This is a genomic window from Veillonella tobetsuensis (assembly GCF_002959935.1).
Lineage (GTDB): Bacteria > Bacillota > Negativicutes > Veillonellales > Veillonellaceae > Veillonella > Veillonella tobetsuensis.
Genome location: NZ_PPDF01000001.1, coordinates 1 through 57,671 on the forward strand (window position 1 = coordinate 1; position 57,671 = coordinate 57,671).

Sequence of the window (57,671 nt, forward strand, 5' to 3'; positions counted from 1 at the left end):
TGAACCGACCCCTTAATGTTAGACCAAAAATCTTAACGTTAAGGAGGTCGGTTTTTCTATGGCAAAATATAGCCTTATATTTAAATTAAAAGTCGTTACCGCATATCTAAACGGCGAGGGTGGATATGAGTATTTAACTAAGAAATATGGTTTAAAGACTACATCGCAAGTTCGTCGTTGGATTAGTGCATTTAAAGAATTTGGTAAAGATGGTTTGTGTCGAAAGCGAAATAATACAAGATATACTTCAGAATTTAAGCTAGCTATGGTAGAGTCATACTTAACTAGTGAATTATCGTATCGGCAAATTGCATTACAATATGGGCTGAATAATCCTTCATTAATAGCTCGCTGGAAGTCGGATTTTATGAAATATGGGACCAATGCTTTTGTCGAGCGACCGAAAGGACGAATACCTACCATGAGTCGAACAGATGAAAAAGCAAAGATTACCACACATACTAAATCACGTAACCAAAAGAAGAAAAAAGAATTAACACCAGAGCAAGCTCGTATTTTAGAATTGGAAAAACAATTACGCTATGCTCAAATAGAGAATGCCTATTTAAAAGAATTGAGGAGATTGCGCCTCGAGGACGCTCGAAAAATGAAAGAACAGCAAGAATCATTAGCAGTCTCCGAAGAGAATTCAAACTAACTGAGATTCTTGCTGCCTTACGTTTTCCAAAAGCAACATATATGTACTGGCAACAGCGCTTTGACCGAGTAGATCCAGATCTACAAATACGAATAGCTATTGAAGATATTCGTAAGAACCATCCCAACTATGGATATAGAAGGTTGTTACCTTTGTTGCGATCACGAGGTATTGTTATTAATAAGAAACGATTGCAACGAATTATGCAAAAGTTCAATCTGCAAGTAATAGCATTCTCCCGTAAGAGCCGAAAATATAACTCATATAAAGGCGTTAAAGGACGGATTGCACCTAATCGCATTAAGCGTAGATTCTATTGCAGTCAACCACATCAAAAAATTACTACAGATACAACTGAATTTAAGTATTATGAACTAAATGCAAACGGTGCTTTGAAAGTTGGAAAACTATACTTAGATCCATTTATGGATTTATATAATCTTGAAATTATTAGTTTTAGTATAAGTCCTACACCATCGGCTGAGTCTATACTTTCAGCACAACAACAGGCGATTGAAAAGACTGCCGATGCTAAGTATCGACGGACATTTCATTCTGACCGTGGTTGGGGTTACCAAATGAAAGCGTATCAACATAATTTAAAAGTGCATAACATATTTCAAAGTATGTCTAGAAGAGGTAATTGTCTCGACAATTCACCAATGGAAAACTTCTTTGCTATCTTAAAACAAGAGATGTATTATGACAATACCTTTCATAGTTATGATGAGTTAAAAATGGCGATTGAAAACTATATTATGTATTACAATACTAAACGAATTAAGGAAAAATTGAACTGGCTAAGTCCAGTTGACTATCGTTTAGCTATTACTGCAGCATAAAAAATTCCGAGCAACCAGTTTAGGTTACTCGGAAATAAAAGTCTAACTTTTTGGGGTCACTACAAAGAGCATGGGCTTTTTCATATTACTAATTGACGTGATGTAAAGGCTTTCTCTATAATAATAAGGATAGGTAACAATTAGTTATATAATATAGTACTTTCAGAATATAGATAGAAGGAGAAACGATGCGTCTTCGTAGAAAACCGTGGATTGATGAGGCTATTCACGATTATGATTCACATATTATTTTATCGGGACAAGAGAATTATAAGGGGAAATGGCGTGAAGCATTTTCTCATCCAGAGCGTCCTTTGTATATGGAGTTAGGGACTGGTAAAGGTCGTTTTATTGCAGGTATGTCCGAAGCACATCCAGATGCGAATTTTGTTGGCTTTGAAGTACAAATTGGCGTTATTTATTATGCGGCGCAAAAGATATTTGAAGCTGAGCGAGATAATGCAAAGGTGTCTTTGTTTGATATTGCAGGCATTGAAGAAATCGTGGCACCTGGTGAAGTAGACCGATTCTATATCAATTTCTGTGATCCATGGCCTAAGGCTAAGCATGCTAAACGTCGTTTGACATATCATACATTCCTTGATCGATATGCGCGTTTACTAAAAGATAATGGGGAGGTTCATTTTAAAACAGATAATGAAGGTTTGTTTATGTTCTCCCTAGAAGAGTTCCAAAATTGTGGTTGGGAACTTAAAAATGTAACCTATGATTTACATAGTACAGATTTGCCAAATGTAAAAACAGAATATGAGGAAAAATTTAGTGCTAAAGGACAACCAATTTTCCGATTAGAAGCGGTAAAACCAGCTGCTACTAAGGAGGCGTAACATGGGGAAAAAAGGGGAACAGGTTGAACATCTTTGGGAGAAGGTGTTTAAAAATGACCTCCAAGGTATGTTATTACCCATCGTACTTATGGCGCTCATAGGGGTCATTAATATTTTTAGTGCCACCTATGTTGGGTCCATTACGACTGATGATGGATTGTGGGGCTATGCACCTAAACATGGATTGTTTTTGTTGGTTTCTGCTGTTTTTGGTGTTTTATTATATCGATATGATTATCGAAAATTACAGAATCCTACGCTATTAAGACGTATTATGTATGTTACGGCAGTATTATTAGCTGCTATATATTTTGTTGGTGTAGAGGTAAATGGTGCACGGCGCTGGATTCCGATTGGGCGCTTTTCATTACAACCTTCAGAATTTGCAAAGTTAGCAGCCTTGTTATGGACTGCCGCTAAATTAGCGGATAAACCTTGGAAGAATCCAAGATTTAAATCCATATTGCAGAGAGTAAAGGACCTTAAACAATGGCAAGTCTTCCTCTGGTTCTGGTGGGAACGCATTCGATACATGGTGTATATGTTGTTTTGGCCCCTTGCATTTGCGTTGCTTACATTTAAACAACCAGATATGGGGACTGCTGTACTCATTGTAGGATTTTCTTTTTTACTGATTTTTCTCTCTGGTTTCGAAAAGGGAATTTTTGGCATTACTTTTATATTAGCTATTATTGGTGGCGCTTATATGGCTCGTAGTTCTGATTATCGTTGGAAGCGTGTCGAGTCGTGGTTTGATCCCTGGTCCTATGCACAGGATCAAGGTTACCAAACTGTACAAGGTTTGTTAGCCGTTGGTTCAGGTGGTTTCTTTGGTCAAGGGTTTATGAATGGTACCTCTAAGTATTTTTACCTACCTGAAGCGCATACAGATTTTGCCTTTGCTGTTTGGGCACAGGAAATGGGTTTTCTAGGTAGTATTTTCGTCGTGTTATTAATGGCGACATTCACCTATTTTGGCTTTCGCATTGCAAATCGGGCGCGAGATTCCTTTGGCAAATGGTTAGCTCTAGGTATTACTATTCTTATCGGTGGACAAGCATTCTTTAATATTGCTATGGTTTGTGGTATGTTGCCTGTCACAGGTGTTCCGTTGCCATTCATTAGCTATGGTGGTTCCTCTTTGATGATGAACTGTATGGCTATTGGTATTTTGGCAAGCATTGCTAGACGTGGTGTAGAGGGGGTTAAACCGGTAGGAACCAAGGAAACATTGCCGTCTCTTCGTGAGGAAACGCGCAGTCGTTTTAAACCTAGCAAACAAGTAGAGCCTAAATTGCCAGGCCGATTTGTACCGCCAGATAAAAGATAATCTATATGAGTTGTATATGTATGAGGGAAAACAATGAAAGATTTTATTGATATTCAAGAACGCCCATCGATGGGAAAATTATTGCCGCTTAGTCTACAACATTTATTTGCTATGTTTGGTTCTACGGTACTCGTACCGTATTTATTGAAAGTAGATCCAGCAACAGCATTATTTATGAATGGCATCGGGACTTTGCTGTATCTCTTTATATGTAAGGGGAAAATTCCTGCTTACTTGGGCTCTAGCTTTGCCTTTATTGCTCCGGTTGGGGCGGTACTTACCGCTGGTCTTGGTTACGAAGCTGCCAAAGGTGCCTTTGTAATGTTTGGTTTATCCTTTGTTATTTTATCTATTTTAGTTCGATACATTGGTATCGGCTGGATTGATAAATTATTCCCGCCAGCGGCTATGGGGGCTATCGTTGCTATTATCGGTCTCGAGTTAGCACCAGTAGCTATGGGAATGGCCGGTCTCATCGGTGATCAAAATTTAGGTATGTCTCATGATCAAGCTATTATAGTATCTATGTTCTCCTTGATTGTAACTTTATTAGGTACTGTTGTGTTCCGCGGTTTTCTTGCAGTTATTCCTGTATTAATCGGTGTAGTAGCAGGTTACATTTTATCTGCTATTATGGGTGTTGTTGACTTCTCTGGTGTTGAAGCCGCTCCTTGGTTCTCTTTGCCTCAGTTCTATGGCATGCCTGTATTTGATATTAATGCGATTATCATGATTATGCCAGCTCTCTTTGTGGTATTTGCTGAACACGTAGGACATCTTGTTGTAACTAGCAATATCGTGGCTAAAGATCTTATGAAAGAACCAGGTCTAGAACGTTCTTTGTTAGGCGATGGCCTTGCTAATATCTTATCTGGCTTCTTTGGTGCCACACCGAATACTACATATGGTGAAAATATTGGTGTATTAGCGATTACAAGATGCTTTAGTGTATGGGTTATCGGTGGTGCGGCTGTATTGGCTATGATTGTGTCCTTCGTAGGTAAGGTGGCCGCATTGATTCATGCGATTCCTGTTCCCGTTATGGGCGGGGTATCAATCCTATTGTTTGGTATTATCGCAGCATCTGGTTTACGTATGTTGGTGGAACGTAAGGTAGACTATACGAATCCTGTAAACATGATTCTTACTTCTGTTATCCTCGTTGTTGGCCTTAGTGGTGCTCAACTCGTAGTGGGTCCAATTATCTTAAAAGGTATGGGTTTAGCTACTGTTGTAGGCATGGGGATGAGTGTTGTACTTCTTATCTTGCAAAAAACAGGCATTGGTAATGATCAATTAAAGAAAACTGATGTATAACTAAATACATAATTAAACGCGTAGCTTTTGGCTACGCGTTTTGACTTTTGAATATATGTTTATAAAAATAGGACGGGATTATGATGATAAGCACTGTTCATTGGTAAAATATAAATGTCTATTGTATAATATATTGTGTGAAATACTTTGTGGAAGGAGGTTTATATGGATTATATTTTTTGGCTTGTTATCGGTATTATGTTGATGGCTATTGAATTGGTTATACCAGGTGGTATTGCTGGGCTCATTGGATACAGTGTGTTCATGTGGGGTGTCTTTATCGGCCTTGGTGGAACAGATTTAGCTTTATACGCAGTACTTGGTATCACAATACTCTTAGTTGTATTATTATTAACCTTCTTTAATCATTTTTCTCGGACTTGGATTGGTAAATTGTTTACCCTAGGTCAACGCTCTACTACACAACAAGGTTATGTATCTAATGATGTGCAAACTGATTTAGAAGGCAAGATTGGTGTCGCTCAAAGTACATTGCGACCTGCAGGCGTCGCACGTATTGATGATCAATTTGTCGATGTTGTTACAGAAGGCGATTTCATCGAAGCTGGTACACCTATTGTAGTAGTTCGTGTTGTAGGAGGTCGTAATATCGTACGCCCTCAATAAGTATTATTCTAGGACTCGTGGAGGTTACTATGGATGTCGGTATTTTAATTTTGATTCCCATTCTACTGATTGGGATTATGGTGTTCTTGTATGTTGTGCCATTAGGCCTTTGGGTATCTGCTCTTGCAGCAGGCGTTAACGTTGGTATTTTTACACTCGTAGGTATGCGCTTACGTCGTGTAAACCCATCTCAAATTGTAATGCCTTTGATTAAAGCCAATAAAGCAGGCCTTGATGTAAATGTAAATCAACTGGAAGCTCATTACCTTGCTGGTGGTGATGTTGACCGCGTTGTAGATGCGTTGATTGCCGCTGAACGCGCATCTATTCCTTTAACTTTCGAACGCTCCGCAGCTATCGACCTTGCAGGTCGTGATGTATTGGAAGCAGTACAAATGTCCGTTAACCCTAAAGTTATTGAAACACCAATTATCTCTGCAGTAGCAAAAAATGGTATCGAACTCAAGGTTCGTGCTCGCGTTACTGTACGTGCTAATATTGACCGCCTCGTTGGTGGTGCTGGTGAAGCTACTATCATCGCTCGTGTAGGCGAAGGTATCGTAACGACTGTAGGTTCCTCTGAAGAACATACAGATGTATTGGAAAATCCGGATCACATTTCTCGTACTGTATTGGGTAAAGGTCTTGATGCAGGTACTGCATTCGAAATCTTGTCCATTGATATCGCTGACGTAGACGTAGGACGTAACATCGGTGCACAATTGCAAACTGACCAAGCAGAAGCAGATAAGAAAATTGCTCAAGCTCGCGCCGAAGAACGCCGTGCCATGGCGGTTGCTACAGAACAAGAAATGCGTGCTAAAACACAAGACATGCAAGCTAAGGTTGTGGAAGCGCAAGCTGAAGTTCCTAAAGCATTGGCAGAAGCTTTCAGAAATGGCAATCTTGGTGTTATGGATTACTACAATATGAACAATATTATTGCAGACACTAAAATGCGTGAAAATCTAGCAGATAGTGAATAGGAGTAACTATGGACTCTATTTTGTCTACTGTACTATCTATCTTTCAGCATAATCCTATATTTGTTCTAGCTATTATTGGATATATTGCGTTTTCTTTCTTGAAAGGCGGCAAATCAGAGGACTCTGATGAGTATGAAAACTCTGGTGAGGCTAGAACTTGGGAGGAGATGGAACGCGAATATGGTATTTCCATAGAACGTAATCTTGATGAGTTGTTTAATCCTGCGTTGGACCATAAGCCGTTTGAAACACAACAAAAAGAGGTTAACCCAGAGGTGGTCCAAAAGCCAGTTAAAATACAACAAAAAGATTTAAAAGAACATAATAAGCCTTTAGTAGAGGCTGTTCATACAGTGACAGCTCCTTTGGTAGAACGATTAGCCGATTTTAAACGCGATAAAGCGATGAAAGAAGGTAAGGTTCTTCTTAGTGATGTGGGGGTTACGGCAAAATCAGTAGAAATGAAAAAGGCTCGTAAATCACATCATGCTGTAAAAGAAGGTATGAAATGGGCTTTTATATTAGATAAGCCAAAAGCATTGCGACATAGAGCTCGATAATATATAAGTTCCTAAATAAGACAAGGGTTCCTAATAGTCACGGGGGTGACTATTAGGAACCCTTTTTGTATTGCAAAATATAGGGATTTGCTTTCATAATCATAGTTATAAGAGGAGTTATACATTATATTCTGTAATAATAGGAGAGGAGCCGTATATATGTATCGCAGTGTACGAAATATTCCAAAGCAATTGCTCGAAAATCTATATGTCAAAGAAGGTTGGACTTTGCGAGATGTAGCTGATTATATTGGCTGCAGCGTAGATACAGTTGTACGTCGTATGGATGATTATAATATTCCGCGCCGTACTAAACGCAAAGATATTAGTAGAGCGACCCTGGTATCTTTGTATGAAGATAATCATGCCAGTATTGATACACTGGCCCATCGCTTTAATGTATCGGCAGCCACAATTTCTAATCGATTACATGAGTATGGCGTGCTTTGCACGCACCCACATTCTATACATAGTATTAATCCAGAGCGCATTAAAAAGTCTTATGAAAGTGGCAATAGTACATCCTATATAGCAAATATGACGGGGCTTACGCGGTGGAAGGTATTACATATATTACGTCATATGGGGGTCTCAATACGTGGGGGTAGAAGAAAGGTATTGCCTATTGAAGAAATGAACTATCTCTATACATATCATGGCATGAGTACGAAAGACATTGGCGTGGCTTACCAACTTCAGGCCAATACAGTGGCTTTATATTTGCGTGAGTCTGGTGTTTCCTTGAGGGGGAAGCGTTTGGAGATAGACGAAAATGAGATTAGGCGTCTTCGGATGGAAGGGGTTTCTATTGCTGCCATTGCACAACGATTAGAATGTTCTACATCGGTTGTAAGAAATCGTCTAAAACGACATTGATTATAACAACCAGTTAGCTTATAAACATATTCCATATAAAATCTGTATAAACCTCGAATTATTCGGTATAGTAATTTGTACTTAATTACTATATACTTAGATTTATATGATGATGGGAGGTTTATTATGTTAGAATTTATAACACTATTATTACCGTTTTTACTTCTCGGCTTTGTAGCAGCTGGTTTGTCTAGAATCTCTGGCGTTGCATTGTCTATGATTATTGTACCAACATTGTTAATCTGGGGGGCAAGACCTTTGGATGTGGTAGCGTTTATGTTACTTTTCGTTGTGTATAATAATTTCACTGCTGAAACACAGGATGTCCGTCTAGATTATAAGGATTTAGTATTGTTCCCTCGTTGGCGCATCACTATTCCTATCGTGCTTACGGCGCTCATTACATTCTTATCGCCTCCAGCAGGTATTGGGGTCTTTATGGCTTGCTTTGTATTAGAGTTGATGGCTACAGTATATAAACGCATTCCTGAACGTGATCGTCCAGCAATACATCGCGTCGTTATTTTATCTGTTCTTAGTGCTGTTGTAACGGCTGTAGGTGCCTATGTAGGGCCTACTATCAGTGAAGATTATTATTTTGGCTTTGCAGGGCTTGCTATTCTGTTGATTACAGCCTTTGCTTGGTATGCAGGTCGTAATCGTGATGCATTTAAGGGAATCTGGGAGTTTATATGGGTTGACTTCGGTATTTTCCTTGGTTTATTTGGTGTTGAAAGCTCCAACTATCTAGCGGGTCTAACACGTGATTATAAAACGCCTATGGATCGCATGTTACCGATGATTACTGTTGTAGGTGGTTATGCAGGTTTAATGGTTGTATTAGGTGTATATGGATTATTCTCTATTCCGTCCTTTATTACTGCTATTGGTGCTGCAATCGGTACGCGTATGTTTGGTCTCTATGAATTCCCTAAACGTGGTACCTTCTCATACTTAGCCATTGGATTTGCTGTAGCGGCTGTTGTATGCTTATATCTCGTTTCCCCAGTGCCGACTGGATTTGATGCGATTAATGCCATTATGAAGCAACCCGTTGTTCAGTAAAATGTGATTTTTATTATGGTATTACTGACGTATACTTGTTAGTGTGAAAGTGGACTTTTAGCATAAGCAAATAAGGAGATGTATATTGTGAAGAATGATACCATTGAACTAGGTTCTAACGAAGTTGTAGAAACAAGACCGTTTCCGCCGTTTTTACCCAAGAATACAACGGTTATGACAATGGGCACATTTCCACCAACCTCTGAAAAACGGGCTATGGAGTTTCACTATCCTAATTTTCAAAATGATATGTGGCGCGTATATGGCATAGTTTTCTTTGGTGATAAGGACCATTTTAGAAAGGGTGAAGAAAAGGCCTTTGACGCAGAAAAGATTAAATCTTTTTTGTCTCAAATGGGCATTGCCTCTTGTCCAACTGTACTTAAAGCTGTTCGTGAACGTGGCAATGCGTCAGATGCGTTTTTAAAGGTCATAGAACCGGTGCACCTCGATGAAGTATTGGCACAGATTCCTTATTGTAAACATATAGGAACAACAGGCGGTAAGGCCACAGAGGTTTTACTTAGCTTGTTACCAGATAAGGTTAAACTACCGAAAACGGGAGAAACGATTCCTTTCGTGTATCATGGGCATCAGCTTACGTTGACGAGATTGCCATCTACATCACGAGCGTATCCCTTAAGTCTTATAAAGAAGGCTGAAGCTTATAAGAAATTCTTTGATGCTTGTGGATTGAAAACTAAATAAAGTACATATATACATAAACACCTTTGTTAGTTGTTAAAACGCTTTTTCTTTGTCATAACAACTGTCAAAGGTGTTTTATTATTAAAAATTTATATGAGCTTTTAAAATGGAAAAAGCTATATTAACAATGATATAAAACGAATTGTTATAAATAAAAGTGATAACAATAATAATTTTTTAAAACTTGTTTTTTGAAATGATAAGTCTATAATAACCAATGTCATTATGTGGTTGACAATTGTTTTAGAAAATGGAGTTGATACTATGGATAAGGCTAAAGAGGCCTTATGGACAAGATCATTTGTCCTCGATACTTTGATTAATTTCTTAGTATTTTTAATTTATTATTTACTAATCGTTATTATAGCTGTAGTTGCTAAAGAGAATCTTCATGCCACAGCGAGCCAGGCTGGTTTAGCTGTTGGTATTTATATTATTGGTACCGTAGTGGCACGTCTCTTAGCGGGGCGTTTTATCAGCGTATTAGGCTGTCGTAAGATGCTCTATTTAGGCTTGTTAATTTATTTGGCTTCAACAGCCATGTATTTCTACACACCTAATTTAGCAATGCTCGATAGCGTTCGTTTCTTAAATGGTTTTGCCTACGGTATTACATCTACAGCTACAAGTACAATCGTAGCCGCTATTATTCCAATGTCACGTCGTGGTGAAGGGATTAACTACTATGGCTTGTCTACATCTCTTGCCGCTGCAGTAGGCCCATTCTTAGGTATTTTGATGCTTCATAGCCTTGGCTATGACTTTATCATCGCCTTCTGTGTTGCTCTTATCATCCTTTGTGGTATCGGTTCCGTTATCATGAAATTTAATGAACCTAAGCTTGATATTGATTCTGAAGAACATAAAGGCATTAAAATTTCCGATTATATCGAACCACGTATGAATTCTATTAGTCTTGTTTCTATACTAGTAGGTTTTGCATACTCTGGTGTTATCGGTTTTATGGCAGCTTATACAAAAGATTTAAACCTTATCTTAGCAGGTACATTCTTCTTCGTTGTATATGCTGTAGTTATTACGATAACAAGACCATTACTTGGTATTGTATTTGATATGAAAGGGGAAAACTTCGTTCTTTACCCTTGCTTTATATCTTTAGCACTTGGTATTTTCTTGTTGTCCATCGCTCACTCTACATGGCTTATACTCTTATCTGCTGTGTTTGTTGGCCTTGGTTACGGTACATTTATGTCAAACGGTCAAGCCGTAACTGTTAAAATCGTACCAGTACACCGTATCGGTGTTGCTACATCAACATACTTCATTGCCTTAGATATGGGCTTAGGTTTTGGTCCATATATTTTAGGTGCTATTAAAGAGGTTGTTGGTTATACAAGTATGTTCCATGTTACTGTTGTAGTAGCACTTCTTGCATTCGTTGCGTATTATTTACTCTACGGCCGTTATGTAGGGACTGATAAAGATCTTTCTTTAAAAGCCCGTGCTGAAGAAGAACAAATTAGAAATCGTAAACGCAATGGGCAACTTGCTTAAAAGGTTGTGTTAATAGATTGTTATTATAACTTAATAGGCTAATAAAAATGACTATTCGAGTAGATGTTCGAATAGTCATTTTGCTGTCTTATAGTATTATTTTTCGATATTTACAATATTAACGATTACTTCCACAGCTTTTTTCATATCGTCGATACATGCAAATTCATGACGACCATGTAGGTTTTCTACACCTGTGAAAATATTTGGTGTAGGGATACCCATGAAGGAAATTTTAGAACCGTCCGTACCGCCTCGGATAGGATCACAAAGAGGTGTAATACCAGCTTTTTCCATTGCTGCTTTAGCTACGTTTACACATTCCATATTGTCTTTGATAATATCGTACATGTTATAGTATTGATCTTTAACAGATACTTCACATACTTCACGGCCGTAAATTTCGTTTAAGGTTTGACCTGCTTGTAAGAAGAAGGCTTTTTTTGCCTCGAATAATTCTTTGTCGTGGTCGCGGATGATATAGTTCATTTTACCTGTATCTACTTGTGTTTCCATACTCATGAGCATAAAGAAACCTTGACGACCACAGGTATGTTCAGGAACGGCCGCACCTGGTAATAGAGCATCGAATTGCATAGCTAATTTAGCACAGTTAATCATAATGCCTTTGGCTGTACCTGTGTGAACAGAGACCCCTTTAAGGATGACTGTACCGCCAGCAGCATTAAATGTTTCATATTCAAGTTGGCCGAGGCTTTCACCGTCGATAGTGTACGCATAGTCAACAGGGAATTGTTTTACATCAAAGTGATCTGCGCCAGTACCGATTTCTTCGTCAGGACCAAAGGCGCACATAATCTTACCATGTTTAATCTCTGGATGCGCTACAAGATAGGATAGAGCCTCTATGATTTCACAGATTCCAGCCTTATCGTCGCCGCCGAGAAGTGTTAGACCATCGGTTACCACTAAGGATTTACCAATATAGTTTTTTAGGTTAGGAAAGTCTGCACGACGTGTGAAGATTTGATGCTCTTCGTTGAGGCAAATATCGCTACCATCATAGTTTTCAATGATACGTGGTTTAATGTTTTCTGCATTGTAATCAGCTGTATCCATATGGGCGATAAAGCCAATAGAAGGGGCAGGGGCCTCTGTATTAGCGTTAAGGGTACCAATAACAAAGCCATTCTCACGGTTGTAGATAACTTCGTCCAAGCCGATTGCTTTTAAATCTGGAACAAGTACGTTTGTAGCAAAGTCTACTTGCGTTTGAGTACTAGGAATTGTTGTGCTTTCCTCGTTAGAACGTGTATTTATGCTTGTATAGCGTACAAAACGTTCGACCATTGGTTCCATAATGAGCCTCCTTGTGAAAATATAATGAATATATGAATTTGACTACAAATTACTGTAAAATAGATAGTCATACTATATCCTCATTGTAGACCACTAATAGACAAAATGCAAAGAAATTGGTGTATAACGTGTAAAAATATTCTTGTTATGCATATAAAGTAATTGAATCGAGCATATGACCGTGATACTATAAAGGTGAATAGATATACGTTTGTACTTTTTATGTTAGGAGGTTTTACTATGTCGGACGAAACTCGTTCAATTCCGCCCGTAGAACCAGTCTTAGATCCTAAGAAGGATTACGTAGAGATTAACTCATATGTAGTATTCTGGGGCCTATTCTATGCGGCAATTTTTACACTGGCTGTTGGCTATCTATGTTTGAAAATCGGTCAAACAGTAGATGCCTTCGCTCCAGTATCTGTGCTCGCTATGGGTACAGCAGTTATTTTGAAACGGCAAAATGCATTTGCCGAAACGGTTCATATTCAGGCTATCGCTAGTTCTAGTACGAACACCTTAGCCGGTGCCATGTTCTTCTTGCCTGCATTATATATCTGGAATGTAACAGATGTTTCCTTTGTGCAAATGGCAATTCCTATTATCCTCGGTGGCGTACTTGGTGTTTTATTATGCGTTATGTTCCGTCGCTACTTCGTTGAGGAAATGCACTATGTGTATCCGTTCCCAAGTGGTCGTGCTGCTGCTGAAGTACTAATGAGTAATGAAGGTAGCAAAGCGAAACTTATGCTCGGTTCTGGTCTCATCGCTCTTGTGTATGACTTTATTCTTAACAGCCTTGGCTGGTGGGAAGAGGTTATACGTACCACAACATTCAAATGGGGTTCGGCCTTGGCAGACCAAACCAAGCTAACTGCAGCAGTTGATACGGATGCAGCGTTACTTGGTCTTGGTTACTTCACAGGTCTTCGCTATGCCGCAATTATTGCAGCTGGTTCTTTCTTCTCCTGGTTTGTATGTATTCCTATCGTATATTATTTAGCGCCTGAACATATCATGCAAATTGGTGGTCAAGCTGTTCCGTTAGCAGATGCTCCAATTCGTAAGGTATTCCTTGATTATGTTCGCCATATTGGTATCGGTATGCTCGCTATGGCAGGTATTATCGGTCTACTCAATATGTCTAAAGTTGTAGCTAGTGTTGTTAAAAATGCAGTGCTTGATATCTTCAGCTCCAAATCTGTAGATGTTAACTTGCTCCGTACACAACGCGACGTGCCTACATCTTGGATTGGTGCTGGCATCTTGTTATGTACAGTTCTATTCGCAGCATATTTCCACTTTATGTATGCTGAAAGCTTCACTCAAACAATAGTAGCATTCTTAATCGTTCTTATCATGTCCTTCTTATTATCTGTAGTAGGTATTAGCTCTATCGCGTATACTGGTACAGAACCAGTATCTGGTATGACAATCTTTATGATTATCATCTCCGCAGTATGCTTAACAGCAGCAGGCATGACTGGCAAAGTAGGTATGATTGCTGTCCTCATGATGGCATCCTTCATCGGTACAACTATCGGTATGGCTGGTAACTTCATGTCCGAGCTTAAAGTAGCGCATATGACAGGTGCGACACCTAAAAAAATGGAACAATGGCAAATCGTTGGTACCATCCTTTGTGCAGTCCTTTCCGTAGGTGTTATGATCCTTCTAAACGATGCATATGGCTTCGTAGGGGATCATGCATTAAATGCTCCTCAAGCAAATGCTATGGCGGCTATCATCGAACCTATGATGACTGGTGGTAGTGCACAATGGCCTCTATACATGGCAGGTGCATTATTTGCTATTATTTTGTGGATGGTAAAGGTTCCACCGTTGGCATTTGCTCTTGGCACATATTTACCAATGGAAATCAACACACCACTACTTATCGGTGGTTTGATTGCATACTTCGTACAAAATAGCACGAAAGATAAAGAATTAGCAGATCTTCGCTTCTCCAAAGGTAGCACAATTGCATCTGGTCTCGTAGCCGGTGGTGCTATTGGCTCTTTGTTCAGTGCGGTGCTTCGCATTGCCGGTATTGATGTATTTGCAGAAGCATGGGTAGAAACACCTGAAGCAACATACCTCAGTATTGTAATGTATTTATTACTTTGCGTATTCTTGTACAAAGTAGCTATGTACGTAAAAGTTAAAAAAGCTAAATAATCAATCACGGTGCTTCTAATAAAATAGAGGAAAACACCTTCATCGAGTTCAATATGATCTTGATGGAGGTGTTTTTGATATAGCTAAAAACTATACTTATATAAAACCTATTTGTATAGTCGGAATTATTGACCTAGTAAATAGAGGGTGATATGATACATATATAATACCTCTATGGGTATTATTTTATTATGCTTATTTTATAGGCAAGTTACTTAGAAATAGAATAGAGGGCTCTTTGGATTTTAAAAGAAGTCTTAAAATAAGGTTAGATATGAAACTAAAAAAAATTGCAGCCCTATTAGGGGCTTTTACTATTGCTAGTAGTTTATTTATTGCTGGTTGTGGTAGTGATACAACTCGTAATGATAAGGTATGGCGTGTTGGTACTGATGCCACCTATGCTCCATTTGGATTTAAAGATAAAGATAGCGGAAAGTTGGATGGCTTTGATATCGATATAATTAATGCCGTTGCCAAAGAAGAGGGGATTGAAGCGGATATTCAAAATTTAAACTTTGATGCCCTGTTACCAGCACTACAAAGCAATACAATTGATATTGCAATTTCTGATATGACAATCTCTGAAGATCGCGCTAAATCAGTAGATTTTAGTAATCCCTACTATATAGCAGGTAATGGGCTTGTTGTAAATATTGATAATACTACTATTCATAGCTTTAAGGATCTAGAAGGTAAACGCATCGGTGTTTCTATTGGCTCAACTGGCGCTGAGATTGCTAGCAAAATTCCAAATGCGGATGTACGACAATTTAATATTATTGTTGATGCCTTTTTGGAATTAGAGAATAAAGGCGTAGATGTAGTTATCAATGATACACCGGTAAACGAATATTATGTTAATGGGAAGGGTAAAGGTATCGCAAAGGTCACTGGAGAGGACTATGATGCGGCACCACTTGGTATTGCTGTAAAAAAAGGCAATACAGAATTGTTAAAGAATATTAACGATGGACTCGCAAAGATTAAAGCAAATGGTAAGTATGCAGAGATTTATAAAAAGTGGTTTGGTAAAGAACCACCTGTAGAAGATTTGAAATAGGTGATAGAATGGCTAAACGAAAAGCATTTTTGAAGATTGTAAAGGAAAATGGACCTCTTGTACTAGATGGTGCATTCGGTACAGAATTAGAACGTCATGGATGTAATATTCATGATGAGTTATGGTCGTCTAAGATGCTTATTGAAAATCCAGAAATCATCAAAAAAGTGCACATTTCCTACTTGGCAGCCGGTGCAGATATTATTGAAAGTTCTGGTTATCAAGCAACTGTAGCCGGATTTAAAGCTCATGGGTATGGTACAGAAGAAGCATTAGATTTGGTGAAGTTATCTGTTCGTTTAGCCGTGCAAGCACGTAATGAATTTTTAGAAGCTAAAGCGAATGATGCGCTTACATTGCGTGGCATTACATTAGGTGAACAATTGCCAGATGGCAGTGTCCGTTACTTCTCTGAAGGGGCCTTACCAAAACCATTGGTAGCCGCCTCTGTCGGACCATATGGTGCTTTCTTGGCAGATGGATCGGAATATCGTGGCGACTACGGTGTACAAACGGAATATTTAGAAGTGTTCCATATTCCTCGCATTGCATTATTCTGCGAAGAAAACCCAGATGTGTTAGCCTGTGAAACTGTGCCGTGCTATGATGAGGCCATCGCTATTGCCCGTACCTTGTGTGATCCCCTTACGACAAAAGGCATTCCCGCATGGATTTCCTTTTCCTGCAAAGATGAATATCATATCTCAAGCGGGGAGACCATCATTAAATGCGCTGAAATGATCGAGAAGGTGCGTCAAGTGACGGGCATAGGTATTAACTGTACAGCACCGGAATATGTAGAATCCTTGATTAAAGATATTAGATCTGTCACAAATAAGCCAATTGCTGTATATCCAAATCTTGGTGAAACCTATGATGGAGATACTAAAACGTGGTCAGGCGGACAACAAAGCTTCATTGATTATATTGATATATGGCGCAAAGCTGGTGCGAATATAATCGGTGGATGTTGCCGAACAAATCCTGATATCATTCAAGAAGTAGCAAAACAAATACATGTAAAATAAATGAGAGGGACTGTTTTTGTACAGTCCCTTTTTATAAACAAAAAAAGAAGGTTATCAATTAGATAACCTTCTTTTATGTGGCGGAGAGACAATAAATAGGGTTAATAATTAGCGTAATTACTGCATTTGTGAGTGCTAGTATTCACAAAGGGGCAGTAAGGGGGCAGTCTTAACTATTACGGCTATTTAATTTCTCTATGATATCATCTTTCATTTGTTGCGTTACATGTGTATAAATGCTTAACGTAGTAGCAGGGTCATTGTGGCCAACACGTTGCATGATAGCCTTTAACGGTATACCTAACTCGGCCAATATACTAATATGAGTATGTCTAAAAATATGTGTTGTCAGGTGTTTACCCTCTATGTGTACCTGCTTTAATAGCTTATTGATATATTGCATGTCATAGGGGTTGCCACGTTTCGCCGTAAATATATAGCCGTGTTCCTCATAACCCTTAAACCATAAAGATTGACGTTTGTTATCCGTCATGATTGTACTTAGAATTTTAACGCATCTATTATCTAGGGTTACATCTCTAACCGAATATATATTTTTAGGCGTTCCCCGCTTTATATCGCTACCATTTTTATAATAGTACTGTAATGTACCATTTATATTTATGGTGGCTTTTTCTTTGTCATAATCACAATACCGCAATGCCAATAGTTCCCCTATGCGTAAACCTGTTAAACTCATAAATTCGATAAGCAGGGCTATTCTAGGCGAGATCTTTGTGAGTTGAGAGAGTACGCTTTTAAGCTCGCCCGCATCAAGGAATTTATTTTGTTTTTTTGCTATATCAGTATGGCTAAAAGGCTTTTTCTTTATGGTGATATCCTCTATTTCATGAATATCTTTAATAAGCCGTCTACGTTTAGCATGCTTAAATATAGCCCTTGTGATTGTGAGTAATGATTTAGCATATTGATAAGATAGTTCCTCTTTGTAGTACACGCTATAGGCCATGTTTTCAATCATGATAGGTGTTACTTTCACAATAGGGGTAGTCGTATCAATGTAGGTAAATATCTTTTTAATATATAGCTTGTGATGTAAATGAGTAGATATCTTTACAGTAGGTTCGGTATGCTCAAGCCATAATTGAGCCACCTCGTACATCGTGATATTAGGATCTAAATGTAATTGCTTGATTACATCTTTAATTTTGTTTTGTAGTTCTATGCTTGCCTGCTTGCGTGCATAGGCGCTATTACTGTTTAGCGTTATGGATACCTTGCGTGTATCACCATTCGGTAACTCGTACCGCTCACAATACTTATAGCGTGTACCCTTGCTATTTGTGAGTGTTTCTACCCACATAATGAACCGCCTTTCTATGTTGGCGGAAAATTTTATAAATTAAATATAACGCTTGGCTTTTCAAATATAGGATATATATCATTCCCCATATTTAATAGTCCTAATTCGTTTACTGGTGTATTATCCAGTAGCTCCTTTACTTTTGTTCCGATTGTTGTAGCTAGCTGAATTTCTAATTCTCTAGGCAATTCGCCATAATCAAACACAAAGAAAGCGTAATTATCGTCACTCTCTAGCGGTGTAACATCTATATTTAAATAGTTCTTCGTTGTACTCATGGTTAGAGTACTCTCTAAACTATATTTTTTATTTTTAGTCTCAATATTTAAATACATAGTACCGTTTAGTCTTGATTTGTTTACTATTGGTAGTTGGTTCTCTATATTTAAAGAACTTGAATAGTCTTCCTTAAGAATTTCAATATCAGTAATAGAAACAGTTATATCTATAGGGGCATAAATAAATAGTTCGCCAGGCGTAATATCTAAATATCTACAAAGAGTATTTATTGTTTCTAATTGGATACCTTTTGGGTCTCCTGTTGCGAGTGTGGTTAGTGTTGACCTACTAATACCAGTATCATTATATACCTTTGAGATTTTTAAATTATTTTCCGCTAGTTTTACATTTAAATTGCTTTTTATCATATAATCACCTCATTTATATTGTAGCGATAATACTACAAAAAAGCAATAAAAAGTAAAAAATATATTGACTAAAGAAAAAAATAGGTTTAATATAAAATAAAGTTGTAGTAATATCACTACATAATAGAATTTAAAATAATAAAAAGGAGTGAAATCGGTACATGAAATTCAAAGTAAACATAAAGGCGTTAGAGAATGCATTATTAGAAAATGGTGCATCCTATAAAATATTGCAAGAGCGTACAGGGCTTTCAAGCAAGACTATTTTTAAGGTGTATCATGGCAAGCCTGTTGTACCGTCAACATGTGTAAAGGTTGCTGATGCGTTAGGTATACATGCGTCAGACCTATTTGAAAGAGCTGACTAATAATAGACCTTGTGAGCAATGTAGTTCATAGTTATTTACAATCAATCATGATCATATAATCACACTCAACTGACTATAGATACATTACTCACAGGGGCAATCTTTACAATTCGCCATATATTAATAGGGAAACATCAAAATTGATGCGAATGCGGTAAGCGTTAGCATACGTCTAAATGATGTTAGGTGAATCTATCATGGCGATACCTAAAACGCCCGTACAGGCGAAATAAATGAATTGTTTTTCTTCGGAAAGGATAAAATTTTATGGAAAAGGTTAATGTACAAAATAAATTTGATGTAACGCCCATTATGGTACAGCCTAAACAGCTGACTATATTATTTAATCTATCTCGTACAGTAGTTGGGAAATTTATTAATGAAATGTTGTTAGATGAAAATTTTAGGGATGCAGTAACACGCATTAGCCATAATCTAACTCTTGTGAATGTAGAGTTATTTATGGAGCATCTAAAGTCTAAAGACATGGCGAATTTTAAATAGGGAGGTAAAAAATATGCTTAATGGAAAATTTACGACTGAGGAATACCACGAGTTGGGATCGTTTGCCGCATATCAAATTGATAAATTCGAAAAGGGGGAAATTGATGTATATACTTTAGTGGCCATAATAACACTAAATGCATTTGATAAGGGATGCCAGTCTTTACCAGTCTTTAGAGGTGTAGCACATGGAAAATAAGCAAAATAAAAACGCCCATGATGCGGGTAACATCATGAGCGCAACTAAGCAAGGAATACCTAGCCACTCACAAGGCGATACGGTAGACCTTTGTCATTATTATAATATACCGCTTGAAATGCGTAAATACTGTAATTGGCTTGTGAGAAAAGGCAAGATACCATACAGCCCGATAACGCATAAGCAGGGAAATAGCCAAAGCGTATGCGGTACATTTAAGCAAGCTATGGATGCACTCAAAACGGGGCAATATGACGGGCTAGGATTTCATTTTGACGGTACGCCCTTTACAGGGATAGACCTAGATTATCATGTAGAAAATGGTGCGCTTGATGAGTTGGCCATGCAGGTATTTATTGAATGCGCATCGTATACAGAGTACAGCCCCTCGGGTACAGGGTTACATATCATTGTGAAAGGTGATACCCATCAGAGTGTTAAAAATAGCCTTCTAGGGTTTGAGATGTACTCACAAGGGCGATACTTTACCATGACAGGGAACAGAGTGCAGGGCGTGGCAGATTGTGAGTATATTCCATATCGACAAGATGCTATACAAACGCTATTCGATACCTTTTCAATTCATAATGTAGATGATGGCCAAAGCGATGCAGGCGAGGTAATGAATGGTATAAGTCTAGAGCCTGTATATTTAGAAATAGAATTATTACCGCTTATTACCCGCATCAAGAACAGTAGGCAAGGCGAAAAATTCACAAGGCTATTTGATGATGGAGACCTTTCCGACTATGGGGGAGATGCGTCACGAGCTGATGCGGGGTTACTTTTTATATTATGGTATTGGTGCAGGGGTGATGCTCAAAAGATGCATGATATATTTTGTCTTTCAGCCTTAGCGAAACGAGATAAATGGCAATACGGAAATACTGGCTATAACCCTATGTATTACAGAGTACTCACAATTAGGCGAGTTATAGCAAAGCAAGAATATATACGTAAAAAAGAGGATGAGGCCTTTGAACAGGCTTTTGTAAATAGCTTTTATGATTAAAGGGGCGTTTATATGAATAAAGTAGATACACGGTATTTTACAGATGATAACGGGACAATACAGACCTCTAAATTAGGACGGCTGATTATAGAACGGCGAAACATCGTACACATTAAATCAACACCCACTATGAATAATATTGATGCACTTTCTACGCCTTTATATGGATATAATGCAAAATATGGCGTATATGAGGGGCTAACCACAAGGGGAAAAACCCCACTAGAAAAAATTATTTATGACTATGTAAGCGATTTGGAAATATCCTCTAGTAAGATGAACGATACTATTCGTTATATCAATGCTAACGCTAATGTATTGCCATTTATTGATACCAATATCATTGCATTTAGAAATACGCTGTATGATGTGGAACATGATGCGGTACTAGAGAAAGATCCTAGCATAGTTACCATTACACGTATGACAAACGTTGAATATAATTCCGATATAGTAGAGCATGAACAGCTTGATACATTTATGTGTAATCTATTCGGTGGACAAGAAGATGATGCGGACATGATGCGGTTTATATACGAGGTTATAGGCTATTGCCTTGTAAATAATACATTTGCTCAAAAGTTTTTTATCTTATATGGAGAGGGTGGCAATGGAAAAAGCAAGTTTCTAGATTTAATTACAAGCCTACTAACCGAGGTAAATGTATCTACTATTGCATTAATAGATATAGACGGGAGCAAGTTCCGACTGGCTGAAATCATGGGAAAGTTTGCGAATATCGGCGATGATATAAACAGTACATCAATTCTAAATACAGCAAATATCAAGAAAATTGTAACAGGTGATGCCGTTATGATTGAGCGTAAAGGATGTACCCCATACAGTTATAAACCGCATGCAAAACTATTTTTTAGTTGTAACTCTATCCCTCGCATTTACGATACATCAACAGGGATGAAGGATAGACTTGTAATCATTCCTATGACTAACCGTATTAGAAATACACCCAAAGAAATAACGAATGTTGTAGAGAAAATCGTGAATAGTGGTGGTTTAACGGTATTACTTAATAGAGCATTAGAGGGATTACGGCGGTTACGCTCACAAGGTGCATTTACAGAACCGCCTAGAATAGTTACGCTCACAAAGTCATACCTAACAGATAATGACCAGGTAGCTCAATTCTTAGAGGATATTGAAAATGGAGAAGTACAAAAAACCCCTGTATATGGTTCTACATTGGGATATGATGCGGAAATTAATATATTACAATCTACAAAAGACGTATTTGCTAGAGATTTGTATTTAATATATCAGAATTGGGCTAAGGAAAGCAGGTATAAGCCATTAGGCAAACACGAATTTGGTAAGCGTATGAAAGCATTAGGCTATACGAATACTAAAAATATTAGGGGAATGGCTAGCACAGAACCATATAAAGCGTGGCAACTTGTGACCGAAAAATAGCCGTTGTGACCGAGATGTAACTAATTTTGTAACAAAAAAAATACTCACAAAGCTTTTATTTATCTGCATGTGCCTTTTGTGACCTATTTTCTATAATTAATTAAAATAAATAAATAAATATATATATAAGAAATGAGTTGAAAAAACAGGTCACATCAGTCACAAGGCTGTCATAAAGTATGCATGTGCTAACACATGTTATCAGAGAGCATGTAAAAATGTAACAAAATAAGCCCTATGAATTAGTAATAAAAAGGGTATAAGTACCATTTTGGTACTCGAGATACTACATACAGAGCATTGTGAGTGTTAGAAATAAGCTATAATTTACCATTCCGCCTATGCGGGCGAAGTGGTACTTGTGAATAATGTCAATCTATTGGGAAATTTAACCAAAGATCCCGATGTACGTTATACGAAAACAGGCAGGGCAGTAGCTACATTTACACTAGCCTGCACTAATACATATATTGATAGTGCTACCGATGAAACAAAGGAACAAACTGCCTTTATTAATTGTGTAGCATGGGGAAAGCTAGGCGAAAGCGTTGGGAATTTGCGAAAAGGTAGCCCTTGCTTTGTGAATGGCCGTTTACAAACACGATCATATAAAACTAAAGAGGGAGATAATAAATACATCACCGAGGTTATAACTAATTTTGTAGGCGAAACATTGAACACTAAAGACCATTCGTTTTAATAGCGGGGGTATGAATTAAGCAGGTTGCAACTCGGACAAAAAAGTCCAAGTTTTGTATGAACCCGCTCAAAATAGAGCGAGTTAAAGAGGGGGCTGTATGAACTCACAAGAGTATCAGGCGTGATACAATGGCTTTATAATGGTAAAAGGTACTGTAAAGAATAAATAATGCCGATGGTCGGGCAGGCGCAATGCTTGCCTCTTTGTGAAATATATTTTTGGGTTGAATGTTGAATGTGAGGGGCTGTATGAACGCACAAGAATATAGGGCGTATCGCGAGGAGCAAGCGTATAAGAAAAAACAAAACCGTCAAAGCATACGGAAAAACGCCCCTATGAGCGATATTTGTGTAACCCATAGTATGATTAGACCTAAAGCAAAAGAAAACCCCTCTAAGGGGCTAATAAGAGCCACCTTAAAAGGGTATAGTAATCTTAATATAGAAATTGAAAAACTAAGAGCTATTATTCACAATTACAAAGCTCATGCAGGCGTGGCCATATACGGCAATACAGCAATACACACAAGTACTAAAAGAGATCTATCTGATACGCTTGCAAAAGTAGAGGATAATAAACGTAAATTTGCTAGATTGGTATTTATGGAGCGGTGGCTTGAAAATGCTTTATATGGGTTACATGGTTTACGAGCTGAATACATTATATATATAATAGAGGTGTATCTACGAGGTAAGAAAGAACCCGAACGGCGGAAAGTTGCCCGCATCATTGAGGCAATTTATGAAAAAGGGTTAGAGTTGCCCACGATAGAGCAGGCTCAAATAGTAATAAATGAGAATGGCAAGGAATAACACACGTTATCATACAATAGATATTGAGAACGTAAAACACTTTACAATTTTATTACTAGGATGTAATATAATATATGACTAAAGAAAGAAATAATTTGCATTGCTTAACGCAAAAGAAAAAAGACGGTACTGCGAATACCGTCTTTTTTATATGTGCTAGTTACTTGCTGAAGTATCTATCTAGCCACTTGCAAATGTAGTGACAAGTTACACCTGCTATGATAGATACTATTAAAGAAAGAAATAATTCTAGCAACGCCTAACCCCCTTTCTGTTACCAGTCTAGGGAAGTAACACCCATAGTATAACATATGCCCCTCTACCTTTATATGGTACAGGGGGCTTTTTATGCCCTTGTGAGTGATGCGGGGTAAGAGTGCAATTCGTACCCTTATAAGGGGGTCGCTTTAACTGGACAGCGTTATATATGTTGACAATAGTTGACATTATTTCTTTAGAGTTGAGTTGTTTTGCTGATGTCATGGAAGTAGTAAAAATGCGGTTCTTTCCGAATTTGTTGACGTCAACAAATGCACATATTAGGGATAATTGCTAAGGAATGATAAGGTTATTATGGTTAATAAAAGTTAATGGTATGTTTATATAGTGATTTAACACATGATGACATATGATGACAAATAAAAGCTATGAATTAGATCAAGTATTTTTATCTGACATGGCAATTTACCACCCTATGATGTTGACATATCCAAACATAAAAAAAGGGCGGTACAGCCTACCCCGTTATATGGTGATACGGTAAAAATTGAAACAACATCATAGAGATAGGGTACTAGTCTTTATATAAGCATTTAGCCAATGCATCCGTTATTTTAACTATGTTCTAGTATGCAAAAGGCCCCCTTAATGCAATTTGTATGCATACAGGGGGCAAGAGGGGATTATATGAGGTTAAATAGTTGTAGTTATAATCAATGTTTTATAGTTTTTTTGCCACCTCTAAAAAAGGGGCGGTAAAGGGGCAGAATAGGTAAATTATGACGATGTCATGCGATATCTAGGAATATCAATAAAGCAGATAAACCCTAATAAAAAAGCCCCTACGATAGCATACGCAATCATAGGGAATCTCTTAAAAAAATGGCGGAGAGACAGGGATTTGAACCCTGGGTACGGGATAACCGCACACATGATTTCCAATCATGCTCCTTCAGCCGCTCGGACACCTCTCCATGTATTCTGTTGTGTAACAGGTACTTGTATAGTATATGAAAAAGTTAGATTTATGTCAAGAAAAAAATAGGAAAATTATAGTAGTTTCATAAGAGTTTTAAAAAGCCGTCCCGAAGGACGGCTTTTGGTATGTATATTATAATACTTCTTTAATTTCTGCTGCATCGATGGATGCTTTGATATCGTCTGCCATTTTTTCAATCAATGGGATATCTTCTTCTTTCAAAGAGGATTTGATATCAAGAGGTTGGGATACGATTTCAATGTCTTTGAAGTCGTTTTCGAAGTGAGCCACCATAGTTTTCATAGCAGCAGAAGCCCAGGAATGGTTACCGATGATGGATACCTTATGATTTTGGAAGTTAAGTGCTTTTAACTCGTGAATAAAGTTTTCCATAGTAAGGTATAGGTTCAAGTTATAAGTTGGTGCAATTGTTACCAAGTTTGTATATTTCCAAGCATCAGCGATGATGTAGGAAGCATTCGTTTTGGAAACATCGTAGATTTTAATATCTGTAACACCCCGTTTAGACAATTGTTTAGCCAATTGTTGAGCGATGTCACGAGTGTTGCCATACATGGAACCGAAGGCGATAACAACACCTTTTTTCTCAGCTGTGTAGCTGGACCAGTGTAAGTATTTGTGCAAGATATATTCAATCGTTTCAGGTGTACGCCAGATTGGACCATGAAGTGGAGCAATGCGTTTGATTTCAAGACCGGAAACCTTGCGAATTGCATTTTGTACTTGAGGACCGTATTTACCAACGATGTTTGTGTAGTAACGACGAGCTTCATCTTCATAGGTTGCTACGAAATCAGTTTGGTCAGCAAAGATGTTGCCATTGATTGTACCAAATGTACCAAATGCATCAGCAGAGAACAATGTACCTGTAGATTTTTCATAGGTACAAGTTACTTCTGGCCAGTGAACCATAGGCATTGTGTAGGATACAAGAGTATGTTTACCTAAGCAAATTTCGTCGCCTTCTTTTACTGTGTAATATTGATCAGGCTTTGGTGTGCGGTAGAATTGTTCGAACATGCGGAATGTTGTTGCATTACCAACCATTTTACAATTTGGATAGCGTTCCAATGTTTCTAACAATGTTTGACAGTGGTCAGGTTCCATATGGTTTACGATGATGTAATCAAGATCACGACCATTTAAAAGGTGGGATAAGTTGTCAAAGTATTCTTCGCGAATTTCTGCATCAACAGAGTCTACAACGCAAGTTTTTTCATCATCGATGAAATAGCTATTGTAGCTTACACCATTTGGAATAGGGAATAAGTTTTCAAAACGTTCAGTTGTCCAGTCATTACTACCAATCCAGTAGATATTATGGGTCATTTTTTGAGCACAATGCATAGTAATATCCTTTCCTTACACATATGTATATACATAACTAACTTCATCCATGTGATGACGGTTTAATTAATTATATTGACATCTTATAATACATTTTTTTTCGAAAAAAATCAATATATCGATATATGTCAATGTGTTATAACTGTGATAACTTTCACATATTAGAATGTGTATTGTGAAAGTTTGTAAATATAGCCCATTCCGAAGAATGGGCCATATAGATTATTTAAAGTATTTTACGCCGGATGTGAAGATTGGCATTTCTAGGTTGCCTGGAATATTTTTACTAATATCTGCACCACAACGTTCGGAGTGCGCCATTTTACCAAATACACGCCCATCTGGACTATAAATGCCTTCGATTGCAGCTACGGATTGGTTTGGATTGAATCGACCGTCCATGGATGCAATGCCGTCAAAATCGACGTATTGTGTAGCGATTTGACCAGTTTTATTGAATTCCAATACTTGTTGAGGTGATGCGATAAAGCGACCTTCCCCATGAGAAATAGGGACAGTATAGATTTCACCAGCCTTAGCCTCGCACATCCAAGGTGATTTTGTGGAAATAACCTTGGTGTTAACCATACGGGATAAATGACGACCGATAGTATTGTATGTCAACGTAGGGTGATCTTCAGTTAATGTTTCGATGTGACCACCAGGTAAAAGACCTAATTTAATCAATGCTTGGAAACCATTACAGATACCAAGAATGAGACCGTCTTGTTTGTAGAGAAGGTTTTCAAGGCCTTCTGCAAGATATGGATTGCGGAATAGGGTAGCCATGAATTTACCGGAACCTTCAGGCTCGTCACCGCCACTAAAACCACCAGGGAACATAAGAATTTGAGACTCTGCTAATTTAGCTTTGATTACATCAATCGACTCTTTTAATTGTTCCGGTGTTTGGTTACGAATGAGTACAATATCTGCTACCGCGCCAGCACGTTCAAAGGCACGAGCGGAATCGAATTCACAATTAGTACCTGGGAATACAGGAATAAGAACCTTTGGTTTTGCACCTAAGGATGTACTGCGAGGCTTTGTGTGTTGATCATGGATATAGGCTACAGCTTCACCAACGCCAGATTTTGCTTGTAATGGGAAGATATCGGCTAATGGTTTTTCATAGGCTTGCTCTACTTCTGCAAGTGTTACAGATTGATCATTCCATTCGATAACAGGTGTATCTTGAGTAACAGCAATAACACGTACATCAGATAACTCAAGCAGATGGTTAACCGCTGTAATGTCTACCTCTACGATGAAAGAGCCAAGAGCAGGTTGGAAAATTGCACGTTCCGCATATTTGTCAAATTTAACGCCAATCTTATTACCAAGCGCCATTTTTGTAATCGCTTCAGGAATGCCACCTTCGTCGATGACATACGCAGAGTACACGCGACCTTTTTCAATTTGTTCTTGTAAAATATCGCAGTTTTCTTTGAAGTGATCCCAATCAGGCGTGTCATTGTATGTACGAGGTACATCAAAGTATACGAGACGATGGTTAGGACCTTTCAAATCTTGGCTTACGATATTCTTAACAGGTGCTGTTACAGCTGCAAAGGAAACGAGGGTAGGAGGTACAGTTAAATCCATAAATGTACCACTCATGGAATCCTTGCCACCAATGGCACCGATTTCAAGCTCTTTTTGCGCTTTGTATGCACCGAGCAGAGCTGCTACTGGTTTGCCCCAAGATTCTTTAGAGTGTAAACGTTCAAAGTATTCTTGCAATGTTAAGTATGCATCTTGACGGCGACCACCAAGTGCTACAAGTTTCGCAACAGATAAAAGTACTGCGTATTGTGCGCCATGATATGGGCTCCAAGCGGATAATTCAGGTACAAAGCCATGAGTCATAATGCTAGCTGTTGTCGTTTCACCATGAAGGACAGGTAATTTAGCAACCATGCCTTGTGTAGGTGTTTTTTGATATTTACCACCAAATGGCATGAGCACTGTGTTAGCACCAACGGTGCTATCAAAACGCTCTGCTAAACCTTGTTGAGAAGCAGTATTTAATGTAGATATAGCATTGAGCCATTGTTCCTTAAAGTTGTCGGCACTTGCAGAGCCACGACGGAAATAGGACTTGTCTGCTGGTGCAGTAACAATAGCTTCTTTTTGTTGGCTAGCGCCATTCGTATTTAAGAAATCACGGCTAATATTTACGATTGTATCGCCACGCCATGTCATGATAAGGCGATTAGTATCGGTTACATCGGCCACTATAGTACATTCAAGATTTTCCTCGTCGCAATATTTCATGAACGCATCTACATCATTTGGTGCAATCACACAAGCCATACGTTCTTGGGATTCGGAAATAGCGAGTTCTGTACCATCAAGACCGTCGTATTTTTTAGGTACTAAGTCAAGGTTGATGGTAACGCCATCTGTTAGTTCACCGATGGCTACGGAGACACCACCAGCACCGAAATCGTTACAACGTTTGATGAGTGTCGTTACTTCAGGGCGACGGAATAGACGCTGTATTTTACGCTCGGTAAGGGCGTTGCCTTTTTGGACCTCTGCACCACATGTAGCGAGAGATTCTAAGGTATGTTCTTTAGAGGAACCCGTAGCACCGCCACAACCGTCACGACCTGTTTTACCACCTAATAATACGATGATATCACCTGGTGTCGGTACTTCACGACGCACTTGCTTGCGAGGCGCAGCACCAATAACGGCACCAATTTCCATGCGTTTTGCTACATAGCCAGGGTGATAGTATTCTTTTACTTCACCAGTGGCAAGACCAATTTGATTACCATAAGAGGAATAGCCACGAGCTGCATCGACAGTGATTTTCTTTTGCGGTAATTTACCTTCTAGCGTATCTGCCAAAGGTGTGCGAGGATTACCGCTACCAGTAATACGCATTGCTTGATATACATAAGAACGGCCACTTAATGGATCGCGGATACAACCACCAAGGCACGTAGCAGCGCCACCAAACGGTTCAATCTCTGTTGGGTGATTATGTGTTTCGTTTTTAAATAGCAAGAGCCATTCTTCTTCTTTGCCGTCTACATCGACAGGGACGATTATGGTACATGCATTGATTTCTTCTGATTCATCAAGATTAGTAAGACCTCCTGCATGACGCAATTCTTTTACAGCTAATGTCGCCATATCCATAAGAGAACGAGCTTTTACCTTTGTTGTATATAATAAATTACGACCTTCTGTGTACTCTTCAAGAGCTTCCTTGATTGGTTCTGTGAAACGGCTATCTTCGATAGTGATATCTGTTAACTCTGTCATAAATGTAGTATGACGGCAATGGTCGGACCAGTATGTATCGAATAGACGGATTTCTGTAATCGTTGGATTACGTTTTTCCACATTCTTATATTGTTCTTGAATTAATTGGATATCCGCCAATGTCATAGCGAGTCCGTATTCGCTAATCATATGTTGTAGATCATCCTCGGTCATTTCCGTAAAACCATTGATGATAGCTACATCTTTAGGCTCTTCTAGGTTAAGTGCCAATGTATCTGGCAGTTCGAGACTGGCCTCTCTAGAATCTACAGGGTTAATGTAATATTGTTTGATGGCAGCTGTTTCTTCTTCCGTGAAAGTACCTTCGATGATGAATACTCGGGCACAGCGAACAGTATGACCTGTTGTAAGAGTGAGCATAGAAATGCATTGTTCTGCACTATCAGCACGTTGGTCATATTGGCCAGGTACATATTCGATAGCAAAGACAAAAGCATTTTCAGGAATATCTAATGTTTCTGCTACTAGATCAACAGGTGGTTCAGAAAAAATTAAATGTTTAGCATTTTGTAATGCTTGTTCGCTAAGATTTTCTACATCGTAGCGTTCGTAGATTTGCACGGCTGTTGCTGGTACATGTAATTCTTGCTGTAATGTAGCTAATACATGTGCTGCTTCATTAGCAAAAGCATCACGTTTTCTTACAAATAGTCGTTGAATAGCCATATAGCCTCCTGTAATATGCAGAATAAATATGTTCTGGTGTTGACAAGATAAGTATAGTCGGTCTAGACTTATAAGTAAAGATAATCTTACTTATATAAAGATTAACGCTACTTATAAATATGAAGTTTTCATGAAGGTCATAAGACCAAAATTTCATGAACTATGACAATATTACCTTGTCCTTATGAAAAGTAGAATATCAATATAATTATTACTATAGTATTAGTATATAACAGAGGAGGATAAAATGGCAGTATCAGCAGATCTATATAGATCATTTTTAGGAGTTGGGTTGTATTTGTCATTTTCTCGTGCTGCAAAAGAGCTAGGTGTTTCGCAGTCCGCAATCAGTCAAAGTATCAAACAATTGGAAGGGGAATTAAAAATGCCTCTTTTTGTGCGCACCACAAAATCAGTAGCGTTTACACCTGAAGGAAAAGAATTATTTGATACTGTAGCAAAGGCTTTTTCAATTTTGGATAATGGTATTACTCAATTGCAAGAACGGGTAAATCAGGCTTATGAAAGTCTGAATATTGCAGCGACAGATACGCTATGCCGTCATTTCTTACTACCGTACTTTCACAAATGGCAATTACAAGAAAATCAAATCGGCTTGCATATCATAAACAGACCGTCCCCAGATTGTGTGGAAATGGTCATTAATAAAGAAGTGCAGTTAGCTGTAGTTAATGACTACGAAGGTTTGCGTAGCAATACACAATTAGAAGTTACTACCTTGGCGAGCATTCAAGATATCTTTGTGGGCGGTCATGAATATAAAGGGGCAGGTTTCTTTGATCAAGGACGTTTGCTTAGCGAGCCGATGTTGTTGTTACAAAAAGGAACTGCTAGTCGTACCTTCTTTGATGAAGTAACACATGGCGCATGTAGCAAGCCGCGTTTTGAATTGAGCAGTGTCGATGTTCTCCTCGACTTGGTGGAAATCAACATGGGGATTGCGATGTTACCAAGTAATGTGGTACAAGAAAAAATGCAGGAAGGTTCTGTGGTGAAAATCGACACAGACATTCCGGTACCAACACGAGACATTGTTCTTGTTCGCTCTCGTCTCGTACCTCAATCAGAAGGGGCTGCTAGATTTACGAATTTATTGGTCAATCGCGAAGATAAACGAGATAAAATCTTATAATTATGAAAGAAAAACACACTTTACTCTTTTTTTAGATAAAGTGTGTTTTTTTGTTGACCCTAAGTGATGATTTACGTTAAAATTTAAAGATAGTTATGCGGAGGTAAAACGAAATGGAATTATTAAAACAACGCATTCGTGAAGAAGGTATTGTCTTAAACAATCGTGTATTAAAAGTTGATGGTTTTTTGAACCATCAAATCGATCCACAATTATTTAAAGCCATTGGCAAAGAAATTGCTGATCGCTATCGCGATGCTGGTGTACAACGTATTGTTACCATCGAAGCATCTGGTATTGCCTTGGCATTGATGGCCGCTCTTGAACTAGATGTGCCATTGGTATTTGCCCGTAAGAAAAAATCAATTCTTATGGTCGATGACGTATATCATTCTGTTGTATATTCTTATACAAAAGAAGAAAACTACGATATTACAATTTCTAAAAAATTCTTGCCAGCAGGCGAAAAAGTTTTGATTATCGATGATTTCTTAGCATCTGGTGAAGCGGCTATGGGGCTTGCAAAGCTTGTAAAGGATGCAGGCGATGAAGTAGTTGGTATGGCAATTGCTATTGAAAAATCATTCCAACCAGGTCGTGAGCGTTTAGAAAATGCAGGCTTCCGTGTGGAATCCTTGGTACGTATCAAAGAATTTAAAGATAATGAATGTATTTTTTTAGAAGACTAATATCAAAGGATTCTTTGGGAGAGAGGTAAAGCTAATGAATAGTAAAGCTGAGAAATTTGATGTACTTGTAGCTGATATAGAGCAAACAGGTAATAAATGGTTTACAAAAGAAGTTATTGAAGGCGATGAATATGGTACGGTTGTATATCATGGTCGTTTAGAAATTCATGGTAATTCCTTACCTGTATTTATCGTGTTAGATAACTCTGTGTTCTCCTACATTCGCGTTGCCATTACAACTACAAGCATTACAGCTGCGGCAATTAAAAAAGTATTGCCAAAATTGAATGAACTTAATCAACAATATAAAGTAACAAAATATTATGTCAACGATGAAGACAGCAATATTTATGCGGATATTTCTGTGCCAACTACAGATGATACTTTTGAACCAGCTGTATTGGTTAATCTCATGTTAGAGGTCATCAAACCTCACTTAGATGAAGTGCATCCAGATCTTTTGAAAATCGTTGGACAAGCAAAATAAGAGGTAATTATGAATCCTAAAGCATTAGCTTTTGACAAATTTATGAAGGCGGAAGAAATTACGGCTTTTGAACGTAAAGATTTTGAGGATGAAGATGGTACAGTTGTGTATCGTTCCTATATAAAATCACCACTTTGGGATATGCCGTTGTTCGTAATTTTAGATAATAGTATTTACAGTGTGATTCGTCTAGTTCTTGGACCTGAAAAGGTAACTGCACAGAATATGGCGGCTATCAATGCGTTGATTAATCGCGAAAATGCAACGTATAAAAACTATAAATTCTATATTGACGAACAAGACTCTACATTGTATTTAGACTGCGTTTATATGTGTGCAAATGATGAGTTTATACCAGAATTGATGTACGCATTAATGACATCTATTGTGGATTATATTCCTCAGTCTGTGGGCGATCTAAAAAATGCTTTTGAAAGCAATATACAATAAAATATAATACTCTGATTCTCTAATGAGCTCATGTTGAGCCTTGAGAACTATACTGAAAGAGACTCTATACTGCTGTATGGGGTCTCTTTTTTGAATCAAGGACGATTCGTATATAATAATTATTATTCGTAATATACTGTTCGATTGTAAAATATATTAAAGTATTATTCGGAATATATCGAACAATAATAAAAACTAATATAAATATTATTCGAAAAATGATTGACCAATAGAATTTGGTCTGCTACAATTTAATTACAGATAAGGAGGCGTTATCATGAACAAATATATTAACCTAACATTCGTTAATACTATGACTGTTTCTGCTAACGCTATCAGTGTGTAAACTCGGCTATTTAAGGTCGAGTTTTTTTGTTGAGGAGGAACAATGAAGGTTGGCATTATTATGGGCAGTAAATCTGACCTAGAGACGATGAAAAAAGCATCTGCTATATTAGATGAATTCAATATTCCTTATGAAATGGTGATCGCTTCTGCGCATCGTACACCAGAGGCTGTTAAGTCCTTTGTGGAGCGTCTAGAATCAGAAGGAGCAATCGCCTTTATCGCTGGTGCTGGTGCGGCAGCTCACCTGCCGGGCGTAGTGGCAAGCTTTACTACGGTACCGGTTATTGGTATCCCTCTTAATGCAACCGCATTAAAAGGCATAGATTCCCTTTTGGCAATTGTACAAATGCCGTCTGGTATGCCGGTAGCTACGATGGCTGTAGATGGTGCTAAAAATGCAGCACTATTTGCAGTACAAATCGGTGCTACTTTCAACAAGGAACTAAAAGAAAAATATGTTGCCTATCGCAAAGATATGGCTGACAAGGTTTTAGCAGATAATGCTGCATTACAAGCAGAGTTAAATAATTAATTATTACATAGGAGGATTACTATCATGGCTAATATCGATTTGGAAAAATTAACACTTTTATACGAAGGCAAAGCAAAACAAGTGTATCAAACAGATGACAAGGAAACATATATTGTTCACTACAAAGATGATGCTACTGCATTTAATGGTGAAAAACATGATACTATCCTTGGTAAAGGCGTATTGAATAATAAAATTTCCTCATTCTTCTTTGAATTATTGAAAAAAGAAGGCATTCCAACACATTTCGTTCGTCGTGAAGATGACCGTAACCAAACAGTATTGACGTTGAACATTGTTCCTCTAGAAGTTATCGTTCGTAATATTGCTGCTGGTTCTATGGCTAAACGTTTTGGCATTGAAGAAGGTACGCCTCTTAAACACCCAATTCTTGAGTTCTGCTACAAAAACGATGAATTAGGCGATCCATTTGCTAATGAATCCCAAATCACAGCTCTTGGTTGGGCTACACAAGAACAATTGGATACAATTTCCGAAATTACTATGAAGGTTAACGATATCCTTAAAAACTTCTTGGCTACTAAGAATGTAACATTAGTCGATTTTAAACTTGAATTTGGTACACATAATGGAGAAGTATTGCTTGGTGACGAAATTTCTCCTGATACATGCCGTTTCTGGGATGCAACAACAGGTGAAAAACTCGACAAAGACCGTTTCCGTCGCGACCTTGGCAATATCGAAGAGGCTTATAAAGAAATGTTATTCCGCTTAACAGGCGAACGTGCATAACCTGGGGGTTATTGATGAACTACGATCCAATTTTTGATAAATGGCATGAAGAATGTGGCGTCTTTGGTGTGTTTGACCGCACTGTTGACGTTGCACGATATGTATACTGGGGATTGTTTGCCCTTCAGCACCGCGGACAAGAAAGCGCAGGTATAGCTATTACCGACGGCAATGAAGTGGCCCTAAAAAAAGGCATGGGTTTATTGACCGAGGCTATCAAGGAATTACCAACATTAAAAAGCCATATGGGGACTGGTCATGTTCGCTATTCTACAACAGGCTCTAATAATCCACGTAATATTCAACCTCTTGTAATCCATTATCAAGGTGGCCAAATTGCGGTAGCCCATAATGGCAATTTGACGAATGCTCTAGGTATCCGTCGTCAACTTGAAGCAGATGGTTCCATTTTTCAAACAACTATGGATTCAGAGGTTATCGTAAACTTAATCGCTCGTTCTAAGGCTGATACGCAAGAGGAACGCATTGCTGATGCGGCACGTCAAATCGAAGGGGCCTTTTCCTTGGTTATTACAACTAACGACTCTCTCGTGGGGGTTCGCGATCCTCAAGGCTTTAGACCTCTTTGCTTAGGTAAGACTGAATATGGCTATGTGTTATCTAGTGAAAGCTGCGCCTTTGATGCTATAAAGGCTGAATTTATTCGCGATATTGATCCTGGCGAGATGGTTATCATCGATGATTGCGGTGTGCGTAGCAAAATTTATGCAGAGCCTCAAAAGATTGATAAAAAGCTTTGTGTTTTTGAATATATTTATTTTGCGCGCTCCGATAGTAAAATCGATGGCCAATCTGTATATGAAACACGACTCAATATGGGACGTGAATTATATAATGAAACTAAATATGATGCAGATATCGTCATGTCTATTCCAGACTCTGGCACGACGGCTGCTCTTGGCTATGCTCGTGCATCGGGCATCCCTTTCGCAGAAGGTTTGATTAAAAATCGATACAGTGGACGTACATTTATTAAACCTAATCAAGAAGAGCGAGAACTAGCTGTGCGCATGAAGCTAAATGCGATGCCAGAGGTTGTAGGCGGTAAACGTATTGTATTAATCGATGACTCTATCGTGCGAGGTACCACAAGCGGCCTTATCGTTAAGATGTTAAAAGAGGCAGGCGCTAAGGAAATCTATATGTGTGTTAGCTCGCCGGCTATCGAATATTCTTGTCACTATGGTATTGATACGTCGGTTCGTAAAGAATTGATTGCGGCCACACATACAATTGAAGAAATTAGAGATTATATTAAGGCAGATAAATTGCATTATCTATCTAGAGAGGGCTTATGCCGAGCTGTTAGCGGCGTACCAGAAGCAGATTTATGTTTCGCTTGTTTCAATGGCGATTACAGGGTAGATGTGCCTACAGAACAAGAGGAAGGGGTCAAATATGTGCTCGAATAAAACAGGATTAACCTATCGTGATGCAGGTGTAGATATCGATGCCGGTAATAAAGCCGTAGAGTTGATGAAAGAATCCGTAAAAAGAACATACACAGCAGGTGTTGTAGGTGATTTAGGTGGCTTTGGTGGCCTATACTCCTTAGCAGGTCATTCCATGGAAGAACCTATGCTCGTATCTGGCACAGACGGTGTTGGCACAAAATTGCGCCTCGCTATCATGATGGATAAACATGATACGATTGGACAAGACTGTGTTGCCATGAGTGTAAATGATATTCTTGTGCAAGGGGCAACGCCTCTGTTCTTCTTAGACTATGTAGCGGTTGGTAAACTTGATCCAGTGCAAGTGGCTGATATCGTACGTGGCGTAGCTAATGCTTGTGAAGAATCAGGTTGTGCTCTCCTTGGTGGGGAAACAGCTGAGATGGCTGGTTTCTATGGTGAAGGTGACTATGATGTGGCAGGTTTTGCCGTAGGTATTGTAGATCGACCCAAACTGATTACAGGTGAACATATTAAAGCTGGCGATGTCATTCTTGGTTTGCCATCCTCCGGTGTTCATTCCAATGGGTTCTCCTTGGTTCGTAAAATCGTTTTCGACCATAAGGGTTTCTCTATAGATCAAGACATTCCAGAATTTGGTAAAACCCTTGGGGAAGAACTATTAACACCAACACGCTTGTATCCTAAAGCTGTATTACCGTTGATTAAAGAAAACTATATCAAAGGTATGGTTCATATCACAGGCGGTGGTTTCTATGAAAACATTCCACGCGTACTACCAAATGGCGTAACTGCTGAGGTAGATTGTGATACATGGCCACGCCTTCCAGTGTTTACAAAATTGCAAGAATGGGGCAATGTGGATTGGCATGAAATGTACCGTACGTTTAACATGGGTATCGGTATGATTCTCATCGTCGATGCCGATGATGTAGATACGGTGAAAGCTAATCTTGAAAGCCGAAATGAAGCTGTATATGAAATTGGTCGTATCGTTGCAGGCGAAGGTCCTGTTGTCGTAAAAGGGGCGGTATTTAATGACTGATTACGTATCTAAAAAGCGTCTTGCTCTATTTGCCAGTGGTAGAGGCTCAAATGGCGAAGCCTTGTATAAGGCGATGCAAGAGGGGCTTATCAATGGCGAGTTTGTCGTTATTATTACAGACCATGCAGATGCAGGTATCGTAGAACGCTCTAAAGACTGGGGTATTCCAATCGTCATTATCGAGCGCAGTCAGTTTGATTCGAAACAAGATTTTGAACAAGCACAATTAGATACATTAGAGCCGTATTGTGTCGATGGTATTGTATTGGCCGGCTATATGCGTATTGTAGGGACCGGCCTTATTGCTCGCTATGAACATAAGATTTTAAATATTCATCCCGCTCTATTGCCATCTTTTCCAGGACTTCATGGCCATCAACAGGCTATCGATGCGGGTGTAAAAGTAACAGGTTGTACCGTTCACTTTGTGGATGCTGGTATGGATACAGGACCTATCATTATGCAAAATACGGTTCCTGTATACCCTGATGATGCAGAGGATACCTTATCCGAACGATTATTGCCCGTAGAACATGCAACATATCGTGAAGCACTTCGCTTGTTCTGTGAAGATGCATTACGTATAGAAGGACGCATTGTACATTATATTTAGGAGGAACGATGATTCAAAACGCATTACTTAGTGTTTCTGATAAAACAGGTATTGTCGACTTTGCCAAAGGTCTTGTAGAGTTAGGGGTGACTATCTATTCTACAGGTGGCACGTTGAAAGCTATTTCTGATGCAGGCGTTCCTGCAAAGGCTGTAGAATCTCTTACTGGTTTTCCTGAAATGATGGATGGTCGTGTAAAGACGTTACATCCAAAGGTACATGGTGGCATCTTAGCGATTCGTGATAATGCAGAGCATCAAGCCGCTATGGAAGAACACGGTATTTTGCCAATCGATTTAGTGGTTGTAAATTTATATCCTTTCCGCGAAACGATTGCAAAACCAAATGTTGCATTAGAAGATGCTATTGAAAACATCGATATTGGGGGCCCGACTATGGTGCGCTCTGCGGCTAAGAATAATGCATATGTAGGCATTGTGGTTAACCCTGATCACTATGATGAAATTCTAGAAATGCTTAAAACGAATGGTGCGTTGACCCAAGAGTATCGTTTTGCACTCGCTAAAGAAGCATTTGCTCATACTGCAGCATATGATACCGCTATTGCCAATTATATGAGTGGTGTTATTGGAGAAGGCCCTACACCTCCTGAATATTTAAGTGCTTATGAAAAGGTTATGGACCTTCGGTATGGCGAAAATCCTCATCAAAAGGCAGCTTTTTATAAAGAAATTGGCTCCGCTCATGGCATGGGGGCATTAAAGCAATTACACGGTAAAGAATTATCTTATAACAATATCGTCGATATGGAAGCTGCGTGGAATATGGTGTGGGAATTTACGGATCCTGCGGCATGTATTATTAAACATACTAATCCATGCGGTGCCGCAACGGCATCCACATTGCACGATGCGTATGTCAATGCGTACGAAGCCGATTCTGTATCCGCCTTTGGTGGCATCGTTGCGTTAAATCGCGAAGTTGATGCGGCCACTGCCGAAGAAATGAGTAAGATTTTCTTAGAAGTTATCATGGCGCCAGCTTTTACAGAAGAAGCCTTAACTATTTTGGAAACAAAGAAAAATATTCGTCTCATTGAATTATCTAAGCCTGAATCTGGCCAAGTAACTGTGAAAAAGGTGTCTGGTGGTATGCTCGTACAAACGGAAGATGACATCATAGAGGACCGTGCTAATTATAAGGTTGTTACAAAGGTACAACCTACGGAAGAACAATGGAAAGCTCTTGAATTTGCATGGAAGCTTGTAAAGCATGTAAAGTCCAATGCTATCTTAATTTCTAACGAGAAACGAACACTAGGTGTTGGAGCTGGTCAAATGAATCGCGTTGGATCTGCAAAAATTGCCCTTGAGCAAGCTGGCGAGGCTGCAAAAGGGGCTGTTCTTGCATCTGATGCATTCTTCCCGTTCGGCGATACTGTAGAAACGGCTGCAAAACATGGTATTGCTGCTATTATCCAACCAGGTGGTTCTATTCGTGATGAAGAATCCATCAAGGCTGCCGATGAAGCTGGAATTGCGATGGTATTTACAGATATTCGTCACTTTAAACATTAATAGAGTATAGTTATAAAGTTGTAACCTCAATGCTATGTTGCAGTCCTGTTAGTAGGTGATGTATCAAGTGTTGAGGTTACAATGTCTATATTGTTTGGGAGGTATATATGAAGATTTGTGTCATTGGCAATGGTGGTCGTGAACACGCTATTGCTTGGCGTTTATCCATCAGCCCTAGTGTAGAAAAGGTGTATGCTGTACCTGGTAGTGCGGCTATGAGCAATTGTGCAGAATTAGTTGGCATTGATTGGTCACAAACAGATCTTCTTATTAGATTTTTAAAAGATAATAAGATTGATCTTGTTGTGGTTGGCCCAGAGGCTCCACTGGTAGCCGGTCTTGCAGATAAACTAAATGCGGTAGGAATTCCTGTATTCGGTCCATCCAAGGCGGCTGCTCAACTAGAGGGGTCTAAGGTATTTGCTAAAGATCTTATGAAAAAATATGATATTCCTACTGCCGCTTATGGCGTATTCTCAGATGTAGATGAAGCAAAACAATTTATTGCTAAAACAGGGGCCCCTATTGTGGTGAAAGCAGATGGCCTAGCAGCTGGCAAGGGTGTTGTAGTAGCAATGACTGTTGAAGAAGCTAATGCAGCAGTTGATGACATGCTAAGCGGAAACCGCTTTGGTGAGGCTGGCAGTACCGTTGTTATCGAAGAATTTATGGATGGTGAAGAAGCGAGCCTTCTTGCCTTTGTAGATGGTAAGACCGTAGTTCCTATGATTGCCTCTCAAGACCATAAGCGCATCTTTGATGGTGATAAAGGTCCTAATACAGGAGGTATGGGTACCTATGCACCAGCACCTGTTTTAACCGATGCATTACGCGATGAAGCTATGAAATCTATCTTAGAACCGATGGTAGCAGCTATGGAACAAGAAGGTATGCCATATGTGGGATGCCTTTATGCAGGGCTTATGATTACAAATGAAGGTCCTAAAGTTGTGGAATTTAATGCACGTTTTGGTGATCCAGAAACACAAGTTGTACTGCCATTATTAGAAGGCGATTTAGGTCAAATCATGATGGCCTGTGCTACTGGTACATTAAAGGTGGATATGGTGAAATGGAAAGATTCCTCTGCAGCCTGTGTAATACTTGCATCAAAGGGCTATCCTGAAACTTCTTCTAAGGGTGATGTTATCTTAGGTGAACTTGTACAATATGATACATCTATTATTTTCCATTCTGGTACTAAATTAGAAGGTGAACACTATGTAACCAATGGTGGTCGAGTTCTCGGTGTTGTTGGGCTTGGCAAGGACCTTCGGACAGCTTTAGATCGGGCTTATGAACGGGTGAATCATATTACTTTTAAAGGTATGCAATATCGTAAGGATATTGGTGCAAAAGCTTTCAAATAATATAGAATCCTCTACACAGTATGTGCTATGCATAAGGTGTGGAGGATTTTTATTTTCTACAATTTACTACGTACCTATGATATAATAATATCGATATAAAGAGAGCCCACCAACGTGGATGGCGTTAGGCGCATCTCTATAATTTTGAAACTGATTGATGACGCCTAACGTGTAGAAGTGAAGTAGTACTTCTGCACGTTAGGTGTTTTGCTATAGTCTATTTTATTCTGTAATAGCGATATACAATTATGATATATAACAAAGAACCGTTACAACTGAATAATCCAGTAGCTTTTTGGCTTAATTTCCCCAATGAGGAACGCGTTTTTTGGGTGGATCGTCAAAGTGACCGTATCGTTGTAGGCGCTAAACGTCTGGCTACAGTTCAAGATGATGAGGACCGCCATAATTATGCTTATGTATTTTATGGGGATACTTTTTTTGAGCAATCAAAGGACCCTAAATGGGCTGGCATGGGCCATGAAATGATTGCTTTCACCCATTACTACATTGTAGAAAATGGGGAATCCTTTTACTTGCATGCTGGTGAAGGTATGAAAATTGAGGATTTTGCTGTGCCTCGTATTCGTCATAACTATAAGGAAACTAGCGATGATAAGGCGGATTGGGATCGTTTAATGACAGCTATTGCCAATGGTATTAACGGCGGAGAAATGACGAAGGTTGTTTCCTCTCGTGAGGTGGAATTCACTAGTGAAACATCATATAATGTAGCCAGCATTTTAGCGAATTTAGTAGATAATAATCCGAATTGCTTTATCTTTGGCTATGAGAAGGATAGGCGCACCTTTGTGGGGGCCTCTCCTGAAATTTTGGTGCGTCATCGTGGTAGTGAAATTCTTAGCTATGCATTGGCTGGAACAGCATCAAAGGACGGCCCTAATGCGTGGACTAAGGAACAGTTGCTAAGTGATAAGAAAAATCTCTTTGAACATAATATCGTCCGTGACCGTATCGTGAACACGATGAAGCAAATTACTCCAGACGTTACGGTGGGGGAAACTGGCATTATGGAGCTAGCTCATCTCTATCATTTGCGTACCATTATTACTGCGAAAGATAGCACAAAATCTCTCGTAGAATGGGCAAAATTGCTACATCCAACACCGGCTCTTGGTGGTGAACCACGAGAGAAGGCGATGGCTCTCTTAGAAACATACGAAGCTCATGAGCGCGGTATGTACGCTGCACCATTTGGCTTTATGAAGGATATGGGGGATGGCATTGTTGTCGTTGCCATTCGTTCTGCCTTGATCATGGATAATATTCTCTATGCCTATGCAGGATGTGGTGTTGTAGCTGATTCTGATGCGGATGAAGAATATATAGAGACTAATAATAAAATGCGCACCATATTGGATGCGTTATAAACATTTCCACATCTAACAGTAGGGGTGTTTGAAAGGAAATAGGATGAACGAATATATTGCTGCCTTGGTGGATGAGTTCCATCAACTCGGCGTCCGTCATGCTGTGTTTAGCCCTGGTTCTCGTTCTACAACGATGGCCATGCTCTTCACTGAACATGAAGGATTCACAACATATATGAATATAGATGAGCGCTCTGCTAGCTTTATGGCTCTCGGTATTGCAAAGGCTCATAGGGTACCAACTGTACTCGTGTGCACCTCTGGTTCGGCTGTGGCCCATTATTTGCCAGCTCTTTTAGAGGCTCAATACAGTGGGGTGCCGTTAATTATACTCTCTGCAGATAGACCGCATACCTTGCAATATGTAGGGGCACCTCAGACGGTGGATCAACACAAAATCTTTGGTTCTGCTGTAAATTACTACGAAGAATTAGCAGTGCCTCAAGAATCTCATTACTATACATACCCTCGTCAGGTAGCTCGCAAGGCTTACATGAAGGCGATGGATATAAAAAAAGGTCCTGTACATATCAATGTACCTCTTTTTGAACCTTTAGTACCTGAACTAGACTCCAAACATTTTGAAGGGGGACGTAGTCCTTATCAAGTGGTACAGGCAAACTGGATTGGAGAATCCTTTAATGCTAATCCGCTGCTTAAAAAATTTAAACGCATACTTATCTTAGCTGGACCACAGGTTGATGTAGACGAGGCGCAAAATATTTTTACTTTTGCAAAGAATTTACAAGCCCCTATATTGGCGGATTCATTATCTAATGTACGACGTTGTAATGTAGAAAATACAACAGATCCTGAGAATGACGTAATTATCTCTACATATGATGCTTTTTTAACAGATAAGGATGTCTGGACACTCGTAAAGCCTGATTGCATTATTCAGTTTGGCCAAATTGTTGTGTCTAAACGAGTACAACAAATGCTTGCTAGCTGGGATGGTGTGGAATATATTGAGGTCAATCCTACATCAGACTGGATGAATCCAACAGGGATGACCACAATACATATGCAAGCTAATATTCCTATGTTTATAAATCTGTATGGCGTAAAACAAGGATCTATTGAATATCTAAAAAAATGGCAATATTTAGAACATGTAGCCAAGCAGCAACTCAGTCTTGCTGAACAAGAAAGCACATGTTTTGAAGGCCGCACCATTCAGGAATTACAAAAATTTATTCCAGAGGATAGTCAAATCTTAGTAGCCAATAGTATGACAATTCGAGATTTTGATTATTTTTGGTTCTCTGGTAAATCTAGCGCTGTTCTTTATGGCAATCGTGGTGTTAATGGTATCGATGGTACTATATCAACTGCATTAGGTCTTGCTACAAATGGCAAACCCACATATTTGGTGACAGGGGATTTATCCTTTTTTCATGACATGAATGGTTTAGCTGTCGCTAAAACACATGGGCTTAATTTGACCATCATATTGCACAATAATGATGGAGGTGGAATTTTTGAATATTTACCGCAAAAGGGAACCAAGCATTTTGATTATCTGTTCTCCACGGAACAAGGCTTAGATTATAATGGGGCTGCTCGTCTGTATGGTTGTGGCTATACTAAATTAACTTATCCTGATGAACTTCAGGCGGCTTTGGCTGCGTCTAGTATAGAACAGGGGGTTCATATTATTGAAATCCCTACAAGCCGTGAAGGTAGTTGTGACTTACACAAAACATATACAACTATTTCTATTGATATGGAGGTGTTACAATGAGCCAATATGCTTGTAATATTGTAGAAAACTCCATATATAATCCAACGCTTCGCATGTATATCGACCTTGGTGAGTATCGATATGGGGTGACGCTAGCTGGCGCCGGTAAACCTCTTGTGTGTTTACATGGTTTTTCTGAGTCTGGTTATACCTGGGATGGCATCGTTGTGCCAGGCTATCAACTTATCCGTATCGATACGATTGGACATGGAGATTCGGATATTCCAGAGGATGAGACTGCTTTTTCTATTCCTACTATGCTCAACGATTTGCATACGGTGATTTCTGCCGTGGCTGGTGAAAGCTATTCTCTCATGGGATACTCCATGGGGGCACGATTAGCTTTACTATATGCTCTTGAGTATAGTTCTGAAATTGAAAACCTCATCTTAGAAAGTGGTTCATTTGGTATTGAATCAGACGTAGAGCGACAAGCGCGTAAAGCTGCTGATGAACAATTAGCACTAGCTATAGAAGATAATGATGGAGAGTGGTTTGCTGCTAAATGGGCTGACATTTCTATTTTTGAAAGTCAACATCAGCTTTCACCAGTTGTACAAGATAAGTTGTTTCAACGTCGGGCCCATAATAGTCCTTATGCATTAGCAGCTACATTGCGTGGCTCGGGGCAAGGTGTAATGCCCTATGTGGGTCATCGCTTACAAGAATTATCCATGCCATCTTTATATATTAGTGGCGCACTAGATACAAAATATACTACAATAGGAGAAGAACTGTTTAGTAATGTACCAAACTGTGAACATGTTATCGTCAATGGGGCGGGACATAATGTACATTTAGAAAAGCCGGGTCCGTTTATGACGGCCTTAGCAGATTTTTTATATAAGGAAAGGTAACATTCATGAGCAAATTTGATTGGAAAGTATTGAATCGTAATTACGAAGATGTAATTTACGAAACATACAATGGCATTGCAAAAATTACTATTAACCGTCCAGAGGTGCGCAACGCGTTCCGTCCTAAAACAGTTATGGAATTAATCGACGCTTTTACAGTAGCTCGCGAAGATAACGAAGTAGGCGTAATCGTGTTAACTGGTGCTAACCACGGTAAAGGCGAAGATAAAGAAGCATTCTGTTCTGGTGGCGACCAAAGCGTGCGCGGTCACGGTGGTTATGTAGGTGACGATAATGTGCCTCGCTTGAACGTTCTCGATTTACAACGTTTGATTCGCGTTATCCCTAAACCTGTTATTGCCATGGTTAACGGTTTTGCTATCGGTGGTGGTCATGTATTGCACATCGTATGCGATCTTACCATCGCTTCTGAAAATGCTAAATTCGGTCAAACTGGTCCTCGCGTAGGTTCCTTCGATGCTGGTTACGGCGCAGGTTATTTGGCTCGTATGATCGGTCATAAACGCGCTCGTGAAGTATGGTTCTTGTGCCGTCAATACACTGCTGCTCAAGCGTATGAAATGGGCATGGTTAACACTGTTGTGCCATTCGACAAGTTGGAAGAAGAAACAGTTCAATGGTGTAATGAAATCCTTGAATTGTCCCCAATGGCATTGCGCATGTTGAAAGGCTCCTTCAATGCCGATACAGACGGTCTTGCAGGCTTACAACAATTTGCAGGGGACGCTACATTGATGTACTACACAATCGATGAAGCAAAAGAAGGCCGTGATGCGTTCAAAGAAAAACGCAAACCAAACTTCAAACAATTCCCTAAATTCCCTTAATAGGGAGAGTTACTAGTCCTATAATGGGGACTAACTAACTGTTAAAATGACAAGGGCGCCTCTATATGAGGCGCCTTTCTTGTAGTATCTCGTTGGTTATTATATTTTAATTGTTATTTCTTAGTTATTATTACTTGGTGGTTTGTTAGTAGGTCTAGATATGAGGTGAAACGATGGAATGGTTACGTTATGGTGCAAAGTACTATCCTAATCGCATATGTATGAATAATTACACCTATAACGATATATACCGTAGCGTAGTCTATGTGGCACATAATTTAGTACGGTTAGAAACCTCTCGTTTAGCTATCTTATCTGATAACTCGGTAACGATGGCAATCTATATATTAGCAGCTATGCTAGCTCATAAAGAGGTACTATTACTCAACGTACATCTTAAGCCTAATGAAATAGCTAACCAATTAGCTCAGTTAGATGTTACTACTGTATTGCACAGTTTTGAGCGACGGAATCAAGTACCTAATTCTATTTTTACTATTGAGTTTGAATCTTTAAAAAATATCTTAGTATCTTCCGTACAAGAGGATACCTTTGATTGGACCTTTGCTGAGCATGACATAGCTGCTATCATGAATACCAGTGCTACAACAGGGCAGTTTAAATCAGTGCCACTTCGTTGGGGTCAAATTAAAGCGCATGTACAAGCATCACAAGAGGTGCTAGGTAGGTCTGAACAGGACAATTGGCTCATGGTATTGCCGTTGTTTCATGTAAGCGGATTATCCATCTTGATGAGATCTTTGTATAATGGCACGGCTATGACAATCATGGAATCCTATGACGAAGAACAAGTGCTGCAATATATTCATGATGGGCGCATCAATATGATGTCTTTAGTGCCTACCATCTTAAAGAATTTAGAACCGCGCATTACTCACCATCAATTGCGTGTCATCTTATTGGGCGGTGAATTTATACCGCGGCCTCTAGTTGATGCATGTATAGCAAAGCAGTTACCAATTTATAAAACCTATGGTATGACGGAAACATTTAGTCAAAGCGTGACCATGCCTGTATTATCAAATCTAAATAAACTCGATTCGGTAGGCAAACCCTTGCCGAGGATGACTGTACATATCGTAAATCCTGATGTCGATGGGGTTGGGGAAATCCATTTGAATGGGCCCATGGTTATGAGTGGTTATATCAATCGCGAGCCGATTCATGGCGATTTTAATACCGATGATATGGGTTATCTCGATGAAGATGGGTTTTTATACATCTTAAATCGCCGTACAGATTTGATTATTTCTGGAGGCGAGAATATCTATCCGAAGGAAATTGAAGATACTGTGTATGCTATGCAAGGTGTGAAGGAATGTGCGGTTATTCCTGTAGCCGATACGAAATGGGGGCAGGTGCCTGCACTATTTGTTGCTTTTGATGATATAGATGCATTAGGTGCCGATTTGAAAATGATCGTACGAGACTATCTTTCTAGTAAGCTAGCCAAATACAAGGTGCCTAAATACATTACAATTATGGATGCATTGCCACGTAATGGGACAGGTAAGATTATGCGTAAGTCGTTGGCCTCCCATCTCGATATGACTGCGTCAAATGGAGGTTCTCATGAATGATGTATTGAACTTTAAATCCATAACGACGTATCGTGTGGCTTTGCCGTTAAAGTTTGAATTTAAAACGGCTAAGGGTACTGTTCGTGTTCGTGAAAGTATCATCGTTCGTATCGAGGATCAACAAGGCTATGTTGGATACGGGGAATGTGTCGCTTTCACAGACCCTTTTTATACGGCAGAAACTGTTGATTCCGCATGGAAACAATTGGTGGATACCTATATTCTAGAGTTGCGTTTGATGCGGCCAAAACCATTAATGGCTTATATTCGGCAGTTACAATTTTGGTTAAAGCGCGATAATATGCCCATGACGATAGCAGGACTTGAAAATGCTTTAATTAATCTGGATTGCAACCGAAAAGGCGTGAATTCTGTGTCGTATATCATGGGGCAGCCTTTAGAATCAACTATTTCCAATGGCATCGTCATTGGTGACGTGTCCATGGATGAACTATTAGGTATCGTGGAACAGCATGTAGCCAATGGTTGTAAACGAATTAAACTCAAGGTATCGCCTCGTGATGGTTATGAACGGACACGACTTGTGCGTGATGCTTATCCAGCTCTAGCATTAGCTGTTGATGCTAATCAAAGTTATACCTATGACCAATTAGATATGGTGGCTGCCTATAATGATTTGCATTTGCTCTGCATAGAGGAACCCTTTAGCATGACGAATTTGACTACCTATAAAGCGTGGAAGAAATCGTTGCTTAATTGGCCTATTACGACCTCTATTTGTTTAGATGAGTCGATTTTATCCTATGATGACTTATCTTATGCAATCGAATATAGATTAATAGATGTACTCAATGTAAAAGCAGGTCGTCTTGGGGGCTTAATACAGACGCGAGCCGCTATTTTACGATGCCGCGAAGCAGGTATTTCCTACTGGATTGGTAGTATGGTTGAATCAGGAATCTCAAAGATATTACATGTTCAACTTGCTGCCTTAGGTGATACCTATATGGCAGGGGATTTATCTGATTCTAGTCGCTATTTTGAACATGACCTTATCAGCCCAGAAATTTCATTTACCGATGGGACCATGCAGGTGCCTAATGGTGCTGGTCTTGGCGTTGATGTATTGGATAATCGTATTGAAGAATATACAGTGGAGAAACGAACATTATGACAATGATAGACGCATTACAAATCGATTGTGTAGAGCTAACCGGACCCACCAGTGGGGAAGGGGTGATGCATTTAACTAGTTATCATGCGCAACCACAAGGTTACCTTAATGGTGGTGCGACCTTGGCGTTTGGGGAAATACTATCTGGGCTTTTGAGTAATCAATTGATAGAATCCAATCAGTTTGCGGTAGGGCAATCTGTAACAGCCAGTCATTTACGTCCTATGAAAGCAGAAGGCAATTTAATTGCTGAAGGGCAATTGCTGTTAAAAGGCAAAACATCACATGTTTGGCGCTTTGATATGTACGATGAAAGCCATCGCTTGATATCTCAGGTTACCGTAACCTGTGCGATAGTACCTAAAAATCGATAAGAAAAAAGACCTCTTTTGGTAAGCTGATACGGAAAAGAGGTAGATGATAGCAAAATTCGACTTTGGCCCTGCGAAGCCCGAAGGGCGTAGACAGACCCGGCCGGTGGAGAGTTTTGCTATCATCTACCTCTACAAACGTATTTGTTACGAAAGAGGTCTTTATTTTCTTGTGATTTTATAGAGTGCTTCGATATCTGGGATATCATAGATGGCCCAAGTTCCGTCACCGATGTGCTTCATAAGTACTCGGATGGGAGCTGTTTGGTTTGTTTTTGTATTGTGAATCGTTACGGTTACTGTGGCGGTATCGCCATCATCTTCAGAGGTAATGTTTTTGATTTCCAAATGGCGTTGTTTAAATAATTCACCTCGTTGGATGCGGTCTACCATAGAGAACGTATTGGATGTGTCTTCGCTTTCAGCATCTGAATCACTACTATTTTGCGATTTGAAACTATCTGGATCCTCTACATATTTACGAATTACATCATCAAGAAGGGCTGGACCGAATGTTTTTGTTGCTGCCACAGCGGCTTTGCCTAATGGTGAAGATGTATCCACATAGGTGTTACCCTCGCGGGTAACGATATTTTTAACCAATGATGTTGTATCGATGTGCTCCAATACCGTATCCGCATCTTTGTTTTCCACTGCTTCACGGATAGTTTGGAACGTATAGACTGGTGTATGAGGAATATACCATAAGAAATACCACATAGCGCTCAGTGCAGCTATGATGGCAATAATAATTGCTATTGTTAATGTTTTTGATTTCATACTATTGCTCCGATGTATATAATACATATATTTTAACACATAAATTTCTCCTTCTCTATAGTTGTCAGCGCTTTAGATTATAGGTATAATAAAATATACTCATTTTATATTCATTATTAAAATGAATGTGTAAGAGAGGAGTTAGAAATGAAAGACAAATTAATACTAAAAGCTCTGGTTTGCAGTGCTTTTATGTGCAGTCTAAGTGTGGGAACGATGGCTGCAGATGTGAGCACCGATGTAAAAGCTGGGGATACTGAACAAAGTAGCTGGATGGACCGTACGGATATCGGTATTGGGTTACAAGGTACTCAGAAAGATTCTTATCATGATTATGCAATGCCTAATAAACAAATGACTGATAATAATCTAAGCTATGATACACGATTCCATTATCATAATCATAATTCTAAGCAGAAAATGAACGCAAAGTATTTTATAGAAACATTGCAACCTATAAAGAAATATGGCAAAAATGTCAAATCTATGGTGTTTGTACAAGGGCGCTTAGATGGTAATGGTGGCGAAAAAGTTTCCACTACTACATATTGGAATGGTTCGGATTCAGATTTTGGAAGAATTGACGGTCAAGGTACCTATATTGATAAAGGTGAAGTAGTAGAACATGATACACTTGGTGTTGTCGGTACTGCTGGTATTGGCTATCGCCGTCTTAGTACACATGAGCATGCCTACGTCGGTGCCAATGTATTCTATGACTATGCTTTTAAGGATAAATTTTCTCGTGTTAGTGCAGGATTAGAATATGTAGCTGGTCTAAATACGATTAGTGTCAATGTATACCATGGACTATCAGAGAAAAAGGTGGGGCCTTATGACATTAACACACCTTTGCGTCAAGTACCACGGGCAATAATTTTCCATGATAGCTTTAGTACACCACCTGATGGTATTCATAGAACACCTCGATATTCTTATGAACATGTATTGGATGGCTTTGATATACGGTATACACGAGATTATAAGAATGCCCGTTGGCTATCTAGTTATGTGGAAGGATATCATTGGAAAACAAAAGCGCCAGGAGAACATCCAGAAGATATGTTCTATATTGACCAACATAAGTGGCAATCCATACATGGGCTAAAGGTAGGCGCTAAAATGAATGTGACGCCTCATATCTCTGTAGACTTAGGAATTGGTAAAAGCAATATTAGTTCTGTAGAACCGTATGTATCTGTTATGTATACTTTAGGTAAGTCTAGATATGCGTACTTTGGTGGTAAACATAGTGAAAATGTGATGACTTCGGCACGTTCTAAGATGTTTGATAAGGTTAAACGCAGTGATATGAAGGTTGAGTATTATTGGGAACAAGACTTGCGTGACGGTCCTTGGGATCATTTATAATTAGTATCATATCTGTAGGAATACTATATAATAATTAATTTAATATAGTTATATTTGAATTGGCACTTAAAGTTCCCTTGTAGAATTTTAGGTGCCAATTTTATTTCTGTAATTTTGGGATATAATCTGGAGTATATTGAAGTATACTGAATATAAATGGCTATTATATACGATTTTTGATGTATAATTCTTATTTCTATATATTTTGGAGAGATTCATCAAAAAATTAGAAAAAAGTACTTGCATTATATTAGTGGCTCATGTTAATATATACGAGTAGTCAACGAGAGTTGATACGCGGCCCCGTGGTGTAGCGGTTAACATGTCGCCCTGTCACGGCGAAGATCGTCAGTTCAAATCTGATCGGGGTCGCCATTTTTTTTTACAAAAAACATGCCTCGGTAGCTCAGTCGGTAGAGCAACGGACTGAAAATCCGTGTGTCGACAGTTCGATTCTGTCCTGAGGCACCATTTTTGTATTCCACGCGGTTGTGGTGGAATGGCAGACACGCCATCTTGAGGGGGTGGTGAGCGTACGCTCGTGAGGGTTCAAGTCCCTCCAACCGCACCAAATATAAGGACCTACAGTGAACTGTAGGTCCTTCTTTTATATCTGTATGAGCAGAGTTTTATGGGAGAGATATGATTAAAAAAAGTATTGCCTTATGCATGCTTTCACTAGCATTGTCTTGTCAATCTAGTTTGGCTGTATCAGTAGAAAATCAAAGTCAGACGTCAAGTATTACAATCAAAAGTAATATAAAATCTGAAGATTCTTTAAAGTCAGAGTTTGTTGAAGTTATTCCTGGTGCTTTTAAAAGAGTCGGGACGGGCAATTCAAAAACACCAAGAAAGCTTTCAGCAGAAGAAATTGAGTTATTGAAAGCACAAAGTCAGAAACGAGCTAAACAACGATTATTAGAACTACAAAAGTCAGATATGAAGGTGGAGTATCAAATTTTTGATCTCCTTTATAATGATCGGGATGAAAAGGCACTCAAACAAATTACGCGCTATAATACGTTAGAAACAAATAAGCAAGGCTATGGATATGGCAGTAGAGATAAACCATTACGTATCGTAAGTCCTTATATGAGAAAAAATGGACACGGGGAAATTAAATTAACGAATCCAGTTAATATTCCATCCTACAGAACGCGTGCAGATAAGAATAAAGCAAGTGATAAAGAATTCAAAGCCTTTCTAGAAAAGAATAAAGGGAAATCCTATGATCTGTATACGGCTAGAACTAAAGAGGAGATAAAAGAATCAATAGAGGCATTTTTTAAGCCCATAGAGTTAATTGAGTATCCTGTTAATAATCCTAAGGATTATAAGCTAGTTGCTACGATTTCAGGGTTTCCTAAACAAATACCTAGCTTTGCAAAGAATATTCATCTACATAGTAATCCCCCATTCTTACAAGGCGGTTCATATGTACAACTGGCTTTTGGTGGTACACCAGATCAATTGAAGCCTTACATTGAGGAGGCACGGATTGATTCTAAAGTTGTCATTTCGAAATCTGATCTATCCAATGTATATGTAAAAAACTATGTTGATTCAAATATGGAATATGCAGATACTTTGAAAACCTTAATGCCTACATCGATAGTTATTGTAGAAAATACAACAGTACCTATGGGCAAATATGTACAAAATCAAGTGGATAATCCTATTGAGAAATCTGTTGATGAAATGTATGCATTACAGAATCAAGTGTTGGCTGAATTTAATAAGATTAAGATTGATGGTGAGGATAGCGACGCTAAGTATAAACGTTATGTAGAAACGCGCAAGAGAGTAGAGGCTGAGCGAGATACATTAAAACCTAAACCGACGGATACGGTAGGTTTAGGTAAGAAGAAATATCCTATTTATACAGAGTTGGAGAATCGAAAACTACAGAAACAATATTTACATAGATTGTCTTTTAATGAAGACTCGGTAGAAATACCTGATGATTATGTAATATATTTATTTGATTTTGGTGGTAATTGGAATCATCCATATGCGTTGGGCGCAGCGGTGAGCCCTGAGAAAAATTATATTATTTATTTTTGTCAACGCGGTTAATTGTAGATTTAATATTGTAATTAGCTGATTTAATCTTTTTATAAATGACAATTATTAAACTAAAAATAAATTATTGACATAAATTATTTTAAAATATAAAATAATTGTAGACATACTGGCGTGTCATAAAGGGACTTAGAGAACCTAGCCAGATTTAATATGATATAGTTCGAGAGATCTATATACAACTAAAGACATGTTGCTGAGAGAGACGAGAGACTAGTAACATGTCTTTTTTGTATGCTTAAAAAGGTTTATCATACAACTAGTTATAAAAATTACTTCATGAATCATTTAGCTAATTGATAAATATAATTAAAAATAAATAAAATATTGACATTAGAATTATAAATAGATATATTGATGGTGATATTCATTTTCATAAATAGAGATAGAGAAAATGATATAACAACTATAGTGTGAGAGCTTTAGGAGGGAACTTTCAAATGAATAAGGTCTATCGAGTTATTTTTAATGTCAAAAAAGGTTGCTATACTGTTGTAAAGGTCGTGCAGCTACAGAAGAACAATTAAGTGCTGTACGTAAAGAAATGAAGAATAGCGGTACAGTTGTTAATCAACAAATTACGAATATCGACAATCGTGTTAATACGGTAGAAAGTAAAATTAATACTGTTCAATCTCAAGTGTCCACGTTAACGGAACGAGCAGACAAAACTGATGCACGAATTCAAACTGTAGAACAATCTGTACAATCCGTAGATTCCAAGGTGACAAAGGTTGATGCTTGTGTTACGAATGTTGAAACAAAGATAAGCACAATTGATACAAATGTTTCAAATCTTGGTAAAGAGGTAAAAGTAAATACAGAAATATTAACGTCACATACAACTGCTGCAAATAATCGTTTTGCTAGTATTGAAAGTAATATCAATACACTAGATCAACGTGTTGGCTCTGTAGAAACAGGTATATCCTCTGTTAACCAACGAGTGTCTAATCTTGATAGTCGCATTAATAAGGTTGGTGCAGGTGCAGCCGCACTAGCTGCTTTGCATCCTGTTAGTGGAGATGGTACTAAATTCGGTGTGGCTGCTGGTGTTGGTATCTATAATGGTCAAAAGGCAGTGGCAATAGGCGGTTCTTATAACCCTAATGACATGACCACAATTAGTGTTGGTGGCGCTGTAGGAAATGGCGAAAATATGATTAACGCTGGAGTATCCGTTAAAGTGGGAGCGGGTAATGCTATGAGTAAGGCACAAATGAATAGTCAAATTAGAACCTTACAAGCAGAAAATAATGCATTAAAAGCTAAGGATGCTACACAAGACACTCAATTACAAGAACTTCATGCAGAAATTGCTGCATTAAAAGCAAGCATGACAAAATAATATAATTATAATTATAGACAGGCACCTCCTTGTGTATTACAATGTAATACACAAGGAGGTGCTTTGTATGTCAAATATTTCTGTGAGACTTAATGAACAAGAAGAAACACTGTTTAAAACGTATGCGGAATTTATGGATGAAACCTTGTCAACACTATTTAAAAAAGCGTTACTAGAAAAAATCGAAAATGACTTTGATCTTAGAGTGGGTCAAGAAGCTTTGAAAGAATATAAACAGGATCCTGTTACATATTCTGTAGCAGAAATGCGTGCAAAGTATGGTTTATAAGCTAGAGTTTAGTAAACGGTTTGACCGACAATTTTCAAAGTTGGATAAGTCAACACAACGTTATATTTTTAATTGGTTGATAAAACATTTGGATAATGTAGAAAATCCACGATATTCTGGTAAATCGTTAACTGGTAATAAACAAGGATTGTGGCGGTATAGAATTGGCAACTATAGAGTTATTGTTGACATTAGTGATACGAATTGTGTGATTATAGCGGTAGAAGTAGGTCATCGAAAATTTATTTATAAGTAGAGGTCATATTAATGAAATACTTACGTCGTGAATTAAATCAAGTAGAAAAAGAATATTTAAAACAATTTGGCGAAGGCTCTTTAAACCGTGTTATTCTCCACGATCCAGATACAAAGGATAAACAAGAAGTCCAAGATACCATTGATATCCTAAAAGAAGCTATGGCAAAAAATAAACCTCTAGAACAAGTTCCAGAGGAAATGTGGAAGATTATTGAGTTATAGAGTATTTGCGTGGTTGTATGACATGTATACCAACCATTTTATATAGTTTAGCTGAGAGAGATTTGAATGAAGTTAAAAAGAATTGCACTAGTTGTGACCGTATTATCTGCTAGTATAGGGATAGCAAATGCCGAGCAGATATCTAACCCACCTGTATCAATACCATTGAGTACAAAGACTACTCAACTTGATAGAACACAACCTTTAGAGGTTATGCCCTATATGGAAAGTAAAGTTACAGGTGAAACAGAACTATCTTATGCTGTTATGTCCGTTGCTAAAAAACATATAATGAACAAATGTTGCAACATCGAGATGCAGAATTACGTATGCATGCTCATATTGAGGAACATAATAGAAAAATAAGAGGTGTGCCGCAACGAGACCTTATTAAAAATCCTTATACACAAGAGGAAATTGAAAAACAAATTGTGGATGCTATTAATTTTAGAGAAAGTATTAAGTATCCTATTAATGACAAGGAATATTACAATCATATAGATGTAGATAAAGTGAATGATTTGTCAGGTTTTCCAAAGAAAATACCATCATTTGCTAAGCAGGTTGATATTCATTTAAAACCTCCTAAGGCAATTGAAGATGGTCGTTACATTCAAGTTTCTTTCACAGGCAAACCATCAGAACTAAAGCCTTATATTCAAGATGCAGAAAATCATGCTAAGTTTATTATTACTAAGGGGCAGGCTGAACGTGTTTCTATTAAACCTTACGAAGATGTTAAGACGAATTATAGAAAATACGTATCTACTATATTGCCAGAAGAATGGATTGAAGTAACCAATACATTCAATAATATGTATCAATATAAGCTGGCGCTAAGTAATGAAAATATTAAGCGACAAGTTAATCGTGAACTCTCTAACCAAAAGAACAATCAAATGGGTTTTGACTTAGAGCAAGATGCTAGCCAATTAAGTTCTGATAAAGTGTTGTCTAATGATGAAAATAAGGCTTTACAGAAAAAATATTTGGGTTACTATTCGTATAAAGAGGTAAAGAGACCATTTAACGCAGAGTACACATTCTACATCTTTAAATTTGATTATTTATATAATATGTTTACCGTTGCCGGTATGGCCGTTAATCCGGAACAAACTAGAGTAATTTATTTCCTCCATACAGTACAATAAAACAAAACAAAACTAAAGGCACATCGTTAAATGAATGCTTTTCCTAATATAAGGAGAAATTCAATAACAATGTGCCTTTATATTATAGGTTGTAGAGTTCTGGTTTACGATCTCTAAAGATATTGATTTTGTTACGGATATCTTCGACTACAGCGAGGTCGATGTCTATGGAAGCAATGCCTTCCTTAGTATCCATCTCTAGTAGATTTGTACCCCATGGATCATAAACGGCAGAGTGGCCAGTGCTTTGAACGCGACCGACCGTGCCGCACCCATTTACAGCACAAAGGAATAACTGATTCTCGATAGCGCGTACTTCGTTTAATACTTGCCAATGGCGTAAACGCATAGTCGGCCATTGGGCAGGTACGAATAGAAGTTCGGTGCCAGGTAATGCAGCCATTCTCACGAGTTCTGGGAATCGGATGTCGTAGCAGATGACGGTGCTGCATGGAATGCCATCTAACTCAAAATGCGTAGTATGTGTGCCGCCTGCGAAGTATTGGTCTTCTTTGGCTGGACTAAAACCATGCATCTTGGAGTATTCGCCAACTAGTTCGCCGTTGCGATTATATGTATAGGACGTATTGAACACAACATCATTTTTAGCAACAGCTACGGAACCGCCTACAATATTTACATTATGCTCTTTTGCAAATGTACTTAATAACGATTTAGTTCGTTCTCCGTTCTTATCGGAAATATTGATTAACTCTCTTGAAGGATAAAACCCTGTATTCCATGTCTCTGGCAAAATGATAATATCTGGATTTTCAGAAAGAGATTGGGAGAGTAATTCTTGAACACGATTGTAATTATATTCAACGTCATTAACATGGACGTCCATTTGAATAAGAGTAAGGCGTTTTTTCATGGTAAATCCTTTGTCTATATGTATAGTACTGTTAAAAATATATTTTACAATTAGAATATTAAATCATTCTGGCCTGGATTACAATAAGGCGTAAATAATTTACTGGTTTTTACTATTTTTCATAGAAATGATATAATATATCGTATAAAATTGTGTCTATATAAAGGGGGACCTATGAAACGATTTTCATTGGTAATGCTTTTCACAATTGTAATTGCTACAATGCTAGCAGGATGTGGATTGCTTTCACAGCAAACAACTGAAACTAAAACTAAAACGCCGCCTGTGAAAGAGGTAACAATGGTACAACCGTCTGGGATTCCAGTACTCATGTATCACAAAATTGGTGATGATAAAGATAATGATGCAGTTATTCGTGAAGATTTGTTTAGAGAGCAAATGAAATTCCTCAAGGATAACGGGTATAACCCATTGACGATGGATCAATTATACGATTATGTAGTTAATGGCGCTGCGGTACCTGAAAA

General features: G+C 38.5%; 54 protein-coding genes and 4 tRNA genes (1 of these 58 running past the window's edge). 50 read left to right on the top strand and 8 right to left on the bottom strand.

The annotated features are described in order from the left end of the window. The first annotated feature begins 58 nt into the window (after positions 1-58). The 11 genes from VTHSUH11_RS00005 (at position 59) to VTHSUH11_RS00055 (ending at position 11,332) form a co-directional block, all read left to right on the top strand. Positions 59-1,500 (top strand): IS3 family transposase gene (locus VTHSUH11_RS00005; protein ID WP_105092186.1). Its coding sequence is split into 2 segments (ribosomal slippage): positions 59-647 and positions 647-1,500, totalling 1,443 coding nucleotides; the frame shifts between segments, so codons are not numbered across the junction. 188 nt (positions 1,501-1,688) lie between these two features. Beyond that, positions 1,689-2,348 carry a tRNA (guanosine(46)-N7)-methyltransferase TrmB gene (gene trmB / locus VTHSUH11_RS00010; protein ID WP_105092187.1) on the top strand — a complete coding sequence of 220 codons (660 nt, stop codon included), beginning with the start codon at positions 1,689-1,691 and terminating at the stop codon, positions 2,346-2,348. 1 nt (position 2,349) lies between these two features. Then, on the top strand, positions 2,350-3,678 hold the full coding sequence (locus VTHSUH11_RS00015; protein WP_105092188.1) for an FtsW/RodA/SpoVE family cell cycle protein: 1,329 nt from the start codon (positions 2,350-2,352) through the stop codon (positions 3,676-3,678). 33 nt (positions 3,679-3,711) lie between these two features. Then, on the top strand, positions 3,712-4,995 hold the full coding sequence (gene uraA / locus VTHSUH11_RS00020) for a uracil permease (RefSeq protein ID WP_059361544.1): 1,284 nt from the start codon (positions 3,712-3,714) through the stop codon (positions 4,993-4,995). 165 nt (positions 4,996-5,160) lie between these two features. After that, on the top strand, positions 5,161-5,622 hold the full coding sequence (locus tag VTHSUH11_RS00025) for an NfeD family protein (RefSeq protein ID WP_105092189.1): 462 nt from the start codon (positions 5,161-5,163) through the stop codon (positions 5,620-5,622). A 29-nt stretch (positions 5,623-5,651) separates the two neighbouring features. After that, a complete protein-coding gene (floA, locus tag VTHSUH11_RS00030) occupies positions 5,652-6,608 on the top strand; it encodes a flotillin-like protein FloA (protein ID WP_059361546.1) in 957 nt (318 codons plus the stop codon). Positions 6,609-6,616: 8 nt separating this feature from the next. Further along, positions 6,617-7,168 carry a hypothetical protein gene (locus VTHSUH11_RS00035; protein ID WP_105092190.1) on the top strand — a complete coding sequence of 184 codons (552 nt, stop codon included), beginning with the start codon at positions 6,617-6,619 and terminating at the stop codon, positions 7,166-7,168. A 159-nt stretch (positions 7,169-7,327) separates the two neighbouring features. After that, positions 7,328-8,044, top strand: a complete 717-nt coding sequence (locus tag VTHSUH11_RS00040) for a helix-turn-helix domain-containing protein (protein WP_105092191.1) — start codon at positions 7,328-7,330, stop codon at positions 8,042-8,044. A gap of 126 nt (positions 8,045-8,170) precedes the next feature. Beyond that, positions 8,171-9,109 carry a hypothetical protein gene (locus VTHSUH11_RS00045; protein ID WP_105092192.1) on the top strand — a complete coding sequence of 313 codons (939 nt, stop codon included), beginning with the start codon at positions 8,171-8,173 and terminating at the stop codon, positions 9,107-9,109. Positions 9,110-9,187: 78 nt separating this feature from the next. Continuing rightward, on the top strand, positions 9,188-9,817 hold the full coding sequence (locus VTHSUH11_RS00050) for a DNA glycosylase (protein ID WP_105092193.1): 630 nt from the start codon (positions 9,188-9,190) through the stop codon (positions 9,815-9,817). 264 nt (positions 9,818-10,081) lie between these two features. Further along, entirely contained in the window at positions 10,082-11,332 is a 1,251-nt protein-coding gene (locus VTHSUH11_RS00055) for an MFS transporter (RefSeq protein WP_105092194.1), read from the top strand. 96 nt (positions 11,333-11,428) lie between these two features. On the opposite strand, the gene pepT is transcribed toward VTHSUH11_RS00055, so the two are convergent. After that, positions 11,429-12,652 carry a peptidase T gene (pepT, locus tag VTHSUH11_RS00060; protein WP_105092195.1) on the bottom strand — a complete coding sequence of 408 codons (1,224 nt, stop codon included), beginning with the start codon at positions 12,650-12,652 and terminating at the stop codon, positions 11,429-11,431. Between the two features lie 240 nt (positions 12,653-12,892). On the opposite strand from pepT, the gene VTHSUH11_RS00065 reads away from it, so the two are divergent. From VTHSUH11_RS00065 to mmuM, 3 genes are all read left to right on the top strand, one after another. After that, positions 12,893-14,830 carry an OPT family oligopeptide transporter gene (locus VTHSUH11_RS00065; protein ID WP_105092196.1) on the top strand — a complete coding sequence of 646 codons (1,938 nt, stop codon included), beginning with the start codon at positions 12,893-12,895 and terminating at the stop codon, positions 14,828-14,830. 274 nt (positions 14,831-15,104) lie between these two features. Further along, positions 15,105-15,893, top strand: a complete 789-nt coding sequence (locus VTHSUH11_RS00070) for a basic amino acid ABC transporter substrate-binding protein (RefSeq protein ID WP_059361554.1) — start codon at positions 15,105-15,107, stop codon at positions 15,891-15,893. Between the two features lie 8 nt (positions 15,894-15,901). Further along, positions 15,902-16,921, top strand: coding sequence for a homocysteine S-methyltransferase (gene mmuM, locus VTHSUH11_RS00075; RefSeq protein WP_105092197.1), 1,020 nt, complete (start codon positions 15,902-15,904; stop codon positions 16,919-16,921). A gap of 169 nt (positions 16,922-17,090) precedes the next feature. Here mmuM and VTHSUH11_RS00080 read toward each other — a convergent pair whose 3' ends face one another. Both VTHSUH11_RS00080 and VTHSUH11_RS00085 read right to left on the bottom strand, forming a co-directional pair. Further along, positions 17,091-18,245: a tyrosine-type recombinase/integrase gene (locus VTHSUH11_RS00080; RefSeq protein WP_105092198.1), complete on the bottom strand. Its 1,155-nt coding sequence runs from the start codon at positions 18,243-18,245 to the stop codon at positions 17,091-17,093. A gap of 32 nt (positions 18,246-18,277) precedes the next feature. Further along, entirely contained in the window at positions 18,278-18,892 is a 615-nt protein-coding gene (locus VTHSUH11_RS00085; protein ID WP_105092199.1) for a helix-turn-helix domain-containing protein, read from the bottom strand. 161 nt (positions 18,893-19,053) lie between these two features. On the opposite strand from VTHSUH11_RS00085, the gene VTHSUH11_RS00090 reads away from it, so the two are divergent. From VTHSUH11_RS00090 to VTHSUH11_RS00120, 7 genes are all read left to right on the top strand, one after another. Next, entirely contained in the window at positions 19,054-19,260 is a 207-nt protein-coding gene (locus tag VTHSUH11_RS00090; protein ID WP_105092200.1) for a helix-turn-helix domain-containing protein, read from the top strand. 267 nt (positions 19,261-19,527) lie between these two features. Then, positions 19,528-19,764, top strand: coding sequence for a hypothetical protein (locus tag VTHSUH11_RS00095; RefSeq protein WP_105092201.1), 237 nt, complete (start codon positions 19,528-19,530; stop codon positions 19,762-19,764). Positions 19,765-19,777: 13 nt separating this feature from the next. Continuing rightward, the gene (locus VTHSUH11_RS00100; RefSeq protein WP_105092202.1) at positions 19,778-19,963 is read left to right on the top strand and encodes a hypothetical protein; all 186 of its coding nucleotides are present in this window, start codon (positions 19,778-19,780) and stop codon (positions 19,961-19,963) included. After that, positions 19,953-20,975, top strand: coding sequence for a phage NrS-1 polymerase family protein (locus VTHSUH11_RS00105; RefSeq protein WP_105092203.1), 1,023 nt, complete (start codon positions 19,953-19,955; stop codon positions 20,973-20,975). The genes VTHSUH11_RS00100 and VTHSUH11_RS00105 overlap by 11 nt, the downstream gene beginning before the upstream one ends. Before the next feature lie 12 nt (positions 20,976-20,987). Then, positions 20,988-22,403, top strand: a complete 1,416-nt coding sequence (locus VTHSUH11_RS00110) for a DNA primase family protein (RefSeq protein ID WP_105092204.1) — start codon at positions 20,988-20,990, stop codon at positions 22,401-22,403. Positions 22,404-22,764: 361 nt separating this feature from the next. Next, the gene (locus tag VTHSUH11_RS00115; protein WP_105092205.1) at positions 22,765-23,103 is read left to right on the top strand and encodes a single-stranded DNA-binding protein; all 339 of its coding nucleotides are present in this window, start codon (positions 22,765-22,767) and stop codon (positions 23,101-23,103) included. 248 nt (positions 23,104-23,351) lie between these two features. Then, a complete protein-coding gene (locus VTHSUH11_RS00120; RefSeq protein ID WP_105092206.1) occupies positions 23,352-23,915 on the top strand; it encodes a hypothetical protein in 564 nt (187 codons plus the stop codon). 1,102 nt (positions 23,916-25,017) lie between these two features. On the opposite strand, the gene VTHSUH11_RS00125 is transcribed toward VTHSUH11_RS00120, so the two are convergent. From VTHSUH11_RS00125 to VTHSUH11_RS00135, 3 genes are all read right to left on the bottom strand, one after another. Continuing rightward, positions 25,018-25,108, bottom strand: a tRNA-Ser gene (locus VTHSUH11_RS00125). Between the two features lie 137 nt (positions 25,109-25,245). Beyond that, complete coding sequence (locus VTHSUH11_RS00130) at positions 25,246-26,481, bottom strand: FprA family A-type flavoprotein (RefSeq protein ID WP_105092207.1); 1,236 nt, start codon at positions 26,479-26,481, stop codon at positions 25,246-25,248. A 222-nt stretch (positions 26,482-26,703) separates the two neighbouring features. After that, positions 26,704-30,447, bottom strand: coding sequence for a phosphoribosylformylglycinamidine synthase (locus VTHSUH11_RS00135; RefSeq protein WP_105092208.1), 3,744 nt, complete (start codon positions 30,445-30,447; stop codon positions 26,704-26,706). Between the two features lie 247 nt (positions 30,448-30,694). On the opposite strand from VTHSUH11_RS00135, the gene VTHSUH11_RS00140 reads away from it, so the two are divergent. The 18 genes from VTHSUH11_RS00140 to VTHSUH11_RS00225 all read left to right on the top strand — a co-directional run bounded on the left by VTHSUH11_RS00140 (position 30,695) and on the right by VTHSUH11_RS00225 (position 48,811). Further along, positions 30,695-31,600: a LysR family transcriptional regulator gene (locus VTHSUH11_RS00140; RefSeq protein ID WP_059361558.1), complete on the top strand. Its 906-nt coding sequence runs from the start codon at positions 30,695-30,697 to the stop codon at positions 31,598-31,600. A 113-nt stretch (positions 31,601-31,713) separates the two neighbouring features. Continuing rightward, on the top strand, positions 31,714-32,289 hold the full coding sequence (locus VTHSUH11_RS00145; protein ID WP_105092209.1) for a xanthine phosphoribosyltransferase: 576 nt from the start codon (positions 31,714-31,716) through the stop codon (positions 32,287-32,289). Positions 32,290-32,323: 34 nt separating this feature from the next. Further along, complete coding sequence (locus tag VTHSUH11_RS00150; RefSeq protein ID WP_059361560.1) at positions 32,324-32,776, top strand: hypothetical protein; 453 nt, start codon at positions 32,324-32,326, stop codon at positions 32,774-32,776. Positions 32,777-32,785: 9 nt separating this feature from the next. Continuing rightward, positions 32,786-33,226 (top strand): hypothetical protein, encoded by a 441-nt coding sequence (locus VTHSUH11_RS00155; RefSeq protein ID WP_059361561.1) that lies wholly within the window; start codon positions 32,786-32,788, stop codon positions 33,224-33,226. 388 nt (positions 33,227-33,614) lie between these two features. Next, positions 33,615-34,106 (top strand): 5-(carboxyamino)imidazole ribonucleotide mutase, encoded by a 492-nt coding sequence (gene purE, locus VTHSUH11_RS00160; protein WP_105092210.1) that lies wholly within the window; start codon positions 33,615-33,617, stop codon positions 34,104-34,106. Positions 34,107-34,130: 24 nt separating this feature from the next. After that, the gene (purC, locus tag VTHSUH11_RS00165; protein ID WP_105092211.1) at positions 34,131-34,859 is read left to right on the top strand and encodes a phosphoribosylaminoimidazolesuccinocarboxamide synthase; all 729 of its coding nucleotides are present in this window, start codon (positions 34,131-34,133) and stop codon (positions 34,857-34,859) included. A 14-nt stretch (positions 34,860-34,873) separates the two neighbouring features. Then, entirely contained in the window at positions 34,874-36,292 is a 1,419-nt protein-coding gene (gene purF / locus VTHSUH11_RS00170) for an amidophosphoribosyltransferase (RefSeq protein ID WP_105092212.1), read from the top strand. Then, complete coding sequence (gene purM / locus VTHSUH11_RS00175) at positions 36,279-37,340, top strand: phosphoribosylformylglycinamidine cyclo-ligase (RefSeq protein ID WP_105092213.1); 1,062 nt, start codon at positions 36,279-36,281, stop codon at positions 37,338-37,340. The genes purF and purM overlap by 14 nt, the downstream gene beginning before the upstream one ends. After that, positions 37,333-37,953 carry a phosphoribosylglycinamide formyltransferase gene (purN, locus tag VTHSUH11_RS00180; protein ID WP_105092214.1) on the top strand — a complete coding sequence of 207 codons (621 nt, stop codon included), beginning with the start codon at positions 37,333-37,335 and terminating at the stop codon, positions 37,951-37,953. Before purM ends, purN begins: the two co-directional genes overlap by 8 nt. 8 nt (positions 37,954-37,961) lie before the next feature. After that, positions 37,962-39,491: a bifunctional phosphoribosylaminoimidazolecarboxamide formyltransferase/IMP cyclohydrolase gene (purH, locus tag VTHSUH11_RS00185; protein WP_105092215.1), complete on the top strand. Its 1,530-nt coding sequence runs from the start codon at positions 37,962-37,964 to the stop codon at positions 39,489-39,491. Positions 39,492-39,598: 107 nt separating this feature from the next. Then, positions 39,599-40,861 (top strand): phosphoribosylamine--glycine ligase, encoded by a 1,263-nt coding sequence (gene purD / locus VTHSUH11_RS00190; RefSeq protein ID WP_105092216.1) that lies wholly within the window; start codon positions 39,599-39,601, stop codon positions 40,859-40,861. Positions 40,862-41,109: 248 nt separating this feature from the next. Beyond that, complete coding sequence (locus tag VTHSUH11_RS00195) at positions 41,110-42,252, top strand: isochorismate synthase (RefSeq protein WP_105092217.1); 1,143 nt, start codon at positions 41,110-41,112, stop codon at positions 42,250-42,252. A gap of 43 nt (positions 42,253-42,295) precedes the next feature. Continuing rightward, positions 42,296-43,996: a 2-succinyl-5-enolpyruvyl-6-hydroxy-3-cyclohexene-1-carboxylic-acid synthase gene (menD, locus tag VTHSUH11_RS00200; RefSeq protein WP_105092218.1), complete on the top strand. Its 1,701-nt coding sequence runs from the start codon at positions 42,296-42,298 to the stop codon at positions 43,994-43,996. After that, positions 43,993-44,853 (top strand): 2-succinyl-6-hydroxy-2,4-cyclohexadiene-1-carboxylate synthase, encoded by an 861-nt coding sequence (menH, locus tag VTHSUH11_RS00205; RefSeq protein WP_105092219.1) that lies wholly within the window; start codon positions 43,993-43,995, stop codon positions 44,851-44,853. The genes menD and menH overlap by 4 nt, the downstream gene beginning before the upstream one ends. 5 nt (positions 44,854-44,858) lie before the next feature. After that, entirely contained in the window at positions 44,859-45,701 is an 843-nt protein-coding gene (gene menB / locus VTHSUH11_RS00210) for a 1,4-dihydroxy-2-naphthoyl-CoA synthase (RefSeq protein ID WP_105092220.1), read from the top strand. 173 nt (positions 45,702-45,874) lie between these two features. Then, positions 45,875-47,302, top strand: coding sequence for an o-succinylbenzoate--CoA ligase (menE, locus tag VTHSUH11_RS00215; protein WP_105092221.1), 1,428 nt, complete (start codon positions 45,875-45,877; stop codon positions 47,300-47,302). Beyond that, complete coding sequence (gene menC / locus VTHSUH11_RS00220; protein ID WP_105092222.1) at positions 47,295-48,437, top strand: o-succinylbenzoate synthase; 1,143 nt, start codon at positions 47,295-47,297, stop codon at positions 48,435-48,437. Before menE ends, menC begins: the two co-directional genes overlap by 8 nt. Then, positions 48,434-48,811, top strand: a complete 378-nt coding sequence (locus VTHSUH11_RS00225) for a PaaI family thioesterase (RefSeq protein WP_105092223.1) — start codon at positions 48,434-48,436, stop codon at positions 48,809-48,811. Before menC ends, VTHSUH11_RS00225 begins: the two co-directional genes overlap by 4 nt. A gap of 159 nt (positions 48,812-48,970) precedes the next feature. Here VTHSUH11_RS00225 and VTHSUH11_RS00230 read toward each other — a convergent pair whose 3' ends face one another. Continuing rightward, positions 48,971-49,588 (bottom strand): DUF2939 domain-containing protein, encoded by a 618-nt coding sequence (locus tag VTHSUH11_RS00230; protein ID WP_105092224.1) that lies wholly within the window; start codon positions 49,586-49,588, stop codon positions 48,971-48,973. A 147-nt stretch (positions 49,589-49,735) separates the two neighbouring features. Here VTHSUH11_RS00230 and VTHSUH11_RS00235 point away from each other — a divergent pair, with 147 nt between their 5' ends. From VTHSUH11_RS00235 to VTHSUH11_RS00285, 10 genes are all read left to right on the top strand, one after another. Beyond that, positions 49,736-50,959, top strand: coding sequence for an inverse autotransporter beta domain-containing protein (locus VTHSUH11_RS00235; RefSeq protein ID WP_105092225.1), 1,224 nt, complete (start codon positions 49,736-49,738; stop codon positions 50,957-50,959). Positions 50,960-51,258: 299 nt separating this feature from the next. After that, a tRNA-Asp gene (locus VTHSUH11_RS00240) sits at positions 51,259-51,334 on the top strand. 20 nt (positions 51,335-51,354) lie between these two features. Further along, positions 51,355-51,430: transfer RNA gene (locus VTHSUH11_RS00245), tRNA-Phe, on the top strand. A 14-nt stretch (positions 51,431-51,444) separates the two neighbouring features. Further along, positions 51,445-51,530: transfer RNA gene (locus VTHSUH11_RS00250), tRNA-Leu, on the top strand. Between the two features lie 71 nt (positions 51,531-51,601). Then, complete coding sequence (locus VTHSUH11_RS00255; protein ID WP_105092226.1) at positions 51,602-53,035, top strand: hypothetical protein; 1,434 nt, start codon at positions 51,602-51,604, stop codon at positions 53,033-53,035. Between the two features lie 487 nt (positions 53,036-53,522). Continuing rightward, the gene (locus VTHSUH11_RS00265; RefSeq protein ID WP_146104604.1) at positions 53,523-54,389 is read left to right on the top strand and encodes a YadA C-terminal domain-containing protein; all 867 of its coding nucleotides are present in this window, start codon (positions 53,523-53,525) and stop codon (positions 54,387-54,389) included. 67 nt (positions 54,390-54,456) lie between these two features. Next, the gene (gene relB, locus VTHSUH11_RS00270; RefSeq protein ID WP_016475958.1) at positions 54,457-54,678 is read left to right on the top strand and encodes a type II toxin-antitoxin system RelB family antitoxin; all 222 of its coding nucleotides are present in this window, start codon (positions 54,457-54,459) and stop codon (positions 54,676-54,678) included. Further along, positions 54,668-54,934 carry a type II toxin-antitoxin system RelE family toxin gene (locus tag VTHSUH11_RS00275; RefSeq protein WP_038124768.1) on the top strand — a complete coding sequence of 89 codons (267 nt, stop codon included), beginning with the start codon at positions 54,668-54,670 and terminating at the stop codon, positions 54,932-54,934. Before relB ends, VTHSUH11_RS00275 begins: the two co-directional genes overlap by 11 nt. An 11-nt stretch (positions 54,935-54,945) precedes the next feature. Then, the gene (locus tag VTHSUH11_RS00280) at positions 54,946-55,158 is read left to right on the top strand and encodes a hypothetical protein (RefSeq protein ID WP_059361576.1); all 213 of its coding nucleotides are present in this window, start codon (positions 54,946-54,948) and stop codon (positions 55,156-55,158) included. Between the two features lie 299 nt (positions 55,159-55,457). Then, positions 55,458-56,309 (top strand): hypothetical protein, encoded by an 852-nt coding sequence (locus VTHSUH11_RS00285; RefSeq protein ID WP_244899951.1) that lies wholly within the window; start codon positions 55,458-55,460, stop codon positions 56,307-56,309. Between the two features lie 82 nt (positions 56,310-56,391). On the opposite strand, the gene VTHSUH11_RS00290 is transcribed toward VTHSUH11_RS00285, so the two are convergent. Then, complete coding sequence (locus VTHSUH11_RS00290; RefSeq protein WP_105092228.1) at positions 56,392-57,183, bottom strand: carbon-nitrogen family hydrolase; 792 nt, start codon at positions 57,181-57,183, stop codon at positions 56,392-56,394. Between the two features lie 174 nt (positions 57,184-57,357). Between VTHSUH11_RS00290 and VTHSUH11_RS00295 the strand changes: the two genes are divergently transcribed. Beyond that, positions 57,358-57,671, top strand: partial view of a polysaccharide deacetylase family protein gene (locus VTHSUH11_RS00295; protein ID WP_105092229.1) — the 5' portion only. The gene runs 493 nt beyond the window's last position; 314 of the gene's 807 nt are visible here — the first part of the coding sequence; it begins with the start codon at positions 57,358-57,360; its stop codon lies beyond the right edge, outside the window.

Coding starts and splice junctions, on each gene's coding strand:
- VTHSUH11_RS00195 (WP_105092217.1), top strand. CDS start 41,110: ATGATATATAACAAAGAACCGTTACAACTGAATAATCCAGTAGCTTTT.
- VTHSUH11_RS00110 (WP_105092204.1), top strand. CDS start 20,988: ATGAATAAAGTAGATACACGGTATTTTACAGATGATAACGGGACAATA.
- purN (WP_105092214.1), top strand. CDS start 37,333: ATGACTGATTACGTATCTAAAAAGCGTCTTGCTCTATTTGCCAGTGGT.
- VTHSUH11_RS00080 (WP_105092198.1), bottom strand. CDS start 18,245: ATGTGGGTAGAAACACTCACAAATAGCAAGGGTACACGCTATAAGTAT.
- VTHSUH11_RS00070 (WP_059361554.1), top strand. CDS start 15,105: ATGAAACTAAAAAAAATTGCAGCCCTATTAGGGGCTTTTACTATTGCT.
- mmuM (WP_105092197.1), top strand. CDS start 15,902: ATGGCTAAACGAAAAGCATTTTTGAAGATTGTAAAGGAAAATGGACCT.
- VTHSUH11_RS00280 (WP_059361576.1), top strand. CDS start 54,946: ATGAAATACTTACGTCGTGAATTAAATCAAGTAGAAAAAGAATATTTA.
- VTHSUH11_RS00105 (WP_105092203.1), top strand. CDS start 19,953: ATGGAAAATAAGCAAAATAAAAACGCCCATGATGCGGGTAACATCATG.
- VTHSUH11_RS00055 (WP_105092194.1), top strand. CDS start 10,082: ATGGATAAGGCTAAAGAGGCCTTATGGACAAGATCATTTGTCCTCGAT.
- purC (WP_105092211.1), top strand. CDS start 34,131: ATGGCTAATATCGATTTGGAAAAATTAACACTTTTATACGAAGGCAAA.
- trmB (WP_105092187.1), top strand. CDS start 1,689: ATGCGTCTTCGTAGAAAACCGTGGATTGATGAGGCTATTCACGATTAT.
- VTHSUH11_RS00120 (WP_105092206.1), top strand. CDS start 23,352: ATGAACGCACAAGAATATAGGGCGTATCGCGAGGAGCAAGCGTATAAG.
- VTHSUH11_RS00145 (WP_105092209.1), top strand. CDS start 31,714: ATGGAATTATTAAAACAACGCATTCGTGAAGAAGGTATTGTCTTAAAC.
- menE (WP_105092221.1), top strand. CDS start 45,875: ATGGAATGGTTACGTTATGGTGCAAAGTACTATCCTAATCGCATATGT.
- VTHSUH11_RS00085 (WP_105092199.1), bottom strand. CDS start 18,892: ATGATAAAAAGCAATTTAAATGTAAAACTAGCGGAAAATAATTTAAAA.
- VTHSUH11_RS00155 (WP_059361561.1), top strand. CDS start 32,786: ATGAATCCTAAAGCATTAGCTTTTGACAAATTTATGAAGGCGGAAGAA.
- menB (WP_105092220.1), top strand. CDS start 44,859: ATGAGCAAATTTGATTGGAAAGTATTGAATCGTAATTACGAAGATGTA.
- relB (WP_016475958.1), top strand. CDS start 54,457: ATGTCAAATATTTCTGTGAGACTTAATGAACAAGAAGAAACACTGTTT.
- VTHSUH11_RS00140 (WP_059361558.1), top strand. CDS start 30,695: ATGGCAGTATCAGCAGATCTATATAGATCATTTTTAGGAGTTGGGTTG.
- VTHSUH11_RS00290 (WP_105092228.1), bottom strand. CDS start 57,183: ATGAAAAAACGCCTTACTCTTATTCAAATGGACGTCCATGTTAATGAC.
- VTHSUH11_RS00090 (WP_105092200.1), top strand. CDS start 19,054: ATGAAATTCAAAGTAAACATAAAGGCGTTAGAGAATGCATTATTAGAA.
- VTHSUH11_RS00040 (WP_105092191.1), top strand. CDS start 7,328: ATGTATCGCAGTGTACGAAATATTCCAAAGCAATTGCTCGAAAATCTA.
- uraA (WP_059361544.1), top strand. CDS start 3,712: ATGAAAGATTTTATTGATATTCAAGAACGCCCATCGATGGGAAAATTA.
- purE (WP_105092210.1), top strand. CDS start 33,615: ATGAAGGTTGGCATTATTATGGGCAGTAAATCTGACCTAGAGACGATG.
- purF (WP_105092212.1), top strand. CDS start 34,874: ATGAACTACGATCCAATTTTTGATAAATGGCATGAAGAATGTGGCGTC.
- VTHSUH11_RS00255 (WP_105092226.1), top strand. CDS start 51,602: ATGATTAAAAAAAGTATTGCCTTATGCATGCTTTCACTAGCATTGTCT.
- VTHSUH11_RS00150 (WP_059361560.1), top strand. CDS start 32,324: ATGAATAGTAAAGCTGAGAAATTTGATGTACTTGTAGCTGATATAGAG.
- VTHSUH11_RS00225 (WP_105092223.1), top strand. CDS start 48,434: ATGACAATGATAGACGCATTACAAATCGATTGTGTAGAGCTAACCGGA.
- VTHSUH11_RS00095 (WP_105092201.1), top strand. CDS start 19,528: ATGGAAAAGGTTAATGTACAAAATAAATTTGATGTAACGCCCATTATG.
- VTHSUH11_RS00135 (WP_105092208.1), bottom strand. CDS start 30,447: ATGGCTATTCAACGACTATTTGTAAGAAAACGTGATGCTTTTGCTAAT.
- purD (WP_105092216.1), top strand. CDS start 39,599: ATGAAGATTTGTGTCATTGGCAATGGTGGTCGTGAACACGCTATTGCT.
- VTHSUH11_RS00025 (WP_105092189.1), top strand. CDS start 5,161: ATGGATTATATTTTTTGGCTTGTTATCGGTATTATGTTGATGGCTATT.
- menC (WP_105092222.1), top strand. CDS start 47,295: ATGAATGATGTATTGAACTTTAAATCCATAACGACGTATCGTGTGGCT.
- VTHSUH11_RS00100 (WP_105092202.1), top strand. CDS start 19,778: ATGCTTAATGGAAAATTTACGACTGAGGAATACCACGAGTTGGGATCG.
- menH (WP_105092219.1), top strand. CDS start 43,993: ATGAGCCAATATGCTTGTAATATTGTAGAAAACTCCATATATAATCCA.
- VTHSUH11_RS00285 (WP_244899951.1), top strand. CDS start 55,458: ATGTTGCAACATCGAGATGCAGAATTACGTATGCATGCTCATATTGAG.
- VTHSUH11_RS00015 (WP_105092188.1), top strand. CDS start 2,350: ATGGGGAAAAAAGGGGAACAGGTTGAACATCTTTGGGAGAAGGTGTTT.
- VTHSUH11_RS00065 (WP_105092196.1), top strand. CDS start 12,893: ATGTCGGACGAAACTCGTTCAATTCCGCCCGTAGAACCAGTCTTAGAT.
- VTHSUH11_RS00275 (WP_038124768.1), top strand. CDS start 54,668: ATGGTTTATAAGCTAGAGTTTAGTAAACGGTTTGACCGACAATTTTCA.
- VTHSUH11_RS00230 (WP_105092224.1), bottom strand. CDS start 49,588: ATGAAATCAAAAACATTAACAATAGCAATTATTATTGCCATCATAGCT.
- VTHSUH11_RS00035 (WP_105092190.1), top strand. CDS start 6,617: ATGGACTCTATTTTGTCTACTGTACTATCTATCTTTCAGCATAATCCT.
- VTHSUH11_RS00050 (WP_105092193.1), top strand. CDS start 9,188: ATGTATATTGTGAAGAATGATACCATTGAACTAGGTTCTAACGAAGTT.
- pepT (WP_105092195.1), bottom strand. CDS start 12,652: ATGGAACCAATGGTCGAACGTTTTGTACGCTATACAAGCATAAATACA.
- menD (WP_105092218.1), top strand. CDS start 42,296: ATGAACGAATATATTGCTGCCTTGGTGGATGAGTTCCATCAACTCGGC.
- VTHSUH11_RS00235 (WP_105092225.1), top strand. CDS start 49,736: ATGAAAGACAAATTAATACTAAAAGCTCTGGTTTGCAGTGCTTTTATG.
- purM (WP_105092213.1), top strand. CDS start 36,279: ATGTGCTCGAATAAAACAGGATTAACCTATCGTGATGCAGGTGTAGAT.
- VTHSUH11_RS00045 (WP_105092192.1), top strand. CDS start 8,171: ATGTTAGAATTTATAACACTATTATTACCGTTTTTACTTCTCGGCTTT.
- floA (WP_059361546.1), top strand. CDS start 5,652: ATGGATGTCGGTATTTTAATTTTGATTCCCATTCTACTGATTGGGATT.
- VTHSUH11_RS00130 (WP_105092207.1), bottom strand. CDS start 26,481: ATGCATTGTGCTCAAAAAATGACCCATAATATCTACTGGATTGGTAGT.
- purH (WP_105092215.1), top strand. CDS start 37,962: ATGATTCAAAACGCATTACTTAGTGTTTCTGATAAAACAGGTATTGTC.